The 55,572-nt window shown below is 66.8% G+C and carries 57 protein-coding genes (1 of these 57 only partly in view); 37 read left to right on the top strand and 20 right to left on the bottom strand.

The window, feature by feature from the left end; all coding sequences use genetic code 11:
• The 12 genes from EJO66_RS28910 to EJO66_RS28855 form a co-directional block, all read left to right on the top strand.
• Nucleotides 1–595, top strand: partial view of a thiolase C-terminal domain-containing protein gene (locus tag EJO66_RS28910; protein ID WP_125966783.1) — the 3' portion only. Its footprint begins 500 nt before the window's first position; the window shows 595 of its 1,095 coding nt (coding positions 501–1,095); its start codon lies beyond the left edge, outside the window; its stop codon occupies nt 593–595.
• Nucleotides 596–714: 119 nt separating this feature from the next.
• Nucleotides 715–1,722 carry a tripartite tricarboxylate transporter substrate binding protein gene (locus tag EJO66_RS28905; RefSeq protein ID WP_240648867.1) on the top strand — a complete coding sequence of 336 codons (1,008 nt, stop codon included), beginning with the start codon at nt 715–717 and terminating at the stop codon, nt 1,720–1,722.
• 5 nt (nt 1,723–1,727) lie between these two features.
• A complete protein-coding gene (locus EJO66_RS28900; RefSeq protein WP_125966782.1) occupies nt 1,728–3,275 on the top strand; it encodes an acyl-CoA synthetase in 1,548 nt (515 codons plus the stop codon).
• A gap of 36 nt (nt 3,276–3,311) precedes the next feature.
• On the top strand, nt 3,312–4,505 hold the full coding sequence (locus EJO66_RS28895; protein WP_125966781.1) for a lipid-transfer protein: 1,194 nt from the start codon (nt 3,312–3,314) through the stop codon (nt 4,503–4,505).
• A gap of 9 nt (nt 4,506–4,514) precedes the next feature.
• Entirely contained in the window at nt 4,515–4,973 is a 459-nt protein-coding gene (locus tag EJO66_RS28890) for a MaoC family dehydratase N-terminal domain-containing protein (RefSeq protein ID WP_125966780.1), read from the top strand.
• Nucleotides 4,970–5,395, top strand: coding sequence for a MaoC/PaaZ C-terminal domain-containing protein (locus tag EJO66_RS28885; protein ID WP_125966779.1), 426 nt, complete (start codon nt 4,970–4,972; stop codon nt 5,393–5,395). Before EJO66_RS28890 ends, EJO66_RS28885 begins: the two co-directional genes overlap by 4 nt.
• Complete coding sequence (locus EJO66_RS28880; RefSeq protein ID WP_125966778.1) at nt 5,392–6,186, top strand: enoyl-CoA hydratase/isomerase family protein; 795 nt, start codon at nt 5,392–5,394, stop codon at nt 6,184–6,186. Before EJO66_RS28885 ends, EJO66_RS28880 begins: the two co-directional genes overlap by 4 nt.
• Before the next feature lie 32 nt (nt 6,187–6,218).
• On the top strand, nt 6,219–7,163 hold the full coding sequence (locus EJO66_RS28875; protein ID WP_164547931.1) for an SDR family NAD(P)-dependent oxidoreductase: 945 nt from the start codon (nt 6,219–6,221) through the stop codon (nt 7,161–7,163).
• A gap of 12 nt (nt 7,164–7,175) precedes the next feature.
• Entirely contained in the window at nt 7,176–7,988 is an 813-nt protein-coding gene (locus EJO66_RS28870; protein WP_125966777.1) for an ABC transporter ATP-binding protein, read from the top strand.
• Nucleotides 7,972–8,688, top strand: a complete 717-nt coding sequence (locus EJO66_RS28865) for an ABC transporter ATP-binding protein (protein WP_125966776.1) — start codon at nt 7,972–7,974, stop codon at nt 8,686–8,688. The genes EJO66_RS28870 and EJO66_RS28865 overlap by 17 nt, the downstream gene beginning before the upstream one ends.
• A gap of 1 nt (nt 8,689) precedes the next feature.
• On the top strand, nt 8,690–9,562 hold the full coding sequence (locus tag EJO66_RS28860; protein ID WP_125966775.1) for a branched-chain amino acid ABC transporter permease: 873 nt from the start codon (nt 8,690–8,692) through the stop codon (nt 9,560–9,562).
• Between the two features lie 13 nt (nt 9,563–9,575).
• Nucleotides 9,576–10,565: a branched-chain amino acid ABC transporter permease gene (locus tag EJO66_RS28855; RefSeq protein ID WP_125966774.1), complete on the top strand. Its 990-nt coding sequence runs from the start codon at nt 9,576–9,578 to the stop codon at nt 10,563–10,565.
• A gap of 3 nt (nt 10,566–10,568) precedes the next feature.
• On the opposite strand, the gene EJO66_RS28850 is transcribed toward EJO66_RS28855, so the two are convergent.
• Nucleotides 10,569–12,182, bottom strand: coding sequence for a GMC family oxidoreductase (locus EJO66_RS28850; RefSeq protein WP_125966773.1), 1,614 nt, complete (start codon nt 12,180–12,182; stop codon nt 10,569–10,571).
• Nucleotides 12,179–13,645: a coniferyl aldehyde dehydrogenase gene (locus EJO66_RS28845; RefSeq protein WP_240648864.1), complete on the bottom strand. Its 1,467-nt coding sequence runs from the start codon at nt 13,643–13,645 to the stop codon at nt 12,179–12,181. Before EJO66_RS28845 ends, EJO66_RS28850 begins: the two co-directional genes overlap by 4 nt.
• Before the next feature lie 229 nt (nt 13,646–13,874).
• Here EJO66_RS28845 and EJO66_RS28840 point away from each other — a divergent pair, with 229 nt between their 5' ends.
• A complete protein-coding gene (locus EJO66_RS28840; protein ID WP_206168901.1) occupies nt 13,875–14,876 on the top strand; it encodes an AraC family transcriptional regulator in 1,002 nt (333 codons plus the stop codon).
• On the opposite strand, the gene gcvA is transcribed toward EJO66_RS28840, so the two are convergent.
• Nucleotides 14,833–15,819, bottom strand: a complete 987-nt coding sequence (gene gcvA, locus EJO66_RS28835) for a transcriptional regulator GcvA (protein ID WP_125966771.1) — start codon at nt 15,817–15,819, stop codon at nt 14,833–14,835. The two genes, EJO66_RS28840 and gcvA, sit on opposite strands and share 44 nt — an antisense overlap.
• A gap of 110 nt (nt 15,820–15,929) precedes the next feature.
• Between gcvA and EJO66_RS28830 the strand changes: the two genes are divergently transcribed.
• The 11 genes from EJO66_RS28830 to EJO66_RS32705 all read left to right on the top strand — a co-directional run bounded on the left by EJO66_RS28830 (nt 15,930) and on the right by EJO66_RS32705 (nt 26,463).
• Nucleotides 15,930–16,811: an FAD binding domain-containing protein gene (locus EJO66_RS28830; RefSeq protein ID WP_125966770.1), complete on the top strand. Its 882-nt coding sequence runs from the start codon at nt 15,930–15,932 to the stop codon at nt 16,809–16,811.
• Between the two features lie 2 nt (nt 16,812–16,813).
• Nucleotides 16,814–17,308 carry a (2Fe-2S)-binding protein gene (locus EJO66_RS28825; protein ID WP_125966769.1) on the top strand — a complete coding sequence of 165 codons (495 nt, stop codon included), beginning with the start codon at nt 16,814–16,816 and terminating at the stop codon, nt 17,306–17,308.
• Entirely contained in the window at nt 17,301–19,715 is a 2,415-nt protein-coding gene (locus EJO66_RS28820) for a xanthine dehydrogenase family protein molybdopterin-binding subunit (protein ID WP_240648862.1), read from the top strand. The genes EJO66_RS28825 and EJO66_RS28820 overlap by 8 nt, the downstream gene beginning before the upstream one ends.
• Complete coding sequence (locus EJO66_RS28815; protein WP_125966768.1) at nt 19,705–20,520, top strand: alpha/beta fold hydrolase; 816 nt, start codon at nt 19,705–19,707, stop codon at nt 20,518–20,520. The genes EJO66_RS28820 and EJO66_RS28815 overlap by 11 nt, the downstream gene beginning before the upstream one ends.
• A gap of 8 nt (nt 20,521–20,528) precedes the next feature.
• Complete coding sequence (locus EJO66_RS28810; protein ID WP_125966767.1) at nt 20,529–21,104, top strand: SRPBCC family protein; 576 nt, start codon at nt 20,529–20,531, stop codon at nt 21,102–21,104.
• A gap of 46 nt (nt 21,105–21,150) precedes the next feature.
• Nucleotides 21,151–22,116: a Bug family tripartite tricarboxylate transporter substrate binding protein gene (locus EJO66_RS28805; RefSeq protein ID WP_125966766.1), complete on the top strand. Its 966-nt coding sequence runs from the start codon at nt 21,151–21,153 to the stop codon at nt 22,114–22,116.
• A 2-nt stretch (nt 22,117–22,118) separates the two neighbouring features.
• Complete coding sequence (locus EJO66_RS28800) at nt 22,119–23,252, top strand: CaiB/BaiF CoA transferase family protein (protein WP_125966765.1); 1,134 nt, start codon at nt 22,119–22,121, stop codon at nt 23,250–23,252.
• 146 nt (nt 23,253–23,398) lie between these two features.
• A complete protein-coding gene (locus EJO66_RS28795; RefSeq protein WP_125966764.1) occupies nt 23,399–24,127 on the top strand; it encodes an enoyl-CoA hydratase/isomerase family protein in 729 nt (242 codons plus the stop codon).
• Between the two features lie 25 nt (nt 24,128–24,152).
• Nucleotides 24,153–25,136 (top strand): Bug family tripartite tricarboxylate transporter substrate binding protein, encoded by a 984-nt coding sequence (locus tag EJO66_RS28790; RefSeq protein WP_125966763.1) that lies wholly within the window; start codon nt 24,153–24,155, stop codon nt 25,134–25,136.
• A gap of 46 nt (nt 25,137–25,182) precedes the next feature.
• A complete protein-coding gene (locus EJO66_RS28785; protein WP_125966762.1) occupies nt 25,183–26,019 on the top strand; it encodes an enoyl-CoA hydratase-related protein in 837 nt (278 codons plus the stop codon).
• 270 nt (nt 26,020–26,289) lie between these two features.
• Nucleotides 26,290–26,463 (top strand): hypothetical protein, encoded by a 174-nt coding sequence (locus EJO66_RS32705; protein ID WP_164547930.1) that lies wholly within the window; start codon nt 26,290–26,292, stop codon nt 26,461–26,463.
• A gap of 284 nt (nt 26,464–26,747) precedes the next feature.
• Here the strand turns inward: EJO66_RS32705 and EJO66_RS28775 are convergent, their stop codons facing one another.
• From EJO66_RS28775 to EJO66_RS28750, 6 genes are read right to left on the bottom strand one after another with little or no spacing between them, the layout of a single operon-like run.
• Complete coding sequence (locus tag EJO66_RS28775) at nt 26,748–27,536, bottom strand: SDR family oxidoreductase (protein WP_124961855.1); 789 nt, start codon at nt 27,534–27,536, stop codon at nt 26,748–26,750.
• Complete coding sequence (locus tag EJO66_RS28770; RefSeq protein ID WP_124961856.1) at nt 27,533–28,132, bottom strand: cysteine hydrolase family protein; 600 nt, start codon at nt 28,130–28,132, stop codon at nt 27,533–27,535. Before EJO66_RS28770 ends, EJO66_RS28775 begins: the two co-directional genes overlap by 4 nt.
• Nucleotides 28,129–28,614, bottom strand: a complete 486-nt coding sequence (locus tag EJO66_RS28765; protein ID WP_124961857.1) for an aromatic-ring-hydroxylating dioxygenase subunit beta — start codon at nt 28,612–28,614, stop codon at nt 28,129–28,131. Before EJO66_RS28765 ends, EJO66_RS28770 begins: the two co-directional genes overlap by 4 nt.
• Nucleotides 28,611–29,927: an aromatic ring-hydroxylating oxygenase subunit alpha gene (locus EJO66_RS28760; RefSeq protein WP_124961858.1), complete on the bottom strand. Its 1,317-nt coding sequence runs from the start codon at nt 29,925–29,927 to the stop codon at nt 28,611–28,613. Before EJO66_RS28760 ends, EJO66_RS28765 begins: the two co-directional genes overlap by 4 nt.
• A 16-nt stretch (nt 29,928–29,943) precedes the next feature.
• Nucleotides 29,944–30,909: a PDR/VanB family oxidoreductase gene (locus EJO66_RS28755; protein WP_124961859.1), complete on the bottom strand. Its 966-nt coding sequence runs from the start codon at nt 30,907–30,909 to the stop codon at nt 29,944–29,946.
• Complete coding sequence (locus EJO66_RS28750) at nt 30,906–32,168, bottom strand: dienelactone hydrolase family protein (RefSeq protein ID WP_125966761.1); 1,263 nt, start codon at nt 32,166–32,168, stop codon at nt 30,906–30,908. Before EJO66_RS28750 ends, EJO66_RS28755 begins: the two co-directional genes overlap by 4 nt.
• A 185-nt stretch (nt 32,169–32,353) precedes the next feature.
• Between EJO66_RS28750 and EJO66_RS28745 the strand changes: the two genes are divergently transcribed.
• Entirely contained in the window at nt 32,354–33,541 is a 1,188-nt protein-coding gene (locus EJO66_RS28745) for an ABC transporter substrate-binding protein (RefSeq protein ID WP_125966760.1), read from the top strand.
• A gap of 13 nt (nt 33,542–33,554) precedes the next feature.
• Here the strand turns inward: EJO66_RS28745 and EJO66_RS28740 are convergent, their stop codons facing one another.
• Nucleotides 33,555–34,586, bottom strand: coding sequence for an AraC family transcriptional regulator (locus tag EJO66_RS28740; RefSeq protein WP_223262476.1), 1,032 nt, complete (start codon nt 34,584–34,586; stop codon nt 33,555–33,557).
• Nucleotides 34,587–34,840: 254 nt separating this feature from the next.
• Here EJO66_RS28740 and EJO66_RS28735 point away from each other — a divergent pair, with 254 nt between their 5' ends.
• The 10 genes from EJO66_RS28735 (at nt 34,841) to acs (ending at nt 45,452) form a co-directional block, all read left to right on the top strand.
• Entirely contained in the window at nt 34,841–35,755 is a 915-nt protein-coding gene (locus tag EJO66_RS28735; RefSeq protein ID WP_125966759.1) for a LysR family transcriptional regulator, read from the top strand.
• A gap of 159 nt (nt 35,756–35,914) precedes the next feature.
• The gene (locus EJO66_RS28730) at nt 35,915–37,288 is read left to right on the top strand and encodes an SLC13 family permease (RefSeq protein WP_125966758.1); all 1,374 of its coding nucleotides are present in this window, start codon (nt 35,915–35,917) and stop codon (nt 37,286–37,288) included.
• A 41-nt stretch (nt 37,289–37,329) separates the two neighbouring features.
• On the top strand, nt 37,330–39,012 hold the full coding sequence (gene mdcA, locus EJO66_RS28725) for a malonate decarboxylase subunit alpha (RefSeq protein WP_124961864.1): 1,683 nt from the start codon (nt 37,330–37,332) through the stop codon (nt 39,010–39,012).
• A gap of 14 nt (nt 39,013–39,026) precedes the next feature.
• A complete protein-coding gene (gene mdcC / locus EJO66_RS28720) occupies nt 39,027–39,359 on the top strand; it encodes a malonate decarboxylase acyl carrier protein (protein ID WP_124961865.1) in 333 nt (110 codons plus the stop codon).
• Nucleotides 39,356–40,243, top strand: a complete 888-nt coding sequence (locus EJO66_RS28715; protein ID WP_125966757.1) for a biotin-independent malonate decarboxylase subunit beta — start codon at nt 39,356–39,358, stop codon at nt 40,241–40,243. The genes mdcC and EJO66_RS28715 overlap by 4 nt, the downstream gene beginning before the upstream one ends.
• Nucleotides 40,244–40,257: 14 nt before the next feature.
• The gene (locus tag EJO66_RS28710; RefSeq protein ID WP_124961867.1) at nt 40,258–40,959 is read left to right on the top strand and encodes a biotin-independent malonate decarboxylase subunit gamma; all 702 of its coding nucleotides are present in this window, start codon (nt 40,258–40,260) and stop codon (nt 40,957–40,959) included.
• A 17-nt stretch (nt 40,960–40,976) separates the two neighbouring features.
• Nucleotides 40,977–41,669, top strand: coding sequence for a malonate decarboxylase holo-[acyl-carrier-protein] synthase (gene mdcG / locus EJO66_RS28705; protein ID WP_125966756.1), 693 nt, complete (start codon nt 40,977–40,979; stop codon nt 41,667–41,669).
• Nucleotides 41,666–42,529: a triphosphoribosyl-dephospho-CoA synthase MdcB gene (gene mdcB, locus EJO66_RS28700; protein ID WP_125966755.1), complete on the top strand. Its 864-nt coding sequence runs from the start codon at nt 41,666–41,668 to the stop codon at nt 42,527–42,529. The genes mdcG and mdcB overlap by 4 nt, the downstream gene beginning before the upstream one ends.
• Nucleotides 42,526–43,434, top strand: coding sequence for an acyltransferase domain-containing protein (locus EJO66_RS28695; protein WP_124961870.1), 909 nt, complete (start codon nt 42,526–42,528; stop codon nt 43,432–43,434). Before mdcB ends, EJO66_RS28695 begins: the two co-directional genes overlap by 4 nt.
• A gap of 95 nt (nt 43,435–43,529) precedes the next feature.
• A complete protein-coding gene (gene acs, locus EJO66_RS28690) occupies nt 43,530–45,452 on the top strand; it encodes an acetate--CoA ligase (RefSeq protein ID WP_206168903.1) in 1,923 nt (640 codons plus the stop codon).
• Between the two features lie 19 nt (nt 45,453–45,471).
• Here acs and vapC read toward each other — a convergent pair whose 3' ends face one another.
• Both vapC and EJO66_RS28680 read right to left on the bottom strand, forming a co-directional pair.
• Entirely contained in the window at nt 45,472–45,876 is a 405-nt protein-coding gene (gene vapC / locus EJO66_RS28685) for a type II toxin-antitoxin system tRNA(fMet)-specific endonuclease VapC (protein ID WP_125966753.1), read from the bottom strand.
• Nucleotides 45,877–46,107: an antitoxin gene (locus EJO66_RS28680; RefSeq protein ID WP_125966752.1), complete on the bottom strand. Its 231-nt coding sequence runs from the start codon at nt 46,105–46,107 to the stop codon at nt 45,877–45,879.
• Nucleotides 46,108–46,312: 205 nt separating this feature from the next.
• On the opposite strand from EJO66_RS28680, the gene EJO66_RS28675 reads away from it, so the two are divergent.
• Nucleotides 46,313–46,825 (top strand): alpha/beta fold hydrolase, encoded by a 513-nt coding sequence (locus EJO66_RS28675; protein WP_420856708.1) that lies wholly within the window; start codon nt 46,313–46,315, stop codon nt 46,823–46,825.
• 19 nt (nt 46,826–46,844) lie between these two features.
• Entirely contained in the window at nt 46,845–47,828 is a 984-nt protein-coding gene (locus tag EJO66_RS28670; RefSeq protein WP_240648859.1) for a helix-turn-helix domain-containing protein, read from the top strand.
• Here the strand turns inward: EJO66_RS28670 and EJO66_RS28665 are convergent.
• The 8 genes from EJO66_RS28665 to EJO66_RS28630 all read right to left on the bottom strand — a co-directional run bounded on the left by EJO66_RS28665 (nt 47,825) and on the right by EJO66_RS28630 (nt 55,482).
• Nucleotides 47,825–49,270, bottom strand: a complete 1,446-nt coding sequence (locus tag EJO66_RS28665; RefSeq protein ID WP_125966750.1) for a catalase — start codon at nt 49,268–49,270, stop codon at nt 47,825–47,827. The genes EJO66_RS28670 and EJO66_RS28665 overlap by 4 nt on opposite strands.
• A gap of 128 nt (nt 49,271–49,398) precedes the next feature.
• Nucleotides 49,399–49,713 (bottom strand): GNAT family N-acetyltransferase, encoded by a 315-nt coding sequence (locus EJO66_RS28660; protein ID WP_124961874.1) that lies wholly within the window; start codon nt 49,711–49,713, stop codon nt 49,399–49,401.
• Nucleotides 49,714–49,744: 31 nt separating this feature from the next.
• Nucleotides 49,745–50,344 carry an AraC family transcriptional regulator gene (locus EJO66_RS28655; RefSeq protein ID WP_125966749.1) on the bottom strand — a complete coding sequence of 200 codons (600 nt, stop codon included), beginning with the start codon at nt 50,342–50,344 and terminating at the stop codon, nt 49,745–49,747.
• A gap of 19 nt (nt 50,345–50,363) precedes the next feature.
• A complete protein-coding gene (locus tag EJO66_RS28650) occupies nt 50,364–51,185 on the bottom strand; it encodes an alpha/beta fold hydrolase (protein WP_125966748.1) in 822 nt (273 codons plus the stop codon).
• A 41-nt stretch (nt 51,186–51,226) separates the two neighbouring features.
• Nucleotides 51,227–52,825, bottom strand: a complete 1,599-nt coding sequence (locus tag EJO66_RS28645) for an MFS transporter (RefSeq protein ID WP_125966747.1) — start codon at nt 52,823–52,825, stop codon at nt 51,227–51,229.
• Nucleotides 52,818–53,213, bottom strand: coding sequence for a DoxX family protein (locus tag EJO66_RS28640; protein ID WP_124961878.1), 396 nt, complete (start codon nt 53,211–53,213; stop codon nt 52,818–52,820). The genes EJO66_RS28645 and EJO66_RS28640 overlap by 8 nt, the downstream gene beginning before the upstream one ends.
• Nucleotides 53,213–55,102, bottom strand: coding sequence for an amidohydrolase (locus EJO66_RS28635; protein ID WP_164547929.1), 1,890 nt, complete (start codon nt 55,100–55,102; stop codon nt 53,213–53,215). The genes EJO66_RS28640 and EJO66_RS28635 overlap by 1 nt, the downstream gene beginning before the upstream one ends.
• 104 nt (nt 55,103–55,206) lie before the next feature.
• Nucleotides 55,207–55,482 carry a DUF1427 family protein gene (locus EJO66_RS28630; RefSeq protein ID WP_124961880.1) on the bottom strand — a complete coding sequence of 92 codons (276 nt, stop codon included), beginning with the start codon at nt 55,480–55,482 and terminating at the stop codon, nt 55,207–55,209.
• Nucleotides 55,483–55,572 lie beyond the last annotated feature (90 nt).

Here is a 55,572-nt window from a genome sequence, read left to right as displayed (position 1 = left end):
TGCATTGGGGCTGTCGGAGATCCTGGATTCGGATGCGCTCTCAGACTCCCCGAGGGGCTTGCAATGCAGCGCACCTCGTGTGGGTGCGGCGGCTGTGATCCTGTGCAGCACGGATTTCGCGCGTCGTCATCGGCTCGACAAGCGGGTGTCGGTTGATGCGCAAGCCATCGAGCGGATGGCTGGCTCCCTCGATGTACCGCGCGCCAGCGAGATTGCTGCGCGCAAGGCGTACGCAGAAGCCGGCATCGGCCCGGAGCATCTCGACCTCGTTGAACTGCATGACGACGACACGGCGAGCGAACTGCTTGCCTACGAGTCGTTGCACCTTGTGTCGAAAGGCGGCGCAGAACGATTCGTTCTCGAAGGCGAGAACACCTACGGCGGGCTGGTGGTGATCAATCCTTCGGGGGGATTGCTCGGTCTTGGAAACGCCGGCGCAGCCAATGCACTGGCCCAGTGCGCTGAGTTGGTGTGGCAGCTTCGCGGTGCCGCTCGCTGTCGGCAGGTGGAGGGCGCCCGCGCGGCCCTGCAGCACGCGGTCGATCACGAGACCGGGACCTGCGTCGTCACGCTGTATCGGGCGGAAGTGCGGTGATGACATGTCAGGAATTCTCATGCGGCTTGAGCGTTTTTGCCTCGCCTGATCGAGAACGCACGCCTACATTGCAGCGGCGCTTTCTCCGCGCGCTCTCAAGACGCTACACAGGACTGACCATGCTCAAGCATTGCAACACGACGCCTTCCGCCTCTCCGGCACTGCTTGGCCGCAGACTGCTTCTTGCCCTCGCATCGGTTTGCACGCTGATGACTGCCGTGCCGGCAAATGCGGCCGATCCCTTCCCGGTGCGCCCGATCACATTGATCCTGCCGTTCCCTGCCGGTGGCGTTTCCGATGGACAGCTGCGTGCGCTCGCTGCTGCAGCCTCGAAGGACCTGGGCCAGCCCATCATCATTGTGAACCGGCCGGGCAACGGCGGCACGCTCGCGCCGGCTGCAATGGCTCGAAGCTCGGCTCCCGATGGCTACACGATCGCGCTGGCAGTGCGCACTCTGTTGCGCCTGCCGCATCTCAGCAAGGTGAACTACGACCCGCTGCACGACTTCACCTACATCATCGGTCTGAGCGGGTTCTCGTTCGGGATCGTCGTGCGCGACGATGCTCCGTGGAAGACGCTGAAGGACATGCTCGACGACGCGCGCGCCAGGCCGGGCGCCATCGCTTACGGTGCCACCGGTCGTGGCAGCAGCGGCCATGTCGCCATGGAGCGGCTCGCCCGAGCGGCAGGTGTGCGCCTGAACTTCGTGCCTTACAAGGGGACGGCTGAGGTGACCAACGACCTGCTGGGCGGGCATATCGGCGTGTATTCAGACGCCGGCTGGGGAGGGGTGGTCGAGTCGGGCAGGGTGCGCGTCCTGGCCATCATGGGCGAGACCCGGCCGAAGCGCTGGCCGCAGGTCCCCACGTTGAAAGAGCTGGGCTACGACATCGTCGTGACTTCGCCTATCGGCTTGATTGGCCCGCGCGGCATGGACCCCGCAGTCGTGGCGCGCCTGCACGATGCCCTGCGCAAAGCCATGAGCGATCCAGCCTACGTTCGTGCGATGGATCAGAACGACCAGATACCCGAGTACCTGGGCAGCGAAGCCTATGCGCAATCCGCGGCGCGCGAGTTCGCCCGGGAGAAGGTGCTCATGCAGGAACTGGGCATCACACTGGAATGACGGCGATGTATCTCACCCAAGGCTTGCACCGCGCTGTGCAGCAGTTTCCGGAAAAGCCGGCAACCCTGTGTGCGGGAAGAACGAGTTCGTTTCGCGGACTGGCCGAACGTTCCAGCCGCGTGGCGTCACTGCTGCAGGGCCTCGACGTACGCCCCGGCGACCGCGTGGCAATCCTGGCGCACAACTCCGACTGCTATGTCGAGTTGCTGTTGGGCGTCTGGTGGGCTGGCGCGGTCGCGGCGCCCGTGAACACGCGTTGGAGCGTGACCGAGATCGCCTACTCGCTGTCCGACTGCGGGGCTGCTGTCCTGGTGGTGGACGACGCCTTCCTGCCGCTCGTCGATGCGATTCGGGCTGCCGCAGCCGTAGTGCGCCGGGTTGTGCACGTCGGCACGGCGCCACGTGCCGAAGGTATCGATTGCTACGAAGCTCTGGTGCAGTCCTGTGAGCCGGCCACCGATGTGCGGCGCGGCGGCGAAGAACTGGCGGCCATCCTGTACACGGGCGGCACCACCGGCTTCCCGAAGGGCGTGATGCTTTCCCACGCGAATCTTTGGTGCGGTGCAGTGACGCGTCTGGCGGAAATGTTCAGTCCCCGTGACGGTGTGGCCTTGCTGGTGACGCCTTTCTTCCATGTCTCGGGCCTCTTCCGGTTCGTCATGCAACTGGTGCTCGGCGCCACCAATGTCATCGAGCCGCAGTTTCGCCCCGACGCCGTGATCGAGGCGATCGAGCGCCACGGCGTGACTGACATCGTCGTTGTCCCCAGCATGCTGCAGATGCTGCTGGACGATCCGGCATTCGATGCCGGGCGATTGCGCAACCTGCAGCGACTCTCGTACGGCGCGTCTCCGATGCCGCCCGCACTACTTGATCGGGCCATGCACGCACTGCCTCACGTCGGCTTCTGCAGCTCATACGGCATGACCGAGACTTCGGGCGTGGTGAGTGTGCTGGGGCCGTTCACCCAGGCGGACCGCAAGGACATGGGCGAGGTGACGCGTTCCGTAGGGCGTGTCGGCCTGGGCGCCGAACTCCGCATCGTCGACCCCGATGGCCGTGACCTCCCGCTGGGCGCCGTCGGCGAGATCGTGCTGCGCGGCGTGGCCGTCATGCAAGGCTATTGGAACAAGCCCGCCGAAACCGCGACCGCTCTGCGCGACGGCTGGCTGCATACGGGGGACGCCGGCTGGCGCGATGCCGCCGGCCACATCTACGTGGTCGACCGGCTCAAGGACATGGTGATCACCGGCGGCGAGAACGTCTACTCCGCAGAAGTCGAGGCGGCGCTGATGGCGCACCCGGCCGTGTTGGCATGCGCCGTGATCGGCATACCCAGCGCCCTGTGGGGCGAAGCCGTGCACGCCGTCATCGTTCTTCGGCCGGGCGCAAATTCCGACGGCGAGTCCCTGCGCGAGCACTGCCGTACGCGTCTCGCGGGATACAAGTGCCCCAAGAGCTTTGACTTCGTCGACAGCTTGCCGCTGTCGGCCGCCGGCAAGATTCTGAAGACCCGGTTGCGCGACGAATACCTGTCCCGCGCAACCGCGTGAACAGCCCACTTTTTTAATTTCCTCCGAGGAAGATCGATGACCCACAAGCACCGTCCCGTCCATGTCGTGGGCGTCGGCATGATCCAGTTCACCAAGCCCGGCACCAGCGAGCCCTACAACGTCATGGGCGCGCGGGCCGTGAAGCTCGCCCTCGAGGACGCCCGGTTGGATTACGCCCTCGTGGAGCAGGCCTACGTTGGCTACGTCTATGGCGATTCGACCGCCGGTCAAGCGGCCATGTACCAGGTCGGGCTGAGCGGCATTCCCGTCTTCAACGTCAACAACAATTGCGCCACGGGCTCGAGTGCACTATTCCTGGCGCGCCAGGCCGTGGAAAGCGGGGCGGTGGAGTGCGCAGTGGCGTTGGGGATGGACCAGATGGTTCCGGGCGCACTGAAGGGCGCCTTCGACGACCGCCCTTCGCCAATGCAGCGCTTTGCCGAAACGATGACCGCGCACCAGGGCTACGAACCGCAGACTCCGCGGGCCGCCCAGTTCTTCGGCGGCGCTGGGCGCGACTACATGGCGCAATACGGGACCAAGCCCGAGACCTTCGGTCGCATCTCCGTCAAGGCGCGCCAGCATGCAGCGCGCAACCCGTTGGCCGTGTTCCGGCAGGTGCTCTCGCTCGAAGAAGTAATGGCATCACCCAAGGTGTTCGACCCACTCACACGTTACCAATGCTGTCCGCCCACCTGCGGCGCGGCGGCGGCCATCGTGTGCTCGGCCGACTTTGCGCGCAAGCACGGGCTGGACATGAGTGTGGTGATCGCTGCCCAAGCCATGACCACCGATACACCCGCCAGTTTCGAAAGCAACGACATGCGCAAGCTTGTGGGCTATGACATGACGGTGGACGCGGTGAAGTGGGTCTACGAACGGGCCGCCATTGGTCCCGAGGACGTGGATGTCATCGAGTTGCACGATTGTTTCACGGCCAACGAACTCATTTCGTACGAAGCGCTCGGCCTGACTGCGCCTGGAACGGCGGAGAAGTTCGTGCTCGATGGCGACAACACCTATGGCGGCCGCTATGTCGTCAATCCCTCGGGCGGATTGCTGTCCAAGGGCCATCCGCTCGGTGCCACCGGCCTCGCGCAATGCGCGGAACTGGTGTGGCAACTGCGGGGACAGGCCGAACAGCGCCAGGTCGAAGGCGCGCGCGTGGCGCTGCAGCACAACCTGGGGCTTGGTGGCGCTTGCGTCGTCACGCTCTACCAGCGCGCTTGAGGAGACGGCGTGATCGACAAGCGCTTTATCGGGCATGCCTTGGAACCGTTCTCGGTTGCCGTGGAACCCGGACGGCTGAGGTCCTTTGCCAAGGCGACGAGCCAGCCAGACCCGGTGTACACGGACGAGATGGCCGCGCAGGCCGCGGGCCATCGCGGATTGCCCGTGCCGCCCACCTTCCTGTTCTGCCTGGAGATGGACGGACCCAATCCGGCTGCCGTGCGGGAGCTTCTGGGTCTCGACTACCGTTTCCTGCTGCATGGCGAGCAGGGCTTCCAGTATCACGCGATGGCCTACGCAGGTGACGTGCTCACCTTCGCGCCGCGCATCGAGAACATCTGGGACAAGAAGGGTGGGGCGCTCGAATTCGTCGCGCGTGTCACGCGCGTCAGCAACCAGGCGGGCGCACACGTCGCGGATCTGCGATTCGTGACAGTCGTGCGCCATCCGATTGGAGCGAGCGCATGAAGGCCTTCGAATTCTTGCGGGTGGGAGCCGAACTGCCGGTCTTCGAATTGGAGCCTGTTTCGCGGCTCGTGCTTGCGCTCTATTGCGGCGCATCGGGGGATCACAACCCGATTCATGTCGACATCGACTATGCCCGCGCCGCCGGCGCGCAGGACGTCTTCGCCCACGGAATGCTCTCCATGGCCTGGCTGGGCCACGTGCTCACGCGCTGGGTGCCCCAGCATGCGGTCCGCAGCATGGACGTGCGCTTTGCGGCGATCACGCGGGTTGGCGAACGCATCCGTTGTGGCGGGCGCGTTATCGAGCTCGTTGAGCAGTCGCCGGAACGACTGGCCCGCGTGGCGCTCACTTGCACCAACGAGCAGGGCGAGATCAAGCTCGAAGGCGAGGCCCTGGTTTTGCTCCCGCAGGAGGCAGTATGAGCGAACCCCGAAGCGTATTGCTTGACATCAAGGATGGCGTTGCGGAACTGACGCTCAACCAGCCGGAGCGCCGCAATGCGCTCGATCCCGCCATGCGGGCCCAGTTGGCGGATACCATCGTTGCCGTCCGGCGCGACCGCAACGTGCGCGTCGTGATCCTGACCGGCTCGCAAGGGCATTTCTGCGCCGGCGGCGACCTCCGGGCGCTCGCCAGTGCAGGCCTGGACAACGAAGGCTGGCTGCAGCGCTTCCAGGACATGAACGACTGGGTGCGGGACCTGATCTCGCTCGACCGGCCGGTGGTCGCGGCCGTGGACGGCATGGCGACGGGCGCCGGCCTGAGCCTTGCCCTCACGGCAGATTTCGTGCTTGCCACGCCGCGTGCGCGGTTCAGCGCGTCGTTCCTGCGCGTGGGCCTTGTGCCCGACTGCGGCTGCCTCTACACGCTGCCTAGAGTGGTCGGTGTGCAGCGAGCCAAGGAACTGATGCTGTCGGCCCGCGAATTCGGTGCCGACGAGGCCCAGCTCCTGGGCATCGTCACGGAGATTGCCGTTGCCGATGCGCTGCTCGCCCGAGCCCGCGCCATCGCCCGTAGCTTCGTCCAGGCATCGCCCGCCGCCGTGAGCATGATCAAGCGAAACCTGGCGCCGCAGGGCGGCGAACTGGCTGCCTTGCTGGATGCCGAGGCCCAGGCGCAGGCGATGGCCATGAGTACCCCTGGCCACCGCCTGGCCGTCAATCGCTTGCTGGAAAAGCAGGCACCCCCTTACAACTGGCCCGCCGGCACATGACCACGGCAGAGCCCACCAACAGGAGCAATCACATGGACAACACAAAATCAGCGCCGACAGGCGCCGAGGGCATTCTGCGAGGCAAGGTGGCGGTGGTCACGGGCGCGGGCGGCGGCATCGGCCGCGACATCGCCCTGGCCATGGCGCGCGAAGGGGCTCGGGTGGTTGTGAACGACATCGGCGCCGCTCTCAATGGCGAAGGCCGGGACGCGGGGCCGGCCCAGGCTGTGGTGGACGAGATCAAGGCGCTGGGCGGCCAGGCCGCCGCGAACACCGACAGCGTGGCCGATCCGGTCGCCGGCCGGCGCATGGTGGAGTGCGCGTTGGATGCTTTCGGTCGCCTGGATATCGTCGTGAACAACGCCGGGATCCTGCGCGATGGCTTCTTCCACAAGATGGGCGACGACCAATGGGATGCCGTCATCAAGGTGCACCTGTATGGCAGCTATCACGTGAGCCGCGCGGCCGCCAATCATTTCAAGGAACAGGAGTCCGGCTGCTTCGTGCACATGACGTCGACCTCGGGGTTGATCGGCGAGATCGGGCAGGCGAACTACGCGGCTGCCAAGATGGGCATTGCCGCGCTGTCCAAGTCGATTGCCCTGGACATGTCCAAGTTCAATGTGCGCTCGAATTGCATCGCACCGTTCGCGTTCAGCCGAATGATTGCCTCGATGCCCACGGATACGCCGGAACAACAGGCACGAGTGGATCGTCTCAAGGAAATGACGCCCGCGAAGATTGCACCGCTGGCGGTATGCCTTGCGAGCGATCTCGCGGCGGACACGACGGGACAGATCTTCGCGGTGCGGAACAACGAAATCTTCCTCATGAGCCAACCTCGTCCCGTGCGCTCGGTGCATCGGGGGGAGGGCTGGACACCTCAGAGCGTGGCCGATCATGCACTGCCGGCGCTGCGAGCGCAGTACCACAGCCTGGATCGATCGAGTGATGTGTTCCGATGGAACCCGATCTGAGCAGGCGCCGCCATGGACCGCACAGCGCCCCGTGAGCCTTTGTTGCGCATTGACGGCGTGACGGTTCGCTTCGGCGGGATCGTCGCGCTCGACGGTGTCTCGTTCCACGTCGAGCGTGGACAGGTCTGCGGATTGATCGGCCCCAATGGTGCCGGGAAGAGCACCTTGTTCAACTGCCTTTCGGGCCTTTATCCTTGGCAGGCGGGCGCGATCGAGTTCAATGGCCACTCGCTTGCGCGCCTGTCCAGCCACCGCCGTGCGGCGCTCGGGCTCGGCCGCACCTTCCAGAACCTCGCGCTGTTCGGCTCGATGAGTGCGCGCGAGAACGTGCTTGTCGGCACCTACGCACACCACCACGCCGGCTTTCTGCTGGATGCGATCGGTGGCAGGCGCACACGAAAGGTGGAGCGGGAAGCGGCCGAGCGGGCCGATGCCGCCATCGAGTTGCTGTCGCTCCAGGCCGTGGCGGACCGGTGCGTCGCCGCGCTGCCGTTTGGAACGCAGAAGCGGGTGGAGATGGCGCGGGCGCTGGCCTGCGAGCCGTCCTTGCTGCTGCTGGACGAACCGGCCTGCGGCCTGAACCACGAGGAGCTCGAGAGCCTCGGTGAGTTGATCGTGTCCCTGCGGGACAAGTTGTCCCTCGCCGTATTGCTGGTCGAGCATCACATGGGGCTCGTCATGGGGATTTCCGACAAGGTGGTCGCCCTGAACTTCGGTCGCCGCATCGCCGAAGGCACGCCGGAGCAGGTGCGCTGTCACCCGGACGTGATCACCGCCTATCTGGGTGAGCAGGTTCATGGAGAGACCGATGGACAAGCTGCTTGAAGCGAAGGGCCTGCGGGCCTTCTATGGCCCTGTCGCCGTGCTGCACGGGATCGATCTCGACGTGGAGCAGGGCGAAGTGTGCGCACTTCTGGGCGCCAACGGCGCCGGCAAGACGACTACGCTGCGGGCGCTGTGCCGAACCAAAGTGCGGACCGAGGGAAGCTTGAGCCTCGCGGGAGAGGCCATCGAGCGCAAGACGACCGAGCAGGTCGCCCGGCTCGGGGTCGGTCATGTGCCTGACGGCCGCGGCACCTTCCTTGGCCTGACCGTGGAGGAAAACTTGCGGCTGGGTTGCTACACGCGGGCGGACCGGGCCGGCTGTGGCGGTGACCTGGAACGCATGTACGGCTACTTCCCGCGGCTGAAGGAGCGGCGGCGACAGCAGGCAGGGACGCTCTCGGGCGGCGAACAGCAGATGCTCGCCATTTCGCGGGCGTTGATGGCGAGGCCGCGCCTGCTGCTGCTCGATGAGCCCTCGTTCGGCTTGGCTCCCCTGATCGTGCGCGAGATCTTCGGCATCCTCGCGAAGATCAATCGTGAACAGAGCGTGAGCATCCTGCTCGTGGAACAGAACGCTCGCCTGGCATTGGAACTCGCGCAGCGCGCCTATCTGCTGGAAGGCGGCCGCGTCGTCGCGCATGGTTCCAGCGAGCAGATGCGGCAAGACGATGCCGTACGCCGCGCCTACCTCGGAGATTGAGATGGAAGCGTTCCTGCATCAGCTTGCCTCCGGCCTTGCGGCCGGCGGGGTGTATGCGAGCATGGCGCTCGCCCTGGTAATGGTCTACCAGGCCACCCACCACATCAACTTCGCCCAAGGGGAGATGGCCACCTTTTCGGCCTTCATTGCCTGGGCTTTGCTGCAGGCGGGGGTGCCGTATTGGCTGGCCTTCGCGGCCACGGTGCTGGTGTCGTTCGCCATGGGCGCGGCGGTCCAGTTTGCCATCGTCAGGCCCTTGGAAAAGGCGCCCGAGCTGAGTGTCGTGGTTGTCTTCATCGGCTTGCTGGTGGTCTTTCATAGCATGGCGGGCTGGCTTTTCGGCTTTGACGTGAAGCGCTTTCCGAGCCCGTTCCCCGTTGACGCCTGGTTCGGCTCTGCGCTGCTTAGCGTGCATCAACTGGGCGCTATTGCCGTCACGTTGGGGTTGGTCGCGATGCTGTTCGCGTTCCTGCGGTTGACGCCGTTGGGTCTGGCCATGCGCGCGGCTGCCGAGAACGCCGATTCGGCGCGGCTGCTCGGGGTGCCCGTAAGCCGCATGCTGATGCTTGGGTGGGGCTTGGCCGGAGCGATTGGCGCGGTGGCCGGCATGATGGTCGCACCCACCTTGTTCCTCGACCCGCACATGATGAGCGGGGTGCTGCTCTACGCATTTGCCGGCGCGCTCGTCGGAGGCATCAACAACCCGGTGGGCGCCGTTGTCGGCGGTCTCGTGGTGGGCGTGGCAGAGAACCTGCTCGGAACCTATGTCATCGGCACGGAGCTGAAGCTGCCATTGGCCCTGGTGCTGATCGTGACCGTACTGGTTTTTCGACCTGCTGGGCTGCTGGGCCGCGTGGTGGTGAAGCGTGTCTGAAGAAAGATCGACCATGAATGCCATTCCTCCCGCCCAGAAGGCGCTGCCAACTGCACAGCCCGTGCAGGTCGATGCGGAGCGTTCCATCCCGCGGCTGTTCATTGCGCTGGTGGTGCTCGCCGTGTCGGTGACCTTCTTCGCCCAGGGCTACCAGCTGTTCCAGGCCACCATGATCGTGAGCTACGCGATCGCTTTGCTTGGCCTGAATCTGCTGACCGGCTACAACGGCCAGATTTCACTGGGGCATGGTGCGTTCTACGCGGTCGGCGCCTATGTCACGGCCATCCTGATGGACAGGTATGGCGTGTCGTATTGGATGTGCGTGCCAATCTCGGGGGCCGTCGCGCTGGTGGTGGGCTACCTGTTCGGACGCCCGGCCCTGCGGCTGGAGGGCCTGTATCTGGCGCTCGCCACGTTCGCGCTGGGCATCGCCGCGCCGCAACTTCTGAAGTCCAGGCATTTCGAGCCGTGGACGGGAGGGTCCAGCGGCATCGTGCTGAACAAGCCCGAGGCGCCGTTCGGCCTTCCGCTCGATGCGGACCAGTGGTTCTACCTGTTTTCTCTCATGGTGGGCTTGCTGATGCTCCTGGTCGCCCGCAATCTCGTCAGTGGTGCCAGCGGGCGGGCCATGCGTGCGATGAGGGATCATCCCCTCGCGGCCGAGGCCATCGGCGTGCCGGGCAACCACTGCAAGTCGGTGACCTTCGGCATCTCGGCCGGGTTTACGGGCGTGGCGGGGTCCCTGTTCGCCGTCGCGGTCCAGTTCGTGTCGCCGGACACCTTCGCGATGTTTCTCTCCATCTCGCTGCTAGTGGGCATCGTCGTCGGCGGCGTCGGTACGCTGTGGGGGGCGCTGTACGGGGCCGTGTTCATCATGTTCGTGCCCGATTTGGCCGAGAAGGTGTCAAAGGCGGCGCCGTGGGCTGTCTACGGCGTGGTACTCATCGTTTTCGTCTACCTGCTTCCAGGAGGCTTGGCCCGGCTGGTGCGCCGCCGAGCCTGACTTTCATGCGCCACCGGTGCGGATCATGGCAGCCGCCTTTTCGCCGATCATGACCGCGGGCGCGCTGGTGTTGCCTCCCACCAGAGTCGGCATGATCGACGCATCCGCCACGCGCAACCCGCTCACGCCATGAACCCGCAGCTTGGCGTCGACAACGGCGCCGGTATCGTGGACCGGGCCCATCTTGCAGGTGCCCACGGGGTGATACTGCGAGTCGGAGCGCTGGCGGATGTCGGCTTCGAGATGGGCTTCGTCGCTCGGGCGCACCGGGTACAGCATGCGCCGGCCGCGGTATGGCGCCAGCGCGTGGTCGCCGAGGATGGACTGCATCAGGTGCGCACCCTTGAGCATCAGTGCCATGTCGTCTGGATGGCTGAAGAACGCGGGGTCGATCACGGGAGCGGAACGCGGATCGCGGGAGGCCAGCGTGACGCTCCCGCGACTCTTGGGACGCAAGACCGACACATGGCAGCTAAAGCCATGACCCAGGTGCATCTTGCGCGCGTGGTCGTCCACGATGGCCACCGCGAAGATCAGCTGCAGGTCGGGCACAGCCACGTCGGAACGGGAGCGCGCGAAGGCGCCGGACTCGGCAAAGGGGCTGGTGATGAGCCCGGTGCGATGGCGTCGCCACTCGAAGAGCGCCTTGGCGATTCGCCCGATACCGCGCAGGGAGACCCCGAAGGTGGGCGTGTTGCTGCGGGCGAGCCAGGCCTGCACGTAGTCGATGTGGTCCTGCAAGTTCTGGCCGACGCCGGGCAAGTCATGCAGCACCGGAATGCCATGGCGCTGGAGTGCGTGAGCGGGGCCGATGCCCGAGAGCATCAGAAGCTGCGGCGAGCCGAAGGTGCCGCCGCAGACAATCACCTCCCGGCGCGCACGGATTGCGCGCAGCTGGCCGCCTTTCAGGAACTCGACGCCCACGGCCCGACCCTCGTCGAAGCAGATGCGGGAGGCCACCGTCCCGGTCTCGACATGCAAGTTGGGCCGGCTGCGATGTGGGGTCAGGTAGGCGCTGGCGACGCTGCAGCGCTCGCCGTTCTTCTGCGTCACCTGGTAGTGGAAGCTGCCGAATTGCTCGGCGCCGTTGTAGTCCTCGTTGCGAGAAATACCCTGGTTCGCTGCTGCCAGGAGGAAGGCCTGGTTGATGGGGCTCGGACTGCGCAAGTCCGCTACGTTGAGCGGCCCGCCCCGGCCATGGAAGCCGTCCGGCCCGAACCGTTCGTTGTTCTCCGAGCGTCGGAAGAATGGCAGCACTTCGTCATACGACCATCCTGCATTGCCGAGCTCGGCCCAATGGTCATAGTCCCAGCGGTGGCCGCGCACGTACAGCATGGCGTTGATGGAGCTGGAGCCTCCCAGTACCTTGCCACGGGGCTGGTAGCCGCGCCGCCCGCCCAGGCCATGCTGCGGCACCGTCTCGTAGGCATAGTTGTTCAATCGGGTCGGTACCATGGCAACGACACCTGCGGGCGCGCGGATCAGGACGCTGTGATCCGGTGGCCCGGCCTCGAGCAGGCACACGCTGGTCTTGGCATCCTCGCTCAGCCGGGAGGCAATCACGCATCCGGCCGCTCCCGCACCGACCACGACGTAGTCGAAGGTCTGCTGGCTCATCGTGCGGAACTCCCCAAGGCCTGGGATGGTCGCGCCGACGGAGGCGATAGAGATGGATCGCCGCGGCCCAGCCAGAGGCGCAGGATCAGTCGCTGCACGAAGCTGCCGTACGGTGGATAAAAGAGGCCCACGGGGAACCAGCGGTGGCGCTTGAAGACCGTTCGTGCATGCGACAGCTCGCGGAATCCCTCCTCGCCGTGATAGGTGCCCATGCCCGAGTTGCCTATGCCGCCGAAGGGCGCGTCATGGTTCAGCACGTGCCAGCCCCAGTCGTTGATCGTCACGCCGCCGGAATGCGTATGCTCCAGCACGCGGCGCCGCGCACTCGCGTCATGGCCGAAGCAGTACAGGGCCAGCGGGCGGGGGCCGGCATTGATGATGCCGAGCGCGTCGTCGAGGCTGTCATAGTCCAACACCGGCAGGATCGGGCCGAATATTTCTTCCTGAGCGATCCGCATGTCCTTGCGCACACCTGTGACGATATGCAGGGGAATTCGCCGGCCGGCTCCCGGCTCGGCACAGGCGATCACATGGGCACCCTTGCTTCGCGCGTCATCGAGCAAGTCCCGGATGCGCTGGCCGTGGCGTTCGTTCACGATGGCGGTGTAGTCCGGGTGATCACAGACGCTCGGGCCGTAGAGCCGTGCAAAGGCATCCTTCACACCCTCGACGAAGGCTTCCACCTGCGCCCGCGGCACGAGCGCGTAGTCGGGCGCGATGCAGATCTGCCCGGCGTTGATGGCCTTTCCATGTGCGATCCGGCTCGCGGCATCGCGCGGATCGCATCCGGGCAGCAACAATGCAGGGGACTTGCCGCCCAGCTCGAGCGTGACGGGCGTCAGGTTCTGGGCCGCGGTGCGCATCACAGCGCGTCCGACCGCAGGCGAGCCCGTGAAGACGATGTGATCGAAGGGCAGGGCGGTGAAGAAGTTCGGGTCCTCCAATTCTGCACCTACTACCGCAACCCATTCCTCGGAAAACGCCTCCGCCAGCAGGCTCGCCAGCACCTCATTGGTGGCAGGCGTGGCGTCCGAGAGCTTGAGGAGCACGCGATTGCCGGCTGCGAGAGCGGCCGCGAGCGGTCCCAGCGCCAGGTAGACCGGAAAGTTCCAGGGCACGATCACGCCCACCACGCCTTTGGGCTGATAGTGCACGCGCAGGCTGTTGCTCATGAACAGCAGTTCGGTCGATCTCCGACGCGAACGCATCCAGCGGCCCACATGCGAAAGAGCGTGGTTGATCTCCAGCACCGAGCCCAGCACATCCATCATCTGGGTTTCGGCGGGTGCCCGGAACCCAAAGTCGCGGCTGATGGCGGCCACCAATTTGTCCTGATAGCGCAGCAACTGGCTCTTAAGAGTCCGGAGATGCGTCTTTCGCTGTGTGCCGCTCGGAAAGGGTTGGGCGGCAAAGGCTGCCCTCTGGCGATCGAAAAGCCCGCGCAGGCGCAGCTCGGTTTCCATGGAAGTGTCTCCGGTCATTCGTCGGTTAGGTGGACGCTCGCACATGCCGCAGGGTCGTGGGGACAGGAGTGGCGCGTGGGCGAACGAAATCTACGGATGACGCGAGACTTCAACGAGGTCCCATCCTGCCAACAGAGGTCATAAATTGCCAAGCTCAATGCAACGGTGTCAGCCGCAGTCCGCCGGCTTCGAACTGGTAGGCAGCTATGGGATGGAGTTGGAGGCACCTGTGCACTCGGTGCTGGGCCTGGGGGCGCTCCTGGCCGAAATGGCTGGCCAGGGCGTGAGCGCCGAGGTGGTGCTCGGCGGATCGGGGCTGGAAGCGGGGCAGTTGGTCGACCCCGAAGTGCGCATGTCGCATCGACAGAAGATCACCATCTTCCGCAACGCACAGCGAATGGCCAGCCTGCCCGACGTCGGCCTGCGTGCTGGCGCGCGGCAGCGCCTCAGTGACTTCGGTGTGTACGGCTACGCGCTGACCAGTAGTGCAGCCTTTGGCGACGCAGTGGTGCTTGGCATGAAGTACCTAAAGCTGGCGGGACCGGTGGTCCACAAGCGCTTTCGTCTGCTGGGCGATACCGCACTGCTCGAAGGAGCCGACGTTCTCTCGCTGGGTCCGGTGCTGCCGTTGGCCACCGAGTTCTGGCTCGCCTCGATGCTCCAACTCGCGACCAACATCCTCGCGGCACCGTTTCCTTCGCGGCGCCTGCGCCTGCCCTATCCGCGTCCAGCGCACGCCGCTGCTTATGAGCGCATGTTCGGATGTCCAGTGCACTTCGACGCTCCACGTATCGAATGGGAATTCGATGCCGCCGTGCTGCGCATGGCGTGTCCCGGCGCGAATCCGGCAACGGCCAAACTGTGCGCGAGCTTTTGCGACCAGATCATGAGGACCCAGTCCGGGGGCGGAGGGCTCGTGGATCAGATCCGCGCCGTTTGTCTCAGCAACCAAGGCAGGATATCGAATGCCGATGCGGTAGCTCGATCGCTCGGGCTGTCGGTGCGGACCATGCACCGGCGACTGGCCGAGGACGGGCTTGGCTTCCAGGCCATCGTCGATGGGGTTCGACAAGCCACCGCTGCGAGCCTACTGAGAAACTCTCCGTTGTCGATAGACGAGATTGCCGAGCGCGTAGGCTTTTCCGAAGCCGCGAACTTTCGCAAGGCCTTCCGGAGGTGGACAGGTCTTAGTCCGACCCAGTACCGCCTGCAAGTTCAGGCAAAGTCGTAGGCGCGGGCGTCTGTAGGTCCCAGCCCTGCGACCGGGCCCATTCCTCGATGGAGCTCTCCGTATCGCGCCCTTCCTGCTGGAGCCACTCGCAGAACTTAGCGATGAGCGGGTAGGCGTCCGATTCCGAGGGGAAACTGGCGTAATAGTCGCGGCGCTTGATTCCCAAAGGGCCGAAGGGTGCACACAACTTGCCGGCGATGATGTCGTCGAGGACCAGGAACAGCGGCACGAGCACGATACCGAGGCCCTCGCAGGCTGCCTGCAATGCGAAGTACATCTGCTCGAATTTCAGCGTATTTGCAGGACGCAGATCCGCAACGCCAGCCGATTGCAGCCACTCCTGCCAAGGATAGGGTTCGGTCGCATAGCTGATGGCCGTGAACCGCGTGATGTCCTTCGGCTCCAGCAGTGCCCCTCCGTTCAGCGCGTCCACGTGGCAGACAGGGAGGATGTGTTCCGACATGAACCGCACCGCGCCGCAGTCCAAGGGGGCTTCATGGGCGCCCCGGATGGCTACGTCGTACAGGTTGGCCTGGAAGTTCGGCCGCTCCATCGACGTGGAGAGCCGGATTTCCACGTCCGGTCGGCGGCGCTGGAAGCCTGACATGCGGGGAATGAGCCAACGCATGGTGAAGGTGGGTGGCGCGCTCACGCGTAGGCTGGTCGGCGACTGCTGCTGCAGCATGTACATCGAGGCGAGGGCCAGTCGGTCCAGCGCGGCGCTGACTTCGGGAAGATAGCTGCGACCGGCGTCGGTGAGCGTCAGCTGCGACGAAGACCGCCGGAACAGTGGGCGGCCGAACCAATCCTCGAGCAAGGCCACCTGCCGGCTGATCGCGCCGTGAGTGACGCTGAGTTCTTCGGCCGCCTTGGTAAAGCTGACGTGTCTCGCCGCGGCTTCAAATGCACGTACCGCATTCAACGGCGGGAGTTTTCTGATCATGGCCTACCCATTGTGGCGAAAGGCGCTCCGGCAGTCGAGTGACTTTAGCTCACGCCACGTGAAGAATCGTCCTTTGCCGTGATCGCCCCGCGTGTCGATGATCGGCAGCCATGAAAGCAGCCCCGTTCGACTACATCCGCGCCGAGAGCGAATCTCACGCGCTGGAGGTCCTGCAGCAGCATGGCGCCGACGCCAAGCTCGTGGCAGGCGGCCAGAGCCTGGTGCCGATGATGGCTATGCGTCTTGCCCGGCCTTCGGTGCTGGTGGACATCAACCGACTGACTGCGCTGAAAGGTGTGGAGAATGCCGCCGATGCCGTCCGCATGGGCGCCTGCACCCGCCAGCGTGATATCGAGCACGATCAAGGTCTCCGATCGCGACTGCCACTGGTCGCGCAAGCATTGGCCTGGGTCGGCCACATTCAGACCCGCAATCGCGGCACCGTGGGCGGCAGCCTTGTTCATGCCGATCCCTCCGCTGAACTGCCGCTCGCGGCCGGCGTGCTGGCAGCCCGGCTGCACCTGCGCAGCCAGAACGGCGTGCGCGTCGTGGATGCGGCGGAGTTTTTCCAGGGCCCGATGTTTACCGCCACTGCCGAGACCGAGTGCCTGGTCGCCATCGACTGGCCGGTCTGGAAGGGCGCGCATATAGGCAGCGCCTTCGACGAGACCAGCATCAGGCACGGTGATTTTGCGATGGCATCGGCCGCCTGTCAGCTGCAACTCGATGAGGCCGGTGTCTGCCGACGAGTCGTCCTCGGCTTTGGCGGCGTGGACGGCACGCCGATGGTGTTTCCCGAACTCGCTTCGCAACTCGTCGGCCATCGCATCACCGCGCAGGCCGCGCGCGAGATCGCCCACTCGGCCTCTTCGCGCTGCGAGCCGGGCGACGACATCCATGCCACCGCCTCATTCCGCCGCCACCTGGCGGCGGTGCTGGGCGAGCGGGTCCTGCTGAAGGCCGCCGAAAACGCTCGCGGTGCGAGCCACTGACCATGAACGATCTGAACAGACTTGTGAACATCCGCATTGCGGTCAACGGCCGCGAGCACCAGCGGGCCGTCGAGCCTCGCATGACGCTCGTCGATTTCCTTCGCGACGAACTCGGTCTGACCGGTACGCACGTCGGTTGCGAGCACGGAGTCTGCGGTGCATGCACCGTGGTGTTTGATGGCGAGCCCGTGCGTTCCTGCTGCATGTTCGCCGTTCAGGCCGACGGTTCGTCCGTCACTACGGTCGAAGGCCTGGCGCCGGAGCGGGGAAAGCTGTCTCCGCTGCAGGACGCCTTCTGTGAGAAGCATGCGCTGCAATGTGGCTACTGCACGCCGGGCATGCTGGTCGCTTGCCAGTCGCTGATCGACAAGGTTCCGCATCCCACGGAGGCCCAGGTGCGTGAGGCAATCAGCGGCAACCTGTGCCGCTGCACGGGCTACAAACAGATCATCGATGCCGTCCTTCATGCGACGGCCCAGGATGCATCCCATGGCTGAAACGCAATTCCGTTACATCGGCAAGCACCGCCGCGCGGTGGAGCATCGGCGATTCGTGCTGGGTCAGGGGCATTTCGCAGCGGATGTAAGGCGTCACGACACGCTTCATGTGGCGATCATCGCCAGTCCTTATGCGAGTGCGCGCATAGTAAAGATTGAGTCGAGTGCGGCGCTCGCCGTCCCCGGCGTGCATGCCGTGCTCACGGGCGAGGAGCTTTGCGCTGCGACGCTGCCGCTGTTGGTGGGGGTCGATGCTCCTCAAGTCGAACGGTTTCCACTGGCCACCGGCGTGGCACGTTATGCCGGCGAGTGGGTGGTTGCCGTCGTCGCGGAAACGCGTGCGCTCGCCGAGGACGCTGCGGAACTGGTTCACATCGATTACGACCCGCTGCCGGCAGTCGTCGACATGGAGCGGGCGATCGAATCCGACTCCCCCATCGTGCATCCGAAGTTCGGCTCGAACACGATCTTCCGCCGCAAGTTCACCTGGGGAGCCGTGGCGGACGATTTTGCTCGGGCTCGCCATACGCTCAGCTACCGCGTGCGCTGGGCGCGCAGCGCGACCGTGCCGATCGAGACCTTCGGTGTCACCTGCGAATGGAACGAGTCGCAGCAAATCCTCGAGGTATGGGCCTCGATCCAGATGCCCAAGTTCCCCGATCAGCTGGCCAAGGCGCTCAAGCTGCCCGGAAACGCCGTGCGGGTTCACTTCGATGTGGATGTGGGCGGCAGCTACGGCGTCAAGCGCGGTATCAAGCATGCCGTGCTCGCCGGCTACCTGGCGCGCAAGCTCGGGCAACCCGTGCGGCTGATCGAGGATCGACTGGAGAATATGCGCGGCGGCGACATGCAGGGCCCCGACCGTGCCTTCGACGTCACGATGGCGTTCGATGAGCAAGGCGTCATCCATTCGATGAAGATGCGGGCCATTGACGACATCGGCGCCTACTCCGGCCGGGCGCCGCTGCAGCTGGGGAAACCGGTGGGTGCCATCGTCGGCCCATATCGCATCGCAAGCGTCGAGTACGAGGCGATCTCGGTACTGACCAACAAGACGCCGCAGGAAGCAGTCCGTGGCTTCGGTCAGGCGCCCACCAACTATGCCATCGAGACCGGGTTGGAAAAGGTCGCCCGCTTCCTCGGCTTGGACCCCGTGGAATTGCGGCGTCGCAACCTGATTGGCAAGGACGAGTTCCCCTACCTGATCCCGAGCGGAACGACCTACGACTCAGGTGACTACGCTACCGTGCTGGACAAGGTCCTGGGCGTTGTCCCGATGGCGCAGCTGGAGCGCGAGCGCGACGCGCTGCGCAGCCAGGGACTGCTGGCAGGCATCGGCGTGTCTACCTGCCTCGAGCCATCGGGGGGCAACTCTTCTTTCGAGCCGCTGTTCAACCCGAAGAACGAGACCACGACGTGGATGGATTCCTGCCTGGTGCGCATCGATCTGTCGGGCGCGGTCACGGCGCTGATGGCGACCTCCACTTCGGGACAGGCGCATGAAACGCTGGTTTCGACGGTGGTGGGCGAAGTCCTGCAGATCCACCCCGACAGCATCCGGGTGCTGCATGCCGACTCGCTGAGTGCACTGCCGTCCAACAGTCCGGTGGGAAGCCGCATGGCCATCATGCTTGGCGGGGCCGCAGCCGGCGCCGCGAAGATTCTCAAGGCGAAGGTGCTTGCCATCGCTGCTCACAATCTGGGTGTCCCGCTCTCGTCAGTGGTTTATGAGGACGGTGCCGTGTTCGTGGCGGAGGAACCGCAGCGGCGCCTGGGCTGGGAGCAACTGGTCGAAATCGCTCATCGCAAGTACCACCAGCTGCCGCCCGGCATGGAACCAGGGTTGCAGGAAAAGTTCGTGTGGCAAGTCCCCACCGGCGGCAAGATGCCCACCGAGGATGGCCGGGTGCAGATGTACCCCTGCCATTCGTTCGAGAGCCATGTGGTCCTCGCGAGCGTCGATCCCCAGACTGGCAAGGTGAAGCTGCACCGTTATTCGGTGGGCCACGACTGTGGCGTGATGATCAGCCCCGACGTCGTTCATGGCATGACCTACGGCGGCGTCGCGCACGGCCTCGGTGCTGCACTGATGGAGAAATTCACCTATTCCGACGATGGGCAACTGCTGTCGGGCACGTTCATGGACTACCTGCTACCCAGCGCGGAAGAGGTGCCGAACGTGACGATCGTCGATCACTGCACACCATCGCCGCTGACGGAGTTTGGCCAAAAAGGTTCCGGCGAGGCCGGCTACCTGGGCAGCGCCGCAGCGATCTCGGCGGCTGTCAACGACGCGCTGGCGCCGATGGGCGCATCCATCGACGCACTGCCTATGACGCCGCAGGCCATCTGGACCGTTATCGAGCAGCGCAACAGCGGCAAAGCCGGAGAAAACCATGCAACTTGAATCCACACTTATTTCCGCCGAGGGCTTTCAAGGGAAGCTGGCGGTACACACCGCCGGCCCTGTCGGCGCTCCGGCGGTCGTGCTCGGACACTCCATCCTGGCTTCCACAAACATGTGGCGCGGCCAGATCGAAAGGTTGCTTGAGCTCGGGCTACGCGTCGTGAGCATCGACACCCGTGGCCATGGTGCCTCGGACGAGCCGCCTCTGGAATGCAGTCTGGACGACCTGGTCGCCGACAACATCCGCGTGCTCGACAAGTTGGGCATCGCGCGGGCGCATTTCATCGGCGTATCTCTGGGCGGAATGGTGGCGCTCGGACTCGGCATCCTTCACCCGGATCGCGTCGCCAGCCTGATCGTCTGCGACGCCCGCGCGGATGCGCCACCGGCATTTGCAGCTCCCTGGGACGAGCGGATTGCGATGGCGCAAGAGCATGGCACCGCCGCACTCGCAGACTCGACTGCCGAACGCTGGTTCGGTTCCGACTTCCTCGAACGCCGGCCAGAGGTCGCACGAGAGATGAAGGAGATGATCGCTGGCACTTCCGTCGGTGGTTTCGCCGCTTGCGCGCGCGCTTTGCAAGGTCTGGACTACCTGGGGCGCGTCGGCCGCATTGCGGCGCCCACGCAATGGATAGTCGGCGCGAACGACGGTGTCCTGCCGGACGCTATGCGGCACCTGCAATCACTCGTTTCCGGCTCGGCCTTCGACGTGATCGAAGGCGCCGGACATCTTCCAAATGTCGACCAGCCTGCTGCGTTCAATGCCGTCGTGGCGCGCCGGCTGCACTCTCTGACCGCCTAAGGACTGCCATGCAAATCACCGGAAGCCAATCCATCGCCGCCCCGCGCCATCAGGTCTGGGCGGCTCTCAACGATCCAGCGATCCTCAAGGGCTGCCTGCCCGGCTGTGAGTCGGTCGAGCGTGTCTCGCCTGAGCTCTTCCGCGTGGTCGTCGTGTCGGCCATCGGTCCGTTGCGGGCCAAATTCAACGGCGACTTGCGCCTGACGCAGGCACAGCCGCCGGAGTCATGCGTGATGGTGTTCGAGGGGCAGGGCGGTGCCGTGGGGTTCGGCAAGGGACAGGCCACTGTCGAACTGCTGGATGTCGGCAGCGCAACCGAGCTGCGCTATTCGGCCCAGGCACAGGTGGGCGGCAAGCTCGCGCAGATCGGTTCGCGGCTCATCGACAGTGTCGCGCGGAAGATGTCCGACGATTTCTTCGAGGCGTTCCGCAAGCTGGTGGTGCCCACGCCGAGCCCTTCGATCACTGCCGAGGCCGACACGGCAACTCCTGCGAGCGCAAAGCGGAGCAGCGGTGTCCCCGTGTGGGTGTACGCCGCAGCCGCAGTCACGGCGGTCGTCTTGGGCGGGGTACTTCTGCGCTGAGATCGGCTGGCTACTTCAAATGAAAAGCTACTGAAGGAGACACTGGATGAAAGCCTTTCGAATACTTGCCGCAGTCGCTGCAATAGCGACTTCTGTCGCCGCCAACGCGGATACGTGGCCAAGCCGCCCTGTGAAAATCATCGCGCCCGCTCCGCCGGGTGGTCCCTACGACTATGTCGCGCGGGCGCTGGCAGATGGCTTGCAGCGGTCGTTGGGGCAGCCATTCGTGGTGGAGAACCGCGCCGGGGCAGGCGGCACCATCGGCGTGGATGCAGCGGCGAAGTCCGCCCCCGACGGCTATACGCTGGTGGTGGGCTCCACCGGGCCGATGTCGGTGGCCCCAGGCATGTTCCGAAAACTGCGCTACGACCCGGAAAAGGACTTCGCTCCCGTGGCCAGGCTTGTGAAAATGCCCGGCTACCTCGTCGTTCACCCCAGCCTCGGCGTCGACAACGTGAAGGATTTTCTCGCGAAGGTTCGGGCTGATCCTGGCAAATTCTCGTACGCGTCGACGGGAAACGGGTTCTCGCAACACACCAACATGGAGTTGCTGAAGAACATGGCCAACCTGTTTGTCGTGCCGATCACTTATCGCGGCAGCGGTCCGGCGGTGACGGATCTCCTCGGGGGGCAGGTCCAGATGATGATGGAGCTCGGTCCGGTCGTGATCCCGCACGTCAAGGCGGGACGATTGAAGGTACTGGCTGCGAGTACCGCGGCACGAACCGAGGCCATGCCCGAGGTGCCGACGTTGAACGAGAGCGGTGTCAAGGGCTTCGACGCGTATACCTGGTTCGCACTGTATGCACCTGCCGGCACGCCGGTCGACATTGTGCAGAAGCTGCACGCCGAGACAGCAAAGGTGCTGAATCAACCCGAGCTGAAGTCACGCCTGGCTTCGCAAGGCGCCGAAGTAGCGCTGACCACGCCGGTGGAACTGGCCGCGTTCCAAGCCGCCGAAACCAAGAAGTGGACGTCGGTGATTCACCGAGCCGGCATTCTTCCCGAATAGCCATGCAAGGACCGCTCAAAGGCATCCGGGTCGTCGAAATCGCAGCCATCGGTCCGGCGCCTTTCTGCGCGATGCTGCTGGCCGACATGGGCGCGGACGTGATCCGTATCGAGCGCAAGGGCGAGCGGCCGCGTGCAGGATCCGGAACGGCGGATGTCCTGCAACGGGGTCGCAGGTCGATCGCGCTCGACCTGAAGCAGCCGGGCGCCGCCTCGGTGGTTCTCAAACTTGTTGAGCAGTCCCACATGGTGATCGAGGGCTTCCGGCCAGGCGTGATGGAGCGCCTTGGCTTGGGGCCGGACACCTGCTTGGCTCGAAATCCTGCACTCGTCTACGGGAGAGTGACGGGCTGGGGCCAGCAAGGACCGTTGGCCCAACGCGCCGGTCACGACATCGATTTCATGGCAATCTCCGGTGCGCTGCATGGAATGGGTGATGCGGACCGGCCGCCGATGCCACCGTTGAACTTGGTCGGGGATTTCGGTGGCGGCGGCATGCTCCTCGCCTTTGGCATGGCGTGCGCGCTGATCGAAGCTCAGCGCAGCGGCCGCGGGCAGGTGGTCGATGCGGCGATGAGCGATGGGTCGGCACTGCTCATGAGCATGCTGTACGGATACCTGGCCATGGGGCGCTGGAAGGCGGAGCGCGGTGCGAACTTCCTCGACGGCAGCTCGCCGTTCTATCGCTGTTATCAGTGCGCCGACGGCAAGTGGCTGGCGGTCGGGGCGGTCGAGACGAACTTCTATCGCGAGCTGTTGCGCCGCTGTGGGCTGCCCGGAGCCCTGCTCGACAGCCAATGGGATGAACCGACCTGGCCGCAGACCCGGCGGCTGTTCGAAGAGACCTTTCTCACGCGGGCGCGGGACGATTGGTGCGAGCTGCTGGTTGGGGTCGATACCTGCGTTGCGCCGGTGCTGGACATGCACGAGGCACCGGCGTTCGCGCACAACATGGCACGGGGCACCTTCGTGGATATCGACGGTGTCACGCAGCCAGCTCCGGCGCCGAGGATGAGCATGACACCCGGGCGGGCCGGACGCATCGCCGCGCCGGGTGAGCACACACGGGCCATTCTTTCCGACCTCGGACTCAGCGACATGGAGATCGAAAGGTTGCAGGCCGAGGGGGTCTGCTGAGGCGAAGCCGTCGGAAGTTCCGTCATGCAACGCTGATGCAGAACGCGATCGATCGACCCGTGAGCCAGGCTCGCGCTTCGTGAGAAATCCTCGTTTGCCGCGCGGCCTCGCCCTCAGACAAACTGCCTTCTTTTCCGGAGATAGTCATGAGCGAACAGATCCGCATCGAACAAGACGGCCGCGTGCTGCGCGTCATCTTCAACCGGCCCGAGGACAACGGCGTGTCGGACAGCATGGCCGCCGCATTGTCTGCCGCGCTGGCCACGGCCCACGAGACCTCGGACGTGGTGGTGGTGAGCAGCGTTGGTCCCGACTTCTGTACCGGCCGCATCCGCGATGCAGGCGGGCCGCCCTCGGCAGAGGCCTACGCCCGCCGACCTGAGTATGACGCCATCTTCAATAGCTACAAGTCGGTACGCTCCGCCCAGGTGCCCGTGGTCGGGATTCTGCGGGGCCGTGTAATGGGCTACGGCACTGCGCTTGCGGCCCTCTGCGATGTCAGCTTCGCGGCCGACACGGCGACTTTCAACATCCCCGAGATTACCCACAACGTGATGCCGACCATGGTGATGTCGGCGCTGTATGACCGCGTGAATCGCAATGCCATTCTGTGGATGGCGTATTCGGCTGAGTTCATCGACGCAAAGCAGGCCATGGACTGGGGCATCGTGAGCCAAGTGGTGGCACAAGACAAGCTCGACGCGGCCGCCGCCGGTTTCCTGGACGTTCTCCTTTCCCGACCGCGCCCGGCGATCCTGGGACTCAAAGAGTACTTGCGAGTCGCCCCGCGCATGGATGAGCAAGCGGCGATCGACTACGCACGTGCACTGCACTCAATGGTGAACACCTCGGCAGCGATGAAGAAGGCGCACTGAGCGCCCGGCGAGGAGGAGACAGATCATGGCCCGTATGCAAGTCCGACGCCGTCAGTTCCTGTTGGCAGGTGCAGCCGTCACGGCAAGCCCGTGGGCGCTGGGCCAGGCTACTGCGAAGACGGTCAAGATCCTGGTTGGATTCCCGGCGGGGCAGGCGACGGACGCTGTAGCCCGGCTGATGGCGGAGAGTCTTCGAGGCAAGACTGCCCAAAGCTACATCGTGGAGAACCGGCCGGGACAGGGCGGCAGCATCGCCTTGTCGGAGTTGGCGCGTGCGCCGGTGGACGGCAGCGTCATGATGCTGGCGCACATGTCGGCGGTTTGCACCAATCCGCACCTGTACAAGCGTGTCGGCTACGATTCCCTGAAGGACTTCGAACCGGTCGGCTTGGTGGGCGACCTTCCTTTCGTGCTGGTTTGCCACGCGGACCTTCCGATCAAAGACATTCAGGATCTGATCGCCTATGCAAAGGCGAATCCCGACAGATTGTCCAATGCCTCCTCCGGGAACGGAACCGTATCGCATCTGGCGATGGAGGAATTCAAGCGTCGAGCCGGAATCTCGATCGTTCATGTGCCCTACAAGGGCAGCGTGCCAGGACTGACGGACGTAGCGGCTGGCAACGTATCGATTGCGCTCGAGACGGCTGCCGGCGTGGCCCCTCTTATTCAGAGTGGCAAGTTGAGGCCACTGGCCGTCGGGACAGGCCGACGCCTCGAGGGGATGCCGAATGTTCCCACGATGCAGGAACAGGGCCTGGGTGATTTCGATGCCGCCACCTGGCTAATGGTGCTGTATCCGCGAGGCGTGCGGAAGGAACTCGTCCATGGCACTTTTGAAGCGATGCGGACATCGTTGCGAACACCGAGCCTGGAGCAGAGATTGATCGCGTCGAACTGCCTGCCGCGGTACAGCGTCGACCCCAGCACCGCGGACAGCTACCTGCGCGCGGAGTACGCCAAATGGGGCGAAGTCGTGAGACGCAGCGGCGTCAAGCTCGAAGGCTGAGCTGGACACAAGTAGCTCCGAACTTTCGACTCCTTCCCTGACCCTTATGTCCGAACCTCTTCTTCTCATTGATAACCCCCGTCCTCAGGTCCGAAGGTTCACCCTCAACCGGCCCGAAAAGCGCAACGCGCTTTCCAACTCCCTTCGCACCGAGCTATTTTCGGCGCTAGAGGCTGCCGACAGGGATGAGTCAGTCCGCGTGAGCATCATCCGCGGCGCGGGGACGTGCTTCTCCTCAGGCTACCAACTGGGCGGTGGAAACGACGAGGGGCAACCGTACTACACGCCGGATGGCATCGGCCAATGGCCGCGGCACGTGGTCGAGGGGTCCTTTCGGATCTGGGATCTCGCGAAGCCGGTGATTGCTCAGGTTCATGGCTACTGCCTTGCTGGCGGCAGTGAGCTCGCGACGGCCTGCGACTTGGTCTATGTTGCAGAGGACGCGCAGATTGGTTACCCGCCAGTACGCAGCATGAGCCCACCCGACATGCAATTCCACCCTTGGCTGATGGGTTTGCGCAATGCGATGGAGATGATGCTTACGGGAGATTCGATCAGCGGATCGGAAGCCGTCGAGAAAGGATTCGCGAACCGAGCCTTTCCGGCGGAAGAGCTCGGGGAGCGCGTGCTCGAGATGGCAGAACGAGTCGCAAAGGTGCCCTCGGACGTCCAGCAATTCAACAAGCGGGCGACCCACAGGGCCATGGAGATCATGGGTGTGCGTGCTGCCATCCGTGCGGGGACCGAAATGCAGGCGCTGGCCTTCTTCACGCCTTCCAGCATCGCGTATCGCGAGGAGTTCGCTAAGGGCGTGCGTCACGCGCTCTCCATTCGCGACGGAAAGTTCGGGGACTATCGCGAAAGCGGAAGAGACTCCGACTGAAGTAGTCGTTCGAAGCGCAAGTGGTGCTCGGGCCGCTTTGATGGGTAAGGGGAATTCTCCCCCCAGGGGTAGTCAGAAAGGCGTTGCTATAGAAGAAGTGACGAAATACGTCATCTATGCGATTCGTCTATCACGATAATCCTTCTTATCACAATAGCAAGTTTACGCAGATAAACTGGAGGGCATGAATGTACGCACGGTAAGAGGGGCATGGGGTAGCGACTTCCCCAGCGCCTCGCAGCTAGCAGCGCGTCCTCCAAGCCAAGTTGCATGAATTCTGGCTGGCAGGGCAAGGCAACGACGACACCTGACTGGCACCCACGGCCGCTGCGGCTGCGGCTGCGATTCTTGGCTTCACTGCTGGTTTTATCGGCGGGTACGCGACCCGTGGTCGAGATCCTCGCCGTCAAGAACCTGCAACTCGCCGCGCTGATAGATATTTAACATAAGATACATTGTTTAAAATATCTCGGTAGCGGCTGAATAGTAATGTCGCGTTTGGCCCGAATAGAAATGTCGCATTGTTGCCCCGGTCCAGCTTCTGGATCCGAGGCAGCAAGGTTCTCAGGCAGCCCGATGTCGCGAAGTCCTTCGAATCGCAAGGCATGGTGCCAGCGGTCTCCACGCCGGCTGCCTTCGGGGCGCTGGTCGCCAAGGACGCGCAGCGCTGGGCGGAGGTGGTGAAGAAAGGCAACATCACCGCGGATTGAGGAAGGACACCTCGGGCGCTACGCAGCGCCAAACCAATCGCGCGCAGATCGACCTTGGTCCGGACCGAGCATCGAAAAGCCGCCGTCGACCGGAATGTCGGCGCCGGTGACGAAGCGCGCCGCGTCCGAGCACAGGAACAGCACCACCTGCGCCACGTCGTCGCCGTCGCCCACGCGGCCCAGCGGGTGCATCGGCGCGCCGACACGGTCGGCCCGTGCACGGTCGCCGTTCGCCATGCGCGACAGCGCGTCCGACCAGGTCCAGCCCGGCGACACCGAGTTCACCCGCACGCCCCGTGGCGCCAGCGTGGCGGCCTGGTTGCGCGTGAGCTGCAGGATGGCGGCCTTGGCCGCCGGGTACAGCGCCCGGCCTGCGGCGCCGAACTTGCCGCCGACGCTGCCCATGTTCACGATGGCACCGCCCTGCGCGGCCAGCGCGTCGGCGCTCTTCTGCACCAGCATCGCGCCCGAGACCAGGTTGATGTTCAGCGCGCTCAGCCAGTCTGCGCGCGCGGCGCCGAGCCCCGCGTCGCCGTAGACCACCGCGTTGTTGACGAGGCAGTCGATGCGGCCCTCGATGCGCAGCACGCCGGCCGCCAGCGCGTCGAGCGCATCGTCCGAAGCGATGTCGCAGGCGACGAAGCGGCACCCCTCGCCCAACCCGGCCGCCAGCGCCTCGCCGCGCACCGCGTCGATGTCGACCGCCACCACGCGCGCGCCGGCTTGCACGAAGGCCCGCACGATGGCGCTGCCCAGCAGCGCGGCGGCGCCGGTCACGACGGCGACCTTGCCTTGCAGCGTGGTCATGGCCGGCCTCCCCTCTCCATCTGTGCCACGGCATCGTCCACGCAGACCACGTCCGCGAGCATCGACAGGGTTTCGAGGCTGGCGGCCTGCAAGTGGGCCTGCGCGGTGCTGCAGGCGTCGGCGACCACCGCCACGTCGTAGCCCAGGTCGCTCGCGTGGCGCGCGCCGTGCTCCACCACGTGGTTGGTGGCGATGCCGGCCACGTACAAGCGGCCTGCACCGGTGGCGCGCACCGCCTCCTCGAGCCCGCTGGCCCAGAAGGGGTTGTTGCGCTTGTGGGTGACGACGGCTTCACCCGGCAGCGGTGCGAGTTCGTCGTAGAACCCGGCACCCCAGCTGCCTTCCTGCACCGCGCCGCTCTCGGCCACGCGCCGGAACAGCGTGCAGTTGCGCAGGCAGTCCGAGTAATCCGGCGCGAAGGCGATGCGCACGAAGATCACCGGCACGCCGCTCGCGCGCGCAGCGGCGATGAGCCGCGCGGCCGAGACGATGAGGCGCGGGCGCGCGGGGTCGTCGGCGGCCACGCCCACGCGCACCTTGCCATCGACGTGCAGCACGTCGTTCTGGTAGTGCATCGCCAGCAGCGCGGCCTTCACAGGAAGACCTGCAGGGCTTCGTGCGGCGCGTCGCAGTTGACGAGGTCGACGCGCTTGGTCTGGATGCGCCAGCCGTCGTCGGCGCGGCGCAGCGTGTGCAGCGCGCTGCCACCGAAGGTGCGCTGTTCGGTCTTGCGCCACTCCAGCAGCAGGAAGGTCGAGCGCACGGTGCAGGTTGCGTCGTCGCGCGATTCGAGCGCGAAGTTGCCCAGCACGTGCACGGTGCGCGTGGGCGGCTGCTGCGAATAGGCGCGCGCCTGCTCGAGCCGCCGCGCGCGCATCGAGCGCAGCAGCGCGTCCTCGCAGAACAGCGAGGCGTGGTTGAGGTGGTCGGCCTGGCCGTGCACCAGCGGCACCCAGTACAGGCCGTCGGGCGTGAAGAGCTTCTGCCATTCGTCCCAGCGGTGCTCGTCGAGCAGGCGGGCCTCGTGGTGCAGGAACTGCGTGAGGTCCTGCTGTTCGTTCCAGTCGCGGAAGTTCATTCGGCGCTCCCAGTCTGTGCACCCGTGTCGACGCCCATGTAGCCGGCCCAGGCCGCGAACATGTTGCGCGAGGGCATCTCGCTGTTGCCGTTGGATGCGCGCCCGCCCGGCAGCGGCTGGTCGCGCCCCGCGGCACGGTGCATGCTGACCCAGTCGCCGCCGTCGGAGCCCAGGCCTTCCTGCACGCGGTTGTAGGCCTCCAGGTCGTCGGGCATCACGTTCGACGAGGGCGAGTTGACGATGTTGGTGTACTTGAGCGTGCGCTGGAAGGTGGCTTCCGGTGCGCCCTTGAGCCGGAAGCTGAAGATCTCGACCAGCGTGCGGTCCACCGACAGCGGGCGGATCACGCGGATCTGCTGGAACGAGGTGTGCGGCGAGCAGCTCGGGTAGACGATGGTGTTGTGCCGGTTCACACGCAGGATCGCGTCGGCCTGCGCGGCGCCCTTCGCGGCTTCGAGCGAGGCCACGTAGGCCAGGCTCACCGGGTCGGTCGGCGGCACGAAGATGCCTTCCATGAAGCCGTGGCCATGGTCGTAGCCCTTGAGCTCCAGCTTCTCCCAGAACTCCAGCGGCTCGCCGTTGCCGTCGACGATCACCACCTCGAAGGGCTTGGGCGTGCCGGCCGGCATGGCCTCGTACTCTTCCTTGGCCGCGCGCCACGACGATTCGTGCGTGGCCACGGCGTGGATGGTGTCGTGCAGGTTCTCGAAGAAGATCTTCCAGTTGTTGCGCTGGATCACGCGCTGAACGCCGCCGGCCACTTCCACTTCGCCCTCGGGTGCGCGGTCGCAGAAGTTGTCGAGCGACGTGGCCACGCCGCCCAGGAATTCTTTCAGCTCGGGTCCGTCTTCCGACAGGCTCGCGAACACGAAGCCGCGGTGCGTGGCCACGCGCGCCACCTTGCGCACGCCGTACCGGGGGTCTTTCAGGTCGAGCGCGGTGCACTCGTAGCCGCTGCGCAGCGGCACCGACAGCAGGCTGCCGTCGCACTTGAAGGTCCAGCCGTGGTACAGGCAGCGCAGGAACTTGCCGGCGCTGCCGCTGCCGTCGGGCACGAGCTTGGCGCCCTTGTGCGGACAGCGGTTGAACATCACGTGCACCTGGCCGTCGGTGTGCCGCACCATCACCACGGGCTCGCGGCCCAGGCGGGTGGTGAAGTAGTCGCCGGGCTTGGGCACCTGGCTTTCGTGGCCGACATAGAGCCAGGCCTGGCCGAACACGCGGTCCATCTCCAGCTCGAAGATGGCGGGGTCGGTGTAGACGCGCTTGTGCACGCGATCGGGCTGCACGAGCCCTTGCAGGTCGATGGTCATGGGTTGGGTCTCCGGATCAGATGTCGAGCACCAGGTGCGGCGTCTTCGCGCGCGACACGCAGGTGCACAGGGTCTTGCCGTCCGCCTTCTCGCGCGGACTGAGGTTGTGGTCGCGGTGATCGGGCACGCCCTCGACCACGTCGACCACGCACACGCCGCAGTCGCCCTGGCGGCAGTCGTACAGCGGGTCCAGGCCGGCGGCGATGAGCACGTCGAGCAGACTCAGCTCGGGCGGCACGGTCAGCGTCTTGCCCGAGCGCAGCGTGCGCACCTCGAAGGCCGCGTCGCCCGCCTGCTCGATGGCACCGGCGAAGAGCTCGAAGTGCACATGGTCGCCGGGCCAGCCGAGTGTGCGGGCGGTGTCGACCACGGCCTGCACCATGCCGCGCGGGCCGCACACATGCAGGTGGCGGCCGGGCACGGGCGCGGCCAGCAGCGCGCGCAGGTCGAGGCCGCGTGCCGGGTCGCCGCCGTCGTGCACCACGGTGCCGCCCAGCGCGCGCACTTCGCCGAGGTAAGCCGTGGCTTCCTCGCTGCGCGTGGCATAGACGAAGTCGAAGGGGCGCGCTTCGGCCGCCAACGATTGCGCCATGCACAGCAGCGGTGTGATACCGATGCCGCCCGCAACGAGCAGCGGTGGCGCGCTGCCTGCGTGCAGTGCGAAGTCGTTGCGCGGCGCGTGCGCGGCCAGCGATGCGCCGGGTTGCAGCGCATGCATCCAGGCCGAGCCGCCCGCGCCCTGGGGCTCGCACAGCACCGCGATCTCGCAGCGGTCCGAGCCGTCGTGCGGCCGGGCGAGCGAGTAGGCGCGCTGTCCCGTGCGGCCGTTGGCCTGCATCACCTGCACGCCCAGGTGCGCACCCGGCGCGAACGGCGGCAGGGGCTCGCCGCTCGCCGAGCGCAGCACGAAGGCCTTGATGGCCGGTGTGAGCGGCGTGACCGAGTCCACGACCAGCGCCAGCATGTCGGAGTCGCCGCTCATCCCAAGGGCAGCGCCGGGTCGGCGATGGTGAGCGCGGCCGATTTCTCCCAGCGCGGCATCAGCGTGTTCGACGGCCGCGTTTCGTCGACCAGCTTGCGTGCCGTCTCGGCGCCGGCCACGGGCAGGCCTTTCGGATCGAGCAGGCCGATCTGCACCAGCACGCTGGCCTGGTCCCAGTAGATGTGCTCGTGGTAGAGCTTGTCGCCGCGAAACTTCACGATGGCCACGAGCGGAATCTCCACCGGCTTGCCGGTGGGCGCGATGCCCGGGAGCAGCCAGTCGATCTCGACCGTGTGGGTGAAGCTGAACAGCATCTCGTCCACGATCTGCGTCGCACCCACCGTGCGCGAGATGGGCGTGAGCCGCGTATCGGGCGGCGTGGTCGGAATGAAGTGGTGCTTGTAGAAGCGCGACAGCTCCTTGGCGCCCACGCCGCCGGTCATGGTCGGGATGTGGTTCACGTAGGGCTCGCCCACCATCGTGGCCATGGTGGCGACCACGTCGCGCGTGGCGAACTCGTACTCGCAGTGCTTGTCCCACAGCGCCGAGAGGTCGTACACCGGACCGATCGCTTCCTTGAACAGCGCCATCGAGCGCTGGTGCGCCATCAGCGTGGAAGGCTTGTCGAAATGGTCGCCGCCGGTGCGCGCAAACGCATGGTCGACGCCGGGGTAGATATACAGCTGCGCAGCGGGCTTGCCGGCGAAGGCTTCGAGCACCTGGGCGCGGGCCTCGGGCGGGCAGAACTGGTCGAGCTCGGCAAAGTGCAGCGCAATGGGGCAGCCGATCCTCGGCACCAGGTCGAGCGCGCCCTCGATGCCCACCCCGTAGTAGCCCACGGCCGCGTCCACGCCGGAGTGCGCGGCGGCCAGGTAGGCCAGCTTGCCGCCGAGGCAGAAGCCCAGCGCGCCGACCTTACCGGTGCAGGCCGGGTGCGCGCGCAGCGCCTTCACGCTCGCCGTGACGTCGGCCACGCCGGCCTCGATGTCGAACTCCTGGAAGAAGCCGAAGGCGCGCTGCCAGTCTTCCGGCGAATAGCCCAGCTCGACACCGGGCTCCATGCGCCAGAACAGGTCGGGCGCGAGCACCACGTAGCCCTCTTCGGCGTAGAGATCGGCCACCTCGCGCACGTAGTCGTTGATGCCGAAGATTTCCTGGCACAGCACGATGCCGGGGCCGCGCCCCGAAGCCGGCAGGGCCAGGTAGCCGCGAAAGGTCTGGGCGCCGTCGCCGGCGGGGATGTCGATGGTGTCGCTCATCGGTTCGTCTCTCGAAGTGGTGGGGTCGGCGGCGATTCTGTGGAGCGCGCCGGGCGGTTGTCTGTCCATTTCGTGCAGCGGTTTCGGCCGCACGAAACGGATAGCAAGGCGGCGGTGCCGCACAGAGACTGCGGCCTGCATTGCCCCCACCCACGTTCAACGAACTCACCCCGAGGAGATCTTTCATGCCGCAGGCCACGCCCCGATCCGTCTTGTGCGCGCTCACCGTCCTGGTGGGGGCGCTGGCATCGCCCTCGCAGGCACAGACCGTGAAGGTCGGCCTGGCGATGGACCTGTCCGGCCCCTTCGCCGTCGGCGGCGCCGAGGCCAAGGCCGGCTTCGCCGTCGCGATGAAGCAGCTGGGCGGCAAGCTCGGCGGCGTGCCGGTGGAGTTCGTCGAGGCCGACACGGCAGGCAACCCCGAGATGGCGCGCCAGGTGGTCGAGCGCATGCTGCTGCGCGACAAGATCGACCTGTTCACCGGGCCCATCGGCTCGTCGGTCGCGCTGGCCGTCGGCCCGCCGCTCTTCGCGGCCAAGGTGCCCTATCTGTCGAGCAACACCGGCCCGAGCGACTATTCAGGCGCGCGCTGCAACCCCTACTTCTTCGGTGCCTCGTACCCGAACGATGCGTACTACGAGTCGGCTGGCAAGTTCGCCTCGGACAAGGGCTTCAAGAAGGTCGCGATGATCGCGCCCAGCTACCCGGGCGGCAAGGACGCCATCAACGGCTTCAAGCACACCTTCAAGGGCGGCGTGGGCGACGAGCTGTACACCAAGCTCGGGCAGCTCGACTACTCGGCGGAGCTGGCGCAGATCCGCGCGTCGAAGCCCGATGCGCTGTACTTCTTCCTGCCCGGCGCGATGGGCGTGAGCTTCATCAAGCAGTTCGTGGGTGCGGGGCTGTCGAAGGACGTGGCGCTGATCTCCACCGCCTTCTCGGCCGACGAGGACATGATCCCCGCCGTCGGCGAGCCGATGCTGGGCCTGTTCAACACGGCGCACTGGTCGTTCGACCTCGACAACCCGGCCAACCAGCGCTTCGTGGCCGCGTTCCGCCAGCAGAACAACGGGCGCAACCCGTCGTTCTATGCCGGCCAGGCCTACGACGTGCTGATGGCAATGGATGCGGCCGTGCGCGACGCCGGCGGCAAGGTGGCCGACAAGCCCTCGCTGCTCAAGGCGATCAAGGCGGCCAACTACAAGTCGGTGCGCGGCGAGTTCCGCTATGGGCCGAACAACTTTCCGATCCAGAACTACTACCTGCGCGTGATCGCCAAGGACGCGAACGGGCGCATCGCCAACAAGGTGATCGGCACGGTGCTGGAGCGCTACCAGGACCGGACCGCCGCGCAGTGTGCGATGAAGTCCTGAGGATGTGTGTTCTTCAGTGCCGCGCGTCGGGCAGCCGCACGGGATCGCGGGAGGTGTCGCGCGGCAGCTGCCCGAAGCGCTCGCGATAGCAGGCGGCAAAGCGGCTCAGGTGCGAGAAGCCGCAGTTCAGCGCCACCTCGGTGACGCTGGCACCGTCGTGCCGCGCCAGCTGCGCGTGCGCGGCATCGAGCCGCATGTTGCGCAGCACCTCGCCGGGCGAGAGGTCGCGATAGCGCTTGAAGAGCAAGGCGAGGCTGCGGCGCGTGACGCCCGCGGCCTGTGCCACGTCTTCGAGCGACAGCAGCGTGTCGAGCCGCTCGCGCATGAACTCCTCGGCCTGCCGCAGCTGCCGCAGGCCGGCTTCCTCGGAGCCGCGCCGCACGGCGGCATGCCGTTGCAGGGCTGAATTCGGCCGATGGCACAGCAGGTAGAGCATCAGGTTGTCTTCGCAGTGCGCCATCCACCGCGGGTCGTAGGTCGCCAGGCCGCCCGAGGGCAGCAGCGAGGCCAGGCCGGCCACCATGCGGCACCACTGCGTGCCGGCGGCGTCGTCCAGACAAAAGGGCATCGCGAAATCGATCTCGCCCACGGCGTCGGTGCCGCGCAAGGCGAAGGCATGGCGTGCCACCTCCTGCAGCCGGCTGAGCTCGATCTTCAGGATCAGCTGTTCGCAGTCGGCATGCCAGTGCAGCCGCACCGGCTTGTGGGCGGAAATGACCGCGCCCTGGCCGGGATGGATCTGCAGGGTGTGCCCGCCGGTATGGACATCGGCATGGCCGCGCAGCGGCATCTGCACCAGCACGAAGTTGCCGAGCGCGTCGGGCTCGATGTCGACGTCGCAGCCATAGCGCAGGATGCACAAGGACAGTGCGTTCAGCTCCGCGCGGCAGAAGATGGCGTCGACGTCGCCGCGGCCCCACACGCTGCGGTGCGGCTTGAGCTCGCGGGAGACACGCGCATGCGTCTCGTCTGCATCGCGCGAACGGAAGAGTTCTCTCTCGTACAAGGGGGAAAGCTGCTCGTTCGACCACGCGTCCATAGGCATTTCTCACTCAGGTTCAACGTCGAAACAGTTTTGCTCTGCGCCGCGTTGTACCGCAATTTGCAGACCCCCTCCTGTCAAGTCGTTGGCGCCAGACATGAGCAGGAGAAAATATTCAAGGAAAACAAGGGGTTGGAAGCGCCCTGGGACGATGGCGTGTGGCATGGCGGCTCGAAACACGCAGTCCGGTCGCCATGTCCTGGCGCAAGCCGCTCGCCGTTCCAGGATTACGATCGGGCTTCATCCGCAGGCCCTCCATGCTCCTCCACGTCGACGAAGAGATCACCTTCCGCAAGCTCGAGATTCTCCTGGCCTTCATGGAGACCGGCAACCTGGCGCGTGCGGCCGAAAAGCTCGAGATCAGCGCCGTCAGCGTGCACCGCGCCCTGCATTCGCTGGAAACCGGGCTGCGCTGCGCGCTGTTCCGGCATGAAGGCCGCAATCTGCACCCGACCGAAGCCGCCCATGCGCTGGCGGAAGTGGCGCGCGAGGTGCTTCGCACGATGTCCGAGGGCATTCGCGCCACGCGGGAAGTCGCCGGCTACTCGGCCGACCGCATCCGGATCGGCTCGCTCTATTCGCTGACGAGCCGCACGGTGCCACAGCTGATCATGGGCATGAAGCTGCGCAAGCCCGACCTGCACACCGAACTCGTGCTCGGCTCCAACGCGCACCTGCTGCAGAAGCTGCGCGACGGCGCGATCGACGCCGCGCTCATGGCCATTCCCGAGGATGTTTCCGATGTCGAATCGGAGCCCTTGTTCGAGGACGACATCCAGTTTGCCGCGCCGGTGGGCTCGCCCTACTCCGCGCTGGACCAGATCGACCTGAGCAGCTGCGCCGGCGAGCGCTTCGTGAGCCTGAGCGAAGGTTTCGTCACCTACCGGGGTTTCGTGGAGACCTTCCGCATCGCCGGCTTCACGCCGAACGTGGTGATGAAGACCGACGACATCTTCTCGCTGATGAACCTGGTGAGCGGCGGCGTCGGCTACACGCTGCTGCCGGGACGGGTGCGCGGCGTCATGCCGCAGAAGGTGCAACTGATCCCGCTGCAGCCCAGGTACCTGATGCGCCAGACCATCGCGCTCAACTTCCTGCGCACGCGCGAGCGCGATCCCAACCTGCTTGCGCTGCTGTCGGTGTGCCGCGTGGCCAAAGCCGAACTCGGCTGAATGCGCGGCATCGGCCTGGTTAGGGTTAACCCTCGATCGTTTCGCAAGGCGTAAGCGTCGGCCACGCCGCTTCATTGATCGTCCCGGAGGGGGTCCGTAACGTACGGACCCAGGCGCACGGTGCATGTGCGTCGCACCTAGAACACCGGAGACGCCTCGATGAGTTCACATTGGATTTCGATCTACGCACTGGTCGGCATGTTCGTGCTGGCCACGGTGCTGCCCATCAACATGGGCGTGATCGCCTTCGTCGGCGCCTTCCTGGTCGGCACGCTGGTGGCCGGCATGAACGCGAAGGCGATCATGGGCGGCTTTCCCGCCGACCTGTTTCTCACGCTGGTGGGCATCACCTACCTGTTTGCGCTGGCGCAGAACAACGGCACCATCGACTGGCTCGTCAGGCTGGCGGTGCGCGCCGTGCGCGGGCGCATCGCCGCCATCCCGTGGATCATGTTCATGATCGCCGCGCTGCTCACGGCGGTGGGTGCGGTCAGCCCGGCGGCGGTGGCCATCATCGCGCCGATCGCGCTGGGCTTTGCCGCCAAGTACGGCATCAATCCGCTGCTCATGGGGCTCATGGTCGTGCATGGTGCGCAGGGCGGCGGCTTCTCGCCGATCAGCATCTACGGCGGCATCACCAACAAGATCGTCGCCAAGGCAGGCCTGCCGCTCAACGAGATCGCCACCATGCTGGCGAGCCTCGGCGTCAACCTGTCGGTGTCGCTGCTGCTGTTCTTCCTCATGGGCGGCATGAAGCTGATGCGCCAGAGAGCAAATGCCGACGGCAGCGCGCCGGTCGTGCCGCGCACGTCGCATGGACAGAGCGGCGCGCAGGTGTACGGCGACGCCGAAGGCGAATCGTTCCCCGAAGAGCGGCGTACCGCCGCGCGGGCCGAGAACTCGCTGATGGAATCGGCGCCCGCCGAGGCCGCGGACCCCGGTTCGCGCGCCTACCGGATCGCCACCGTGGCCGGCCTGCTGGCGCTGGCCGTGCTGACGCTGTTCTTCAAGCAGGACATCGGCTTCGTCTCGATCACCATCGGCCTCGTGCTGACGCTCTTGGCGCCCAACCTGCAAAAGCGCGCGCTGGGCCAGGTGTCGTGGCCGGAGATCATGCTGATCGTGGGCGTCAGCACCTACGTGGGCGTGATGGACAAGATGGGCACGATCGACTTCGTCGGCCACAGCGTGGCCGGGCTCACCTCGCCCATGGTCGCTGCGCTGCTGCTGTGCTTCGTCGGCGCCGTGGTCTCGGCCTTCGCCTCGTCGACCGCCGTGCTCGGTTCGCTGATTCCGCTGGCGGTGCCCTTCCTGCAGGGCGACAGCGGCGTCGGCGCCATCGGCTTCATCGCGGCCATGGCCGTGTCCTCGACCATCGTGGACGTCAGCCCGTTCTCGACCAACGGTGCCCTGGTGCTGGCCAATGCCAAGGGCGTGGACCGCGACGTGTTCTTCCGGCAGCTGATGGTGTACGGCGCCATCGTGACGCTGGCGGCTCCCGTCGTGGTGTGGCTGCTCTTCGTGGTGCTCTGAGGCACTCCCTCGTTTCGATCGACCTTCAACCCCCTCCTCTCATGATCCCCAGTTCCTGGACCTCCAAGGCAGACGACCGCAATGCCCGGCTCGCGCGCGCGGCCGACGCGCTCGGGACGCGGCTCGCCGGCAAGCGTGTCGAGACCGAAGCCATCGCCACCCTGCTCGAAGCCGTGCTCTCGCCCGGCGACCGCGTCTGCCTCGAGGGCAACAACCAGAAGCAGGCCGACTTCCTGGCGCAGGCCCTGGTGCAGGTCGATCCGCAACGCATCCACGGCCTGCACATGGTGCAGTCGGTGCTGGCGCTGCCGGAGCATCTGGACGTGTTCGAGAACGGCGTGGCCGCCCGGCTGGACTTCAGCTTCTCGGGGCCACAGGGCGCGCGGCTGGCCAAGCTGGTGTCGGCCGGGCGCATCGAGATCGGGGCGATCCACACCTACCTCGAGCTGTTCGCGCGCTACTTCGTCGACCTGACGCCCAAGGTCGCACTGGTCGCGGCACAGGCGGCCGACGCCGAAGGCAATCTCTACACCGGCCCCAACACGGAAGACACGCCGGCCATCGTCGAGGCCACGGCGTTCTCGGGGGGCATCGTGATTGCGCAGGTCAACGAAATGGTCGACGGCAGGACCACCACGCTGCCGCGCATCGACATTCCCGCCGACTGGGTGAGCTTCGTCGTCAAGGCGCCGCGTCCGAACTTCATCGAGCCGCTGTTCACGCGCGACCCGGCGCAGATCAGCGAGGTCCAGATCCTGATGGCGATGATGGCGATCAAGGGCATCTATGCCGAGTACGGCGTGCAGCGGCTGAACCACGGCATCGGCTTCGACACCGCGGCCATCGAGCTGCTGCTGCCGACCTATGCCGAGTCGCTCGGCCTCAGGGGCAAGATCGGCAAGCATTGGGCGCTGAACCCGCATCCGGCGCTGATACCCGCGATCGAGGCGGGCTGGGTGGAGTCGGTGCATTCCTTCGGCTCCGAGCTGGGCATGGAAGACTACATCCGCGCGCGCTCCGACGTGTTCTTCACCGGCCCCGACGGCAGCCTGCGCAGCAACCGCGCGTTCTGCCAGGCGGCGGGCCACTACGCCTGCGACATGTTCATCGGCTCGACCCTGCAGATCGACCTCGACGGCAACAGCTCCACCGCCACGCTGGGCCGCATCGCCGGCTTTGGCGGTGCGCCCAACATGGGCGCCGACGCGCGCGGCCGCCGCCATGCGAGCCCGGCCTGGCTCAAGGCCGGGCGCGAGGCGCGTGCCGGCCGCACCGGCGCAGCCGGCACGCCGCGCGGACAGAAGCTGGTGGTGCAGATGGTCGAGACCTTCCGCGAGCACATGCAGCCGGCCTTCGTCGACCGGCTCGACGCCTGGACGCTGCAGGAGCAGGCCGGCATGGACCTGCCGCCGATCATGATCTACGGCGACGACGTCTCCCACATCCTTACCGAGGAAGGCATTGCCAACCTGCTGCTGTGCCGCAGCGACGCGGAGCGCGAGCAGGCCATCCGCGGCGTCGCCGGCTACACCGCGGTGGGCCTGGCACGCGACAGGCGCGCGGTCGAGAACCTGCGCGACCGCGGCGTGATCCGCCGGCCGCAGGACCTGGGCATCGACCCCCGCCAGGCCACGCGCAACCTGCTGGCCGCACGCAGCATGCGCGACCTGGTGCGCGCTTCCGGCGGCTTGTACCAGCCGCCCAGGCGCTTCAGAAACTGGTAGCAGGAGATTCAACGATGAGCGACGTTCCCGCAGGGCTCGAAACCCTGGACTTTTCCTTTTCCGGCGGCCGGCCGGCCGGCGCCTTTGCACCGGTGCTGGTCGGCGTGGTCGGCTCGGGCAACCTCGAGGTGCTGCTCGAGCCAACCAATGACAACGGCTGCGCCGTGCGTGTCGAAACCTCGGCGCGCGGCTTCGGACCGATCTGGCAGGCCGTGATGAACGACTTCCACGCGCGCCATCCGCTGGCCGGCGTGCGCGTGTCGATCAACGACATGGGCGCCACGCCTGCGGTGGTGAGCCTGCGCCTGGACCAGGCGGTGGCCGAGATCGCCGGAGGCCAACCATGATCAGCTATGCCGAATGCTCGGCGCGCGAGCGGCTGGCGCTGCTGCTCGATCCCGGCAGCTTCCACGAATGGCTGCCGCCGAGCGAGCGGGTCATGAGCCCGCACCTGGCGCAGCTCGGTGTGCCCTCCGCCTTCGACGACGGCGTGGCGGTCGGCCGCGCGATGCTGGGTGGCCGCCGCGTGTTCGTGGCCGCCCAGGAGGGCGCGTTCATGGGCGGCGGCGTGGGCGAGGTGCATGGCGCCAAGCTGGTCGGCCTGCTGCAGCGCGCGTTGCGCGACCGGCCGGCGGCCGTGCTGCTGCTGGCCGAATCGGGCGGCGTGCGATTGCACGAGGCCAACGCCGGGTTGATCGCGGTATCGGAAGTGATGCGCGCCGTGCTCGACGTGCGCGCCGCCGGCATCCCGGTGCTCGTGCTGATCGGCGGTGCCAACGGCTGCTTCGGCGGCATGGGCATCGTGGCGCGCTGTGCCGACCACATCGTGATGAGCGATGTCGGCCGGCTGGCGATGTCGGGCCCCGAAGTGATCGAGGCGTCTCATGGCGTGGAGGAGTTCGACTCGCGCGACCGGGCGCTGGTCTGGCGCACGACCGGCGGCAAGCACCGCTGGCTCATTGGCGACTGCGATGCGCTGGTCGAGGACGACGTTTCCGCCTTTCGCGAGGCGGCCGTCGCCGCGATCGATGAATCGAGGCCATTGACCCTGGCGGCGCTGGAAGACGAGCACGCCTTGCTCACCGCACGCCTGCACGCCCTGCCCGCCGACAACGTCGACAGCGCCGGCCACGACGAAGCGGCGCTGCTCTGGAGCGCACTCGGCATTGCCGATGCGCAGCAGGTGCCGGAGCTGTCGGTCGAAGCCGTCCGCGCGCTGCGCACCATCTGAACGAGGAGCATCACATGCAATGGAGTTCTCTGGTCACCCAGCTCTTCGGCCCTTACCACGGGATGCGCGAGGACGGCGATTTTCTGCAGGGCGAAGTCATCTTCGACGGCGAGCCTCTTGCGGTGATCGGCACGACCCACCATGCGCCGATCGGGGTCCGGCTCGCGCTCGCGCAGGCCCGCGTCGTGCTGGACACCATCGCACGGCATCCAGGCCGGCCGATCCTGCTCTTGATCGACACCCAGGGCCAGCAATTGCGCCGGCGCGATGAACTGCTCGGCATCAACCGGGCGATGGCGCACCTGGGCGCCAGCATCGACCTGGCGCGGCGCCGCGGCCACCGCGTGCTCGGCCTGGTGTACGACCAGGCGCTGTCCGGCGGCTTCATCACCTCGGGGCTGATTGCCGACGCCTGCTACGCGCTGCCCGACGCCGAGATCCGCGTCATGCGCATCCCCGCGATGGCGCGCGTGACCAAGCTGCCGGAGGACAGGCTCACGGCGCTGTCGCAGTCCAACCCGGTGTTCGCACCCGGCGTGCAGAACTACGTGGCGATGGGCGGCGTGCGTGCGCTCTGGCGCGGCGACCTGCAGGCCTGCCTGCGCGACGCGCTGGCCCACACGCCGACCGAAGACCGGCGCGCGCGCGACGGCGCCGAGCGCGGTGGACGCCGGCTCGCCGCCGCGGTCGTGCAGCGCGTGCTGGACGCTGCGTGAACGCAGGCTGAGTTCGAATGACCGCCATGGTTTCGCTGCATCGCCACCAACTCGCCTGGCTCACCTCGCGCGGGTGGGCCGCCGTGCTGGGCCGGCCGTGGGATGTGCAGGCGCGCGACTGCCTCGCGCATTGGGCCTCGCATCGACTGCCGCTGGTCGTGACGCGCCAGCCGGCCCTTCCCGGCGCCAATGAATGGATCGCACTGGGTTTGCCGGCGCCTGCGCGCTGGGGCCGGCGCCGGCTCGCACTGCAGGTGCCGCACGCCGCTGTGCAGGGCCGGGGCGAGTTCCCGTGGCTCGCCGACGTGCAGGACCTGCTGCCGCCGCCAGCGCGGGATGCGCTGCGCGAACTGCTCGGCAGGCTCCGCCAGTGCCACGCGGCGGCACGCGTGTTCGGAAGCTACGGCTGGCAGGCGATCAGCGGCCTCGACCATGTGCGCGCGGCCTCCGACATCGACCTGTCGGTCGCGGTCGAGGGAGCGGCCCATGCGGATGCCGTGGTGCGCGCGCTCGCGTCGTTCGAGGCACCGCAGCCCCGGCTGGACGGCGAGCTCGTGTTCGGCGAGGGCGCAGCGGTGGCATGGCGTGAATGGGTCGAATGGCGCGCCGGGCGCGCGCGGGCCGTGATGGTCAAGCGGCTCGACGGCGCGAGCCTGCATCGCGATGCCGCATGGTGTGGTCGCACTGAACCGATGGAGATCGCCGCATGAGGAACTTCGCGCTTTTGCCGGCACCGGATTCACGCCTGACACCGGCGGTGATCGGACGCGCGGCCACGCTCTCGCTCTACGACGAACTGTCGCTGTCGCCCAAGCCCGGCCTGGTCACGCTGATCGACTGCGGCAGCCACGACGACATGGATGCACACACCTTCATGCGCAGCCTGTTCTCGCTGCGCCGCTACTTCGTACAGATCGCCGAGGCCGGCGCTGCAGGTGCGGACTTCGCGGTGCTCGAGCGGCACGGCATCGCGGCGGAGGCGCGCATGCTGGCCGCCACCGGCGGCGTCAACACGCACCGCGGCGCGATCTTCATGCTCGGCCTGTTGTGCGCCGCGGCCGGTGCCGTGCTGCGGGCGCATGGCGATGCATTGGACCCGGCGGCACTGCGCGATGCGCTGCGCCGGCATTGGGGCGAGGCACTGGCCAGGCGCAGCCAGCGCCCACCCGTGCTGCCCGGCGGCATCGCTGCACGGCGCCATGGCCTGCGCAGCGCATCCGAAGAGGCGGCGCTGGCGTTTCCGGTGCTGTTCGAGACAGCGCTTCCTGCGCTGAGGAAGGCATTGGCTGGGGGCCTCACGCCCCGCCAGGCCCGGCTCGATGCCTTGTTCCACATCATTGCGGTGCTGGACGACAGCAACCTCGCGCACCGCGGGGGCCTTGCCGGCCTGCGCGACGCCCAGCGCGCGGCGCAGGGTTTTCTCGATCGGGGAGGCATCGCGCGGCCCGAAGGGCTTGAGGAGGCGCAAGCCATCGCAGACGATTTCGTGCGGCAGCGCCTGTCGTCCGGTGGCGCGGCAGACACGCTGGCCGCCGCCTGCTGGCTCCAGCGCGTGTGTCCAGGCTCATGAGCTTCGCACTGCTTTTTTCCGGCCAGGGCACCCAGCATCCCGCGATGCTGCCCTGGCTGACGGACGACCCACTCGTGCGCAACATGTGCGCGCGGCTTGGCGTCGACGACTGGCGCCGTGCCCTCGCAGACCCGCAATGGGCCGAACGCAACGGCAACGCGCAGACGCTGCTGACGGGCCTTGCCCTGGCGGCCTGGGCACAGCTCGCGCCCCTGGTCCCGCCGCCCGCCGCGGTCGCCGGCTACAGCGTCGGCGAACTGGCGGCCTTCAGTGCGGCCGGCGTGATCGATGCGGGCGCGGCCGCAGCACTCGCGCCGCAGCGGGCCGCGGCCATGGACCGCTGCGCCGCACGTGCGCCCGGTGGCCTCCTGGCCGTCAGCGGCCTGTCCGAGCAGAAGCTGGAGCAATTGCGCATCGATGCGGGGCTCGAACTCGCGATTCGCAACGGCAGCGCCAGCGTGGTCCTCGGCGGCCCGATCGCGGCATTGAACGACGCCGAGCGCATGGCCCTGGCAGCCGGTGCGCAGTGCACGCGCCTGCGGGTCAACGTCGCGTCCCACACGCCCTGGATGCGCGAAGCGGCAGAGAGCTTTTCACTGGTGCTTGCGCAGGTGCCGTTTCATGCGCCCCGCGCCGTGCTGTTCAGCAATGCGGGGGACCGCATCCGCGATGCAGGGTCTGCCCGGGTGGCATTGGCTGCCCAGATCGCCCAGACGGTCCGCTGGGACGAATGCATGGAAAACATCATGGCGCGGCAGGTGCGCTGCGTGCTGGAGGTGGGACCGGGCCAGGCGCTCTCGCGCATGTGGAACCAGCGCCATCCCGGCGTTCCCGCGCGCGCCTGCGACGACTTCCGCAGCGCCGCAGCGGTTGCGGCCTGGCTCAACAGCCATGCGGACCCGTGAAGCCAGGCAGGCCCCTTGGCGCACCGAATCGAACCATCAGGAGATCCACCGTGAGCAGCAACGAAGCAGCAACCCCTCTCATTCCAGCCCCGGACATGAAGGACGCCCATGTGTACGGCATGCAGGCGTACGAGAAACTGGTGGCCGAGGCAGAGGCCGACCACAGCGGCTACTGGTCGCGCCTTGCGCGCGAGTTCCTGAGCTGGAAAACGCCGTTCACCCGGGGGCTCGACGACAGCCGGGCGCCCTTCTTCAAATGGTTCGAGGACGGTACGCTGAACGTGTCCTGGAACTGCCTGGATCGCCAGGTCGAGCGCGGCCTGGGCGACAAGACCGCCATCATCTTCGAGGCCGACGACGGGCAGGTGACGCGGGTCAGCTACCGCGAGCTGCTCGCGCGCACCGGCCGCATGGCCAACGCGCTGAAGGCGCGCGGCGTGAAGAAGGGGGACCGGGTCGTCATCTACATGTCGATGAGCATTGAAGGCGTGGTCGCGATGCAGGCCTGTGCGCGCATCGGCGCCACGCATTCGGTGGTGTTCGGCGGTTTCTCGGCGCAGAGCCTGCGCGACCGCATCCAGGATGCCGGCGCCGTGATGGTCGTCACCGCCGACGAACAGGTGCGCGGCGGCAAGCAGCTGCCGCTCAAGGCCATCGTGGACGATGCCATCGCGCTGGGCGGCTGCGAGAGCGTGAAGAACGTCGTCGTCTACCGGCGCACCGGCGGCCCGATCGGCTGGGTGCCATCGCGCGACCGCTGGCTGCACGAAGAGACGCAGGCCCAGCCCGAGACCTGCGAGCCCGAATGGGTGGGCGCCGAGCATCCGCTGTTCGTGCTCTACACCTCCGGGTCGACCGGCAAGCCCAAGGGCGTGCAGCATTCCAGCGGCGGCTACCTGCTGCATGCGGCGCTGACGACGAAGTGGACCTTCGACCTGAAGCCCGCCGACGTGTTCTGGTGCACCGCCGACATCGGCTGGGTCACGGGCCATACCTACATCGCCTACGGCCCGCTGGCGCTGGGTGCCACCGAAGTGGTGTTCGAGGGCGTGCCCACCTACCCCGACGCGGGCCGCTTCTGGAAGATGATCCAGGACCACAAGGTGAGCGTGTTCTACACCGCGCCCACGGCCATCCGCTCGCTGATCAAGGCGGCCGAAGGCAACGCAGCCGTGCACCCGAAGCGCTACGACCTGTCGAGCCTGCGCATCCTGGGCTCGGTGGGCGAGCCGATCAATCCGGCGGCCTGGGAGTGGTTCCACCATCACGTCGGCGGCGGCCTCTGTCCGATTGTCGACACTTTTTGGCAGACGGAGACGGGCGGCCACATGATCACGCCGCTGCCGGGCGCCACGCCGCTGGTGCCGGGCTCCTGCACCCTGCCCTTCCCCGGCATCGCGGCGGCCATCGTCGACGAGACCGGCGCCGACGTGCCGAACGGCCAAGGCGGCATCTTGGTGGTGAAGAAGCCCTGGCCGAGCATGATCCGCACGATCTGGGGCGACCCGGAGCGCTTCAAGGCGAGCTACTACCCGCCGGAACTCAAGGGCTTCTACCTCGCGGGCGACGGCGCCATCCGCGATGCGAAGACCGGCTATTTCACGATCACCGGCCGCATCGACGATGTGCTCAATGTCTCGGGCCACCGCATGGGCACGATGGAGATCGAATCGGCGCTGGTGTCGTGCACCGCGCTCGTGGCCGAAGCCGCGGTGGTCGGCCGCCCCGACGACACCACCGGCGAGGCGATCTGCGCCTTCGTCGTGCTCAAGCGCGCGCGCCCCACCGGAGACGAAGCGAAGAAGATCGCGAACGAGCTGCGCAACTGGGTCGCAAAAGAGATCGGCCCCATCGCCAAGCCCAAGGACATCCGCTTTGGCGACAACCTGCCGAAGACGCGCAGCGGCAAGATCATGCGCCGGCTGCTGCGCTCCGTGGCCAAGGGCGAGCCGATCACGCAGGACACGTCGACGCTGGAGAACCCGGCTATCCTGGCGCAACTGTCGGAGCGGAACTGAGGGGCGGTGCATTGAAGCATCACGCCCAGTTCTCGACCTCCAGACCCTCGACGCGGCTGAACTCGCGCTCGTTGTTGGTGACCAGCACCCAGCCTTCGGCGCGGGCGTGAGCGGCAATCCACAGGTCGTTGTTCCCGATGGGCCGGCCCTTGCGCTCAAGGGCGCTGCGAATCTGACCGTAGTGTTGGGCCACCGCCTCCGTGACTGGTTGGACCTGGATGACGCTTTGCAGTTGCTTCAGCGCAGCCAGTGCCTTGGAGCGAGCCTGGCTTTTTTCCGCGCCATGTTGCAGTTCGCCGAGCGTAATGACCGATATGGCCAGGATGTCGGCGCTCAGTTGCTCGAAGCGTGCTCGAACCGCTGCCGGATTGTGCTTGGCGATGTAGATGCAGATGTTGGTGTCGAGTAGATACCTGATGGCCATTCAGAACGACTCCCGTTCCTGGGGTGCGGTATCGTCGCGGCCATTGGCCATGAAGTCGGAAGGCATTTCGACGAGCGCGTCGAAGATTGCGGTTGCGCTCGCGGGCCGCTCACGCAAAACAATGTCGTTGCCTTGGCGAAAAATCTCCACCTGCTCGGATGTCAATCGGAACTCCTTCGGCAAGCGCACAGCCTGGCTGTTGCCGGATTGGAAAACACGGGCGTAGGTCATCGGGGCCTCCTTGCGTGATGTATATACAAAAAGTATATACACAAGCGGTGGCTTCGTCAACGGGCTGCCTGCCCTTACCGTCCATACCCTCCCCATGAAGCCGCACGATCAAGGCGCGCAGCCAGGCAACGGCGGGGGCCCTGTGATAGCGGCCGTGCCAGAACAGGCTGATCGCAATCTCGGGCAGCCTGGCCGGATGCCGCACATGGGACAGGCCGAAGGCCCGGCCAGGGCCTGGGCGAGCCGCTCGGGCACTGTGGCTGCCCCGCTGATGCTGAAGACTGCGGCCAATCCCAACGGCGTGCCCATCGAGATGCTGGACGGCATTCGCGCGGAGGTGGCCAGCAACCGGCCGCAGTTCTTCAAGGACTTCACGCTGCCGTTCTACGGCTTCAATCGGCCCGGCGCGAAGATCTCGGAAGGCATCTGCGAGCACTGGTGGCAGCAGGGCATGATGGGTTCCATCCAGGCGCACTATGACGGCATCAAGGCATTCTTGGAGACCGACTTCACCGAAGACCTGAAGAAGATGGACGTGCCGACGCTGATGATGCACGGCGACGACGACCAGGTCGTGCCGATCGGAATCTCGAGCGAGATGACCGCGAAGATCATCAGGAACGCGACCTTGAAGGTCTACCCGGGACTGCCGCACGGCATGCGCGCAACCCATGCCGACCTCATCAATCCCGACCTGCTCGCGTTTTTCAAGAGCTGAGGCCGCCGCGCTCGACTCGGTGCAGAATCTCAAGCAAGGCACCCAGGCCTTCCATCGCAAACAAGACAGCCACATGCCCCCGTCGATCCAGGAAGCTTCCTCATCGCAGCGCCTCGATCCCGCCCCGAAGGACACCCTGGGCTGCACGGCCCATCATCTTCAACGGGACCAGGGCCTGCGCGCGGACGGGATCGCGATCCATCGCAAGACGATGGACGTGCCCCAGCTCCATCACGTGGAGACGGAGGCGAGCGCGCGCGGCGTGCTGCTCGGAATCTCGCTGCGCGATGGCCACAGCCGGCGCATTCTCGATGGGCCCCGCGCCTCCAGCCACGATTTCGACAGGGGCTCCATCTACATCCGCAGTTTTTCGGACCGCTACCGCGCGGACATCCGACGCCCGTTCGATTTCGTGCTGCTCGAGATCTCGCATGCCAGCCTCGAGCGGGCCATCGACGAAAAGGACGGAAAGCGCGTCGGCAGCCTCGCCCGCGTGGCGGGCGTCCGGGACGAGGTGCTGCTCAACCTGGCGGCGGCCCTGACGCCGGCGCTGGAGCACCCCGCCGGCGCGAGCAGGCTGTTCGTCGACCAGCTGAGCGTCGCCATGACGAGCTACCTCGTCGAAAGGTACGGCGGCGCAGCCCCGACGGCGCCCAGGACCCATCGGCTCCTGTCGCGCGCGCACGAGGTGCGTGCCAAGGAGATGCTGCGCAGCAGGATCGACGGCAGCATCTCGATCACCGAGATCGCCGATGCGTGCGGCCTGTCGCGCAGCTATTTCATCCACGCCTTCCGCGAGACCACCGGCTACACGCCGCATCAATGGTTGATTGCGCAGCGGCTGGAGCAGGCTCGCGCGCTGCTCATCGACTTCGACATGCCGCTGGCGGACGTTGCGGCGGCCTGCGGCTTTGCCGATCAAAGCCACTTCACCCGGGTTTTCTCCCGGCATTCCGGTGCGCCGCCAGGCACCTGGCGGCGCAGGATGCGGGTTGGAAGCTAGAGACCGAGCCGGTCTGCAACGCCCTCGCCCAGCGCGTGGTCGACGAGCCGGAAGTGCGCAATCTGGCGCCGCTGGATCGCCTCGGGCACCCCGGCCATCGATCTTGCGATGTTCTCGTGCAGCCGGTGCCTGTGGCCGTCGTCCATGCGGCGGTACAGGACGGCGGCCTGCGCATGGTCCCCGAGCCCCTGGCGATCGTCGAAGCGCATGGCGTCGCCGTCCAGGGGCAGCGGCGGCTCGACGAGCGTGCGGTCCGGGCGCGGTCCTCCGAACGAGTTGGGCTCATAGTAGGCATCGGTGCGGGCCGGAACGTCCAGGCGCATCGCGCCGTCCGCGTGATAGGTATGCACCGGCGACTTCGGCCGGTTCACCGGCAGCGCCTCGTGGTGCGTCCCCACGCGGTAGCGCTGCGCGTCGGCATAGGCCAGCAGCCGCCCCTGCAGCAGCTTGTCGGGCGAGAAGCAGATGCCGGGCACGATGTTGGCCGGATTGAAGGTGGCCTGCTCGACCTGCGCGAAGTAGTTGTCGGGGTTCGTGTCGAGCTCAAGAACGCCGACCTCGACGAGCGGAAACTCCCGCTGCGGCCAGACCTTGGTCGCGTCGAACGGGTTGAACGACAACTGCGCCGCCTGCGCCTCGTCCATCACCTGGATCTGCAGCGACCAGCGGGGAAGTTCCCCCCGCTCGATCGCGTCGAACAGGTCGCGCTGTGCGCTTTCGCGGTCGTCGGCGATCAGCTCGCGAGCCTCGGCATTTGTCAGGCACCGGATGCCCTGCTGCGTGCGCAGGTGGAACTTGGCCCAGACCCGCTCGCCGGCCGCGTTGACCAGCCCGAAGGCATGGGCGCCATAGCCGTGCATGTGGCGAAAGCCTGCCGGCAGGCCGCGGTCGGAGAACAGCATCACGATCTGGTGCAGGCTCTCGGGCGAGAGCGACCAGAAGTCCCAGATCGCCGTGGGCGAGCGCACATGCCTGACCGGATGCCGCTTCAGCGCCCGCACCAGGTCGGGAAATTTCTGCGGATCGCGGATGCAGGCGACCGGCAGGTGGCTGCCGACCAGGTCCCAGTTGCCTTCCTCGGTGTACGCCTTGATGGCGAAGCCGCGCAGGTCGCGCTCCGCGTCCGCGCAGCCCTGCTCGCCCGTCAGCCCCGAGAAGCGCACCAGCACGGGCGTGCACTGCCCCGGCTGGAGCACCCGTGCGCGCGTGTGGCGCGAGATGTCGCCCGTGATGCGCAGCGTGCCGAAGGCGGCCGCGCCCTTGGCGTGCAGCACCCGTTCCGGAATGCGTTCGCGTGCCAGGTAGGCCAGCTTCTCGCTCATCTGGTAGTCCTGCCGCAGGATCGGCCCGCGCGGGCCCGCGGTGATCGAGTGCTGGCTGTCCGCGACGGGCGCGCCCCCCGCGGTGGTCAGGGTCGGGGGTCTGCTGTGGGGGTGGGTCATGGAATTCTTGATGCGGGCTGTCTCGACGGGATGTGTACCGCGCCGGTGCGCCCGTGTCTTGAACAAGAGTCGCCCGCCTTGAATGCCCCCGGGGCGCACGAATGTGCAAAAGCAGCCGCCAGGCCGCCTCAGAGGCCCAGCAGCGTGCGGCCTTCGCCGGCCAGCAGGTCGTGCGTCTCGGGATGCGAGCGCATGTAGGCCGCGAACACCGGGCACTGCGGAATGACGCGCAGGCCGCGCTCGCGCGCGGAAGCCAGGCCCGCGAGCACCAGCTGCCGGGCCACGCCCTGCCCTTGCAGTGCCTCGGGCACCAGCGTGTGGATGAAGGTGATGACGTCGCCCGCCAGGCTGTAGATCGCGACCGCGCGTTCGCCTTGCGATGCGAATTCGAAACGGTGCTTGGACGGGTTGTCTTGAACGGAGGGTGAAGAAGGCGTGGTCATGAAAAGGGTCCGGGATGGGCGGAGGTGGCGTTCAGTGCATGCACCGCGAATGTTGCGGGGCTTGGGATGCGGCCGCATCGCCGGTGGCCGGGTTCCCGAAGCGATGGACCAGGTGCGCGCAGATCGCGATCGCCAGATGCTCGCTCGTCGCCGAACTCGCGCGCTGCGGCCCCTCGAGCAGGGCCAGCACCGCTGCGCCCAGGTTTTCCATCACGGGATCGACCAGCCCCGGCGTGCAGGCAAGGCCGCTCACGCGCGCCAGGCCCGCCGCATCGGTCATGGCGTCCACCAGCGCGCGCGGCACGTAGAAGTGAAGGGCATCCAGCGGACTGCCCAGGTAGCTCGCCACCTCGTCGCGCAGGTCGACGATGCTGATCGCCCCGGGCGCATAGCCGCGCACCACCGAAGGCCGGCCCCGCACCCAGAGCTCGTGGTGGCTCACGCCGGCAAGGTGCAGGGTCACGGCGAAGGCGTCCTGCGGCGGGATCTCCTGTTTCATGCCCAGCTGGTCGGGCAGGCAGGTGATGCGCGTGGCAACGAACGGCGTCTTCGGCGCGGGCAGCATGACGAGAGCGGGCGCGGAAGGCAATTCGAAGTACCGTCCCAGGAGATCGCCGTAGGCGCCTTGCATGCCCGCGTCCGGCGAACGGTCAGGCCTGGATGAACGCCAGCAGGTCGGCGTTCACCTGATCTTTATGCGTGGTGCAGGTGGCATGCGGCGCGCCGGCGTAGACCTTGAGCTGGCTGCCCTTGATCATCTCGGCTGCGAGCTTGGCCGTGGCCTCGATGGGCACCACCTGGTCGTCGTCGCCGTGGATCACGAGCGTGGGCACGTCGATCCTGGCCATGTCGGGGCGGAAGTCGGTTTCCGAGAACGCGGTCACGCAGTCGATGGTGGCCTTGACCGAGGCCTGCAGCGCGATCTGCAGCGTCTGCTTGAAGATGCCTTGCGAGACCTTCGCGCCGGGGCGGTTGGTGCCATAGAAGAGCGTGCTGAAGTCATCGAGGAACTGCGGGCGGTCGGCGGCCAGCCCTGCGCGGATGCCGGCAAAGAGCGACGCGTCGGGCCCCACGGGATGATCGGGCGTCTTCATGAACAGCGGCGTCACGGCGCTGATGAGCGCGAGCTTCGCCACGCGCGCGCTGCCTTTGCGCGCGATGTAGCGCGCCACGTCGCCGCCGCCCATCGAGAAGCCCGCAAGCACCACGTCCTTCAGGTCGAGCGTCTCGATCAGCTCGGCGATGTCGTCGGCGAAGGTGTCGTAGTCGTAGCCGGTCCACGGCTGGCTGGAGCGGCCGAAGCCGCGGCGGTCGAAGGCGATCGTGCGATAGCCGCGTTCGGCGAAGAACAGCATCTGGGCGTCCCACATGTCGGCGCTCAGCGGCCAGCCGTGGCTGAAGAGAATGGGCTGGCCCGAGCCCCAGTCCTTGTAGTAGAGCTCGGTGCCGTCGCGCAGTGTGAGTGTGGTCATGGTTTTTCCAGTTTGACGAAAAGAAAGAGAGAAGAAGGAAATCAGAGAGACAGGAAGTGGTGCACCTCGGGCTTGCCGGGACCGATGTGAAAGCGCGTGGCCTCGCCCTGCAGGTCCGCATCGGCATGCGACACACGGTGGTGCTGGCGCAGGTGCTCGGCCCAGGACTCGACCAGGAACCACTCCATCACGCGCTCCGGGTCGCCGGTGTGCTCGGTCACGCCCCAGGCGTAGGCGCCGTCGCGCCGGCGCTCCAGCGACAGCCGCTTCATCGCATCGAGAAACGCCGGTCGGTCTTCCTTGCGGATGCGGTACTCGACCTGCACCATCACGGGGCCGCGGTCGTGCGCGACAGGCTCGGCGACCAGCGGCTCGGGCCAGTGGTTCGAGGGCTGCAGATCCGACTCGCCGGTGGGCAGGCGTGCGCGGTGGAACAGCAGGGCCATGACGGCCAGGCCGGCGGCGCCCGCCACCAGCGTGTACGGCACGCCGATCTCCTGCGCGACCAGGCCCCAGCCCAGGCTGCCGGCCGCCATCGCGCCGTTGAAGACGGTCAGGTAGACCGCCAGCCCTCGGCCGCGCACCCAGTTCGGCAGGATCGATTGCGCCACGCCGTTGAGCGTGGTGAGCGCAATGATCCAGCCCAGGCCCAGCACCAGGAGCAACAGCACCGCGAGCCACTGCGGCGGCGCGAAGACCAGGCTGCCCATCACGCCGGCGGTGAGCAGCGAGGCCAGCAGCAGCATGCCGTCGGCGTCGAGCCGTGCGCGCAGCCGCGGCATCACCAGCGCGCCGCCGATCGCGCCCGCGCCCACGGCGCCGAGCAGGATGCCGTAGAAGCCGGCGCTGCCGCCGAGCATCTGGCGCGCCACCAGCGGCAGCAGCGCCCAGACCGAGCTGGCGAACAGGAAGAACACCGCCGCGCGCAGCAGCACGCGGTGCAGTTCGCGGCTGGCGCGCGTGTAGCGCAGGCCGGCGCGGAAGGCACCCAGGAAGTTCTCGGACAGGCCGCTGTCGACGGCCGCCGGGCGCTTCCACCACAGCAGCGCCGCGATCACGAACACATAGCTGAGCACGTCGATGCCGTAGGTGACGGCGGCGCCGAAGCTCGCGAGGATCAGGCCGCCTGCGGCCGGCCCGATGGAGCGCGCGATGTTGATGCCCAGCGAGTTCAGCGCCACCGCGTTCTTGAGGTCGGCGCGCGGCACCAGCTCGGGCACGATCGACTGCCACGTCGGCCCCATCAGCGCGGCGCCGATGCCGCCGACGAAGGTCAGCGCGATCAGGTACTCGACGGTGAGCGAGCCGGTGTGCGAGAGCAGCAGCAGCGTGCCGCTCACGGCCGCCAGCACCAGCTGCACGAAGATCAGGAAGCGCCGCCGGTCGAGGATGTCGGACAGCACCCCGGCCGGGATCGCGAGCAGGAAGATCGGCAGCGTGGCCGCGGTCTGGATCAGCGCCACCGCCGTGGGGCTGGCCGACAGGTCGGTCACCAGCCACGAGCTCGCCACGTCGCGCATGAAGCTGCCGATGTTGCCGAGCACGGTGGCCGCCCACAGCACGGCAAAGACCGGCTGGCGCAGCGGCGCGAAGCTGCTGCTCGGCTTCGTGGCCTGGGTGGTACCCGCGGGATCAGCCATTCGCGCGCTCCTTCAGGTCGTGCCAGGCCACCAGCAGGAAGCCGCCGACCAGGCCCAGGTGCTCGAAGAAGGAATTGGCCGCCATGAAGCGCTCCGGTTGCGGCATTTCCCAGAAGCGCAGCGCCACGAAGGTTGCCATCAAGGTGAAGCCCGCGAGCGCCAGCGCGCCGAGCCAGCGGTGGAAGCCCGTGAGGATGAGCGCGGCGGCGCCGAGTTCCAGCACGATCACTGCCGCGGCCAGCGGCCCTGCGGGCGACAGGCCGAAGTGGTTCATCTCGGCGATGGCCGCGTTGAAGTCCATGGCCTTGTTGAGCCCGCCCTGCAGGTAGGCCGCGCACAGCAGCAGCAAGGCGAGCCAGCGCACGGCGGGCGAAATGGTCCAGCGCATCACACCGCCCAGCAGGCGCAGCCGAGCGCGCCCCAGAAGCTCTTGAGGTCGGCGATCGGCAGCTTGCTGCTCCAGGCCGTCGCGTGCTGGTGCCCATGCACGTTGCAGTCGTTGGCACAGGCGCAGGACATGGCCGCTTGGCGCATGGCCTTTTGCAGCGGTGCGCCCTCGGCATCGCCCCAGCCGCCATAGCCGCCGAAGCGGCGCACCGGCGACCAGTCGGGCATCGCCGGCGGCGGTGCGCCTTCGTCGTGCGCTGCGAACGGGCCGGCGCCGTAGACCACCTTGCCGCCGACCATGGTCAGGAGCGCCGTGGTGTCGGCAATCTCCGATTCCGGGCAGGCGAAGAAGTCGCGGTCGGGCACCACAAGGTCGGCGAACATGCCGGCTTCGATGCGGCCCTTCTTGCCGACCTCGTTCGAGAACCAGGTCACGTTCTCGGTCCACATGCGCAGCGCGGCCTCGCGGTCCAGGCAGTTGCGCTGCGGGTAGAGCTGCATGCCACCCACCGTCTTGCCCGTGACCAGCCACGAGAGCGACACCCAGGGGTTGTACGAGGCGACGCGGGTGGCATCGGTGCCGGCCGACACCTTCACGCCCTTCTCGAGCATGCGCTTGACCGGCGGCGTGGCCTCGGCCGCGCCGGCGCCGTAGCGCTCGACGAAGTATTCGCCCTGGTAGGCCATGCGGTGCTGCACCGCGATGCCGCCGCCCAGTGCGGCGATGCGGTCGATCGATTTCTCGGAGATGGTTTCGCAATGGTCGAAGAACCAGTTCAGGCCCGCGAGCGGCGTATCGCGGTTCACCTTCTCGAACACGCCGAGCGCGCGATCGATGGTCTCGTCGTAGGTGGCATGCATGCGCCACGGCCACTTGTTCTGCACCAGCACGCGCACCACCTCTTCGAGATCGCCCTCCATCTCGGGGGCCATCTCGGGGCGCGGCTGGCGGAAGTCCTCGAAGTCGGCGGCCGAGAACACCAGCATCTCGCCCGCGCCGTTGTGGCGGAAGTAGTCGTCGCCCTGCTTGTACTTCGAGGTGGCGGTCCAGTGGAGGAAGTCTTCCTTCTCGGCCTTGGGCTTCTGCGTGAACAGGTTGTAGGCCAGCCGGATGGTGAGCTGGCCGGCATCGGCCAGCTGCTGGATCACCTGGTAGTCCTCGGGAAAATTCTGGAAGCCGCCGCCCGCGTCGATGGCGCCGGTCACGCCCAGGCGGTTGAGTTCGCGCATGAAGTGGCGCGTGGAATTGAGCTGGTATTCGAAGGGCAGCTTCGGGCCCTTGGCCAGGGTCGCATAGAGGATCGACGCATTCGGCTTGGCCAGCAGCAGCCCGGTCGGGTTGCCGGCCGCGTCGCGCACGATCTCGCCGCCGGGCGGCGCGGGCGTGTCCTTGGTGTAGCCGACGGCGCGCAGCGCGGCGCCGTTGAGCAGCGCACGGTCGTACAGGTGCAGCAGGAACACCGGCGTGTCGGGCGCCACCGCGTTGAGCTCTTCGATGGTCGGCAGGCGCTTTTCGGCGAACTGGTGCTCGGTGAAGCCGCCCACCACGCGCACCCATTGCGGCGCGGGCGTGATCGCGACCTGGCGCTTGAGCATCGCCATGGCATCGGCCAGGCTGCGCACGCCATCCCAGCGCAACTCGAGGTTGAAATTGAGGCCGCCGCGGATGATGTGCAGGTGGTTGTCGATGAGGCCCGGCAGCACGGTCCTGCCCTGCAGGTCCACCACGCGGGTGCCGCTGCCGGCGAGCGGCAGCACGTCTTCGCTGCGGCCCACGCGCAGGAAGCGGCCATCCTTGATGGCCACGGCGCTCGCGGTGGGATTGGCGCGGTCCAGCGTGGTGAAGCGGCCGTTGTGCAGGATCAGGTCGGGGGCGGCGGTACCAGCCATGTCGGATCTCCTTTGGGTGGGTTGCGCGCTTGCCGTTGCGGCAAGCGCGGCAGCGCCGAGCGTGCCCAGGCACAGCCGGCGGCGTTGTTCGTCGAACGGATCGTTCATGCGTCTTTGCGCGCAGCGGCGCCCGGCTCGGCCTTGGCGCATTGCGGCAGCTCGCCGAACACATGCGGCTTGACCTGGTGCTGCAGCCATGAAGTGGCAGCCGCCTGGGGCTTGATCACGCTCTTGATGAGCGGCGGGATCTGCTCGCCGAGCAGGATCCCGAGCAGCCCCACGAGGGCGATGACCGGCGGCGCCGGCGAACGCACCTGGAACAGTGCGTAGATCACGCCGACCAGCAGGCCGAGCGCGAGCGACAGGACGTAGGGCTTCATCTTGTCCACCGCGGCGTTCAGCCTTCGTGCGCGCCGAACATGGTCTTGGCGTAGGTCACGCCCAGGCCGTAGGCGCCGCCCACCTTCTTC

Source organism: Variovorax beijingensis, from assembly GCF_003951285.1.
GTDB classification, from domain to species: Bacteria; Pseudomonadota; Gammaproteobacteria; order Burkholderiales; family Burkholderiaceae_C; genus Variovorax; species Variovorax beijingensis.
Note: the sequence above shows the minus strand (reverse complement) of the source record. Positions and strands in the feature narration are given on the sequence as shown.

Coding starts and splice junctions, on each gene's coding strand:
- EJO66_RS28895 (WP_125966781.1), top strand. CDS start 3,312: ATGACCCACAAGCACCGTCCCGTCCATGTCGTGGGCGTCGGCATGATC.
- gcvA (WP_125966771.1), bottom strand. CDS start 15,819: ATGATCAGAAAACTCCCGCCGTTGAATGCGGTACGTGCATTTGAAGCC.
- EJO66_RS28820 (WP_240648862.1), top strand. CDS start 17,301: ATGGCTGAAACGCAATTCCGTTACATCGGCAAGCACCGCCGCGCGGTG.
- vapC (WP_125966753.1), bottom strand. CDS start 45,876: ATGGCCATCAGGTATCTACTCGACACCAACATCTGCATCTACATCGCC.
- EJO66_RS28815 (WP_125966768.1), top strand. CDS start 19,705: ATGCAACTTGAATCCACACTTATTTCCGCCGAGGGCTTTCAAGGGAAG.
- EJO66_RS28805 (WP_125966766.1), top strand. CDS start 21,151: ATGAAAGCCTTTCGAATACTTGCCGCAGTCGCTGCAATAGCGACTTCT.
- EJO66_RS28760 (WP_124961858.1), bottom strand. CDS start 29,927: ATGACCATCGACCTGCAAGGGCTCGTGCAGCCCGATCGCGTGCACAAG.
- EJO66_RS28745 (WP_125966760.1), top strand. CDS start 32,354: ATGCCGCAGGCCACGCCCCGATCCGTCTTGTGCGCGCTCACCGTCCTG.
- EJO66_RS28830 (WP_125966770.1), top strand. CDS start 15,930: ATGAAAGCAGCCCCGTTCGACTACATCCGCGCCGAGAGCGAATCTCAC.
- EJO66_RS28660 (WP_124961874.1), bottom strand. CDS start 49,713: ATGACCACGCCTTCTTCACCCTCCGTTCAAGACAACCCGTCCAAGCAC.
- EJO66_RS28675 (WP_420856708.1), top strand. CDS start 46,313: ATGGGACAGGCCGAAGGCCCGGCCAGGGCCTGGGCGAGCCGCTCGGGC.
- EJO66_RS28715 (WP_125966757.1), top strand. CDS start 39,356: ATGATCAGCTATGCCGAATGCTCGGCGCGCGAGCGGCTGGCGCTGCTG.
- EJO66_RS28850 (WP_125966773.1), bottom strand. CDS start 12,182: ATGAGCCAGCAGACCTTCGACTACGTCGTGGTCGGTGCGGGAGCGGCC.
- EJO66_RS28785 (WP_125966762.1), top strand. CDS start 25,183: ATGTCCGAACCTCTTCTTCTCATTGATAACCCCCGTCCTCAGGTCCGA.
- EJO66_RS28655 (WP_125966749.1), bottom strand. CDS start 50,344: ATGCAAGGCGCCTACGGCGATCTCCTGGGACGGTACTTCGAATTGCCT.
- EJO66_RS28795 (WP_125966764.1), top strand. CDS start 23,399: ATGAGCGAACAGATCCGCATCGAACAAGACGGCCGCGTGCTGCGCGTC.
- acs (WP_206168903.1), top strand. CDS start 43,530: ATGAAGGACGCCCATGTGTACGGCATGCAGGCGTACGAGAAACTGGTG.
- EJO66_RS28905 (WP_240648867.1), top strand. CDS start 715: ATGCTCAAGCATTGCAACACGACGCCTTCCGCCTCTCCGGCACTGCTT.
- EJO66_RS32705 (WP_164547930.1), top strand. CDS start 26,290: ATGAATTCTGGCTGGCAGGGCAAGGCAACGACGACACCTGACTGGCAC.
- EJO66_RS28875 (WP_164547931.1), top strand. CDS start 6,219: ATGGACAACACAAAATCAGCGCCGACAGGCGCCGAGGGCATTCTGCGA.
- EJO66_RS28750 (WP_125966761.1), bottom strand. CDS start 32,168: ATGAGCGACACCATCGACATCCCCGCCGGCGACGGCGCCCAGACCTTT.
- EJO66_RS28880 (WP_125966778.1), top strand. CDS start 5,392: ATGAGCGAACCCCGAAGCGTATTGCTTGACATCAAGGATGGCGTTGCG.
- EJO66_RS28740 (WP_223262476.1), bottom strand. CDS start 34,586: ATGCCTATGGACGCGTGGTCGAACGAGCAGCTTTCCCCCTTGTACGAG.
- EJO66_RS28710 (WP_124961867.1), top strand. CDS start 40,258: ATGCAATGGAGTTCTCTGGTCACCCAGCTCTTCGGCCCTTACCACGGG.
- EJO66_RS28775 (WP_124961855.1), bottom strand. CDS start 27,536: ATGACCACGCTGCAAGGCAAGGTCGCCGTCGTGACCGGCGCCGCCGCG.
- EJO66_RS28900 (WP_125966782.1), top strand. CDS start 1,728: ATGTATCTCACCCAAGGCTTGCACCGCGCTGTGCAGCAGTTTCCGGAA.
- EJO66_RS28640 (WP_124961878.1), bottom strand. CDS start 53,213: ATGCGCTGGACCATTTCGCCCGCCGTGCGCTGGCTCGCCTTGCTGCTG.
- EJO66_RS28650 (WP_125966748.1), bottom strand. CDS start 51,185: ATGACCACACTCACACTGCGCGACGGCACCGAGCTCTACTACAAGGAC.
- EJO66_RS28860 (WP_125966775.1), top strand. CDS start 8,690: ATGGAAGCGTTCCTGCATCAGCTTGCCTCCGGCCTTGCGGCCGGCGGG.
- EJO66_RS28730 (WP_125966758.1), top strand. CDS start 35,915: ATGAGTTCACATTGGATTTCGATCTACGCACTGGTCGGCATGTTCGTG.
- EJO66_RS28825 (WP_125966769.1), top strand. CDS start 16,814: ATGAACGATCTGAACAGACTTGTGAACATCCGCATTGCGGTCAACGGC.
- EJO66_RS28800 (WP_125966765.1), top strand. CDS start 22,119: ATGCAAGGACCGCTCAAAGGCATCCGGGTCGTCGAAATCGCAGCCATC.
- mdcG (WP_125966756.1), top strand. CDS start 40,977: ATGACCGCCATGGTTTCGCTGCATCGCCACCAACTCGCCTGGCTCACC.
- EJO66_RS28855 (WP_125966774.1), top strand. CDS start 9,576: ATGAATGCCATTCCTCCCGCCCAGAAGGCGCTGCCAACTGCACAGCCC.
- EJO66_RS28735 (WP_125966759.1), top strand. CDS start 34,841: ATGCTCCTCCACGTCGACGAAGAGATCACCTTCCGCAAGCTCGAGATT.
- EJO66_RS28645 (WP_125966747.1), bottom strand. CDS start 52,825: ATGGCTGATCCCGCGGGTACCACCCAGGCCACGAAGCCGAGCAGCAGC.
- mdcB (WP_125966755.1), top strand. CDS start 41,666: ATGAGGAACTTCGCGCTTTTGCCGGCACCGGATTCACGCCTGACACCG.
- EJO66_RS28635 (WP_164547929.1), bottom strand. CDS start 55,102: ATGGCTGGTACCGCCGCCCCCGACCTGATCCTGCACAACGGCCGCTTC.
- EJO66_RS28765 (WP_124961857.1), bottom strand. CDS start 28,614: ATGAACTTCCGCGACTGGAACGAACAGCAGGACCTCACGCAGTTCCTG.
- mdcA (WP_124961864.1), top strand. CDS start 37,330: ATGATCCCCAGTTCCTGGACCTCCAAGGCAGACGACCGCAATGCCCGG.
- EJO66_RS28870 (WP_125966777.1), top strand. CDS start 7,176: ATGGACCGCACAGCGCCCCGTGAGCCTTTGTTGCGCATTGACGGCGTG.
- EJO66_RS28695 (WP_124961870.1), top strand. CDS start 42,526: ATGAGCTTCGCACTGCTTTTTTCCGGCCAGGGCACCCAGCATCCCGCG.
- EJO66_RS28885 (WP_125966779.1), top strand. CDS start 4,970: ATGAAGGCCTTCGAATTCTTGCGGGTGGGAGCCGAACTGCCGGTCTTC.
- EJO66_RS28810 (WP_125966767.1), top strand. CDS start 20,529: ATGCAAATCACCGGAAGCCAATCCATCGCCGCCCCGCGCCATCAGGTC.
- EJO66_RS28665 (WP_125966750.1), bottom strand. CDS start 49,270: ATGACCCACCCCCACAGCAGACCCCCGACCCTGACCACCGCGGGGGGC.
- mdcC (WP_124961865.1), top strand. CDS start 39,027: ATGAGCGACGTTCCCGCAGGGCTCGAAACCCTGGACTTTTCCTTTTCC.
- EJO66_RS28755 (WP_124961859.1), bottom strand. CDS start 30,909: ATGAGCGGCGACTCCGACATGCTGGCGCTGGTCGTGGACTCGGTCACG.
- EJO66_RS28790 (WP_125966763.1), top strand. CDS start 24,153: ATGGCCCGTATGCAAGTCCGACGCCGTCAGTTCCTGTTGGCAGGTGCA.
- EJO66_RS28845 (WP_240648864.1), bottom strand. CDS start 13,645: ATGGAAACCGAGCTGCGCCTGCGCGGGCTTTTCGATCGCCAGAGGGCA.
- EJO66_RS28865 (WP_125966776.1), top strand. CDS start 7,972: ATGGACAAGCTGCTTGAAGCGAAGGGCCTGCGGGCCTTCTATGGCCCT.
- EJO66_RS28630 (WP_124961880.1), bottom strand. CDS start 55,482: ATGAAGCCCTACGTCCTGTCGCTCGCGCTCGGCCTGCTGGTCGGCGTG.
- EJO66_RS28680 (WP_125966752.1), bottom strand. CDS start 46,107: ATGACCTACGCCCGTGTTTTCCAATCCGGCAACAGCCAGGCTGTGCGC.